Annotated in this window: 48 protein-coding genes and 1 pseudogene; 7 read left to right on the top strand and 42 right to left on the bottom strand. The window is 41.3% G+C overall.

The window, feature by feature from the left end; translation table 11 throughout:
- The 5 genes and pseudogenes from T546_RS0121245 to rimP form a co-directional block, all read right to left on the bottom strand.
- Positions 1-518 (bottom strand): translation initiation factor IF-2 N-terminal domain-containing protein (locus tag T546_RS0121245; protein WP_026893351.1); only part of this gene is annotated, 518 nt, incomplete at its 3' end.
- Between the two features lie 52 nt (positions 519-570).
- A pseudogene (locus T546_RS0121240) lies at positions 571-903 on the bottom strand (L7Ae/L30e/S12e/Gadd45 family ribosomal protein); the annotation flags it as partial.
- The gene (rnpM, locus tag T546_RS0121235; RefSeq protein WP_026893349.1) at positions 896-1,165 is read right to left on the bottom strand and encodes an RNase P modulator RnpM; all 270 of its coding nucleotides are present in this window, start codon (positions 1,163-1,165) and stop codon (positions 896-898) included. The pseudogene T546_RS0121240 and the gene rnpM, both read right to left, overlap by 8 nt.
- A gap of 23 nt (positions 1,166-1,188) precedes the next feature.
- The gene (gene nusA / locus T546_RS0121230) at positions 1,189-2,367 is read right to left on the bottom strand and encodes a transcription termination factor NusA (RefSeq protein ID WP_026893348.1); all 1,179 of its coding nucleotides are present in this window, start codon (positions 2,365-2,367) and stop codon (positions 1,189-1,191) included.
- A 29-nt stretch (positions 2,368-2,396) separates the two neighbouring features.
- Positions 2,397-2,864 (bottom strand): ribosome maturation factor RimP, encoded by a 468-nt coding sequence (gene rimP / locus T546_RS0121225; protein ID WP_026893347.1) that lies wholly within the window; start codon positions 2,862-2,864, stop codon positions 2,397-2,399.
- A 265-nt stretch (positions 2,865-3,129) separates the two neighbouring features.
- Here rimP and T546_RS0121220 point away from each other — a divergent pair, with 265 nt between their 5' ends.
- The gene (locus T546_RS0121220) at positions 3,130-3,897 is read left to right on the top strand and encodes an ABC transporter ATP-binding protein (protein ID WP_026893346.1); all 768 of its coding nucleotides are present in this window, start codon (positions 3,130-3,132) and stop codon (positions 3,895-3,897) included.
- A complete protein-coding gene (locus tag T546_RS0121215; RefSeq protein ID WP_026893345.1) occupies positions 3,890-4,687 on the top strand; it encodes an ABC transporter permease in 798 nt (265 codons plus the stop codon). Before T546_RS0121220 ends, T546_RS0121215 begins: the two co-directional genes overlap by 8 nt.
- A gap of 304 nt (positions 4,688-4,991) precedes the next feature.
- Here the strand turns inward: T546_RS0121215 and T546_RS0121210 are convergent, their stop codons facing one another.
- From T546_RS0121210 to T546_RS0121125, 17 genes are all read right to left on the bottom strand, one after another.
- Positions 4,992-5,327 (bottom strand): type II toxin-antitoxin system RelE/ParE family toxin, encoded by a 336-nt coding sequence (locus tag T546_RS0121210; RefSeq protein WP_026893344.1) that lies wholly within the window; start codon positions 5,325-5,327, stop codon positions 4,992-4,994.
- An 8-nt stretch (positions 5,328-5,335) separates the two neighbouring features.
- Positions 5,336-5,497, bottom strand: a complete 162-nt coding sequence (locus tag T546_RS25620) for a hypothetical protein (protein WP_166429845.1) — start codon at positions 5,495-5,497, stop codon at positions 5,336-5,338.
- A gap of 379 nt (positions 5,498-5,876) precedes the next feature.
- Positions 5,877-6,893, bottom strand: a complete 1,017-nt coding sequence (locus tag T546_RS0121195; protein ID WP_026893343.1) for a pirin family protein — start codon at positions 6,891-6,893, stop codon at positions 5,877-5,879.
- Positions 6,886-7,347: a MarR family winged helix-turn-helix transcriptional regulator gene (locus tag T546_RS0121190; protein WP_026893342.1), complete on the bottom strand. Its 462-nt coding sequence runs from the start codon at positions 7,345-7,347 to the stop codon at positions 6,886-6,888. Before T546_RS0121190 ends, T546_RS0121195 begins: the two co-directional genes overlap by 8 nt.
- A gap of 204 nt (positions 7,348-7,551) precedes the next feature.
- Complete coding sequence (locus T546_RS0121185) at positions 7,552-8,328, bottom strand: formate/nitrite transporter family protein (RefSeq protein ID WP_026893341.1); 777 nt, start codon at positions 8,326-8,328, stop codon at positions 7,552-7,554.
- Positions 8,329-8,342: 14 nt separating this feature from the next.
- The gene (locus T546_RS0121180; RefSeq protein WP_026893340.1) at positions 8,343-9,560 is read right to left on the bottom strand and encodes an alpha/beta hydrolase family protein; all 1,218 of its coding nucleotides are present in this window, start codon (positions 9,558-9,560) and stop codon (positions 8,343-8,345) included.
- A gap of 137 nt (positions 9,561-9,697) precedes the next feature.
- Positions 9,698-10,339, bottom strand: coding sequence for a TetR/AcrR family transcriptional regulator (locus tag T546_RS0121175; protein ID WP_026893339.1), 642 nt, complete (start codon positions 10,337-10,339; stop codon positions 9,698-9,700).
- A gap of 149 nt (positions 10,340-10,488) precedes the next feature.
- Positions 10,489-10,842: a hypothetical protein gene (locus T546_RS0121170; protein WP_026893338.1), complete on the bottom strand. Its 354-nt coding sequence runs from the start codon at positions 10,840-10,842 to the stop codon at positions 10,489-10,491.
- 5 nt (positions 10,843-10,847) lie between these two features.
- The gene (locus T546_RS0121165; protein ID WP_156951388.1) at positions 10,848-11,816 is read right to left on the bottom strand and encodes an ABC transporter ATP-binding protein; all 969 of its coding nucleotides are present in this window, start codon (positions 11,814-11,816) and stop codon (positions 10,848-10,850) included.
- Positions 11,803-12,891, bottom strand: coding sequence for an ABC transporter ATP-binding protein (locus T546_RS24180; protein WP_084326558.1), 1,089 nt, complete (start codon positions 12,889-12,891; stop codon positions 11,803-11,805). The genes T546_RS0121165 and T546_RS24180 overlap by 14 nt, the downstream gene beginning before the upstream one ends.
- A gap of 9 nt (positions 12,892-12,900) precedes the next feature.
- A complete protein-coding gene (locus T546_RS0121155) occupies positions 12,901-13,818 on the bottom strand; it encodes an ABC transporter permease (RefSeq protein WP_026893336.1) in 918 nt (305 codons plus the stop codon).
- A gap of 16 nt (positions 13,819-13,834) precedes the next feature.
- Complete coding sequence (locus T546_RS0121150) at positions 13,835-14,794, bottom strand: ABC transporter permease (RefSeq protein WP_026893335.1); 960 nt, start codon at positions 14,792-14,794, stop codon at positions 13,835-13,837.
- An 82-nt stretch (positions 14,795-14,876) separates the two neighbouring features.
- Positions 14,877-16,616 carry a peptide ABC transporter substrate-binding protein gene (locus tag T546_RS0121145; protein ID WP_026893334.1) on the bottom strand — a complete coding sequence of 580 codons (1,740 nt, stop codon included), beginning with the start codon at positions 16,614-16,616 and terminating at the stop codon, positions 14,877-14,879.
- A gap of 514 nt (positions 16,617-17,130) precedes the next feature.
- A complete protein-coding gene (locus tag T546_RS0121140; RefSeq protein ID WP_026893333.1) occupies positions 17,131-17,559 on the bottom strand; it encodes a DUF6508 domain-containing protein in 429 nt (142 codons plus the stop codon).
- Between the two features lie 303 nt (positions 17,560-17,862).
- Positions 17,863-18,024, bottom strand: a complete 162-nt coding sequence (locus T546_RS25410; RefSeq protein ID WP_156951387.1) for a hypothetical protein — start codon at positions 18,022-18,024, stop codon at positions 17,863-17,865.
- Between the two features lie 109 nt (positions 18,025-18,133).
- Positions 18,134-18,781: a TetR/AcrR family transcriptional regulator gene (locus tag T546_RS0121130; RefSeq protein WP_026893332.1), complete on the bottom strand. Its 648-nt coding sequence runs from the start codon at positions 18,779-18,781 to the stop codon at positions 18,134-18,136.
- Between the two features lie 151 nt (positions 18,782-18,932).
- The gene (locus T546_RS0121125) at positions 18,933-19,649 is read right to left on the bottom strand and encodes a GntR family transcriptional regulator (RefSeq protein WP_026893331.1); all 717 of its coding nucleotides are present in this window, start codon (positions 19,647-19,649) and stop codon (positions 18,933-18,935) included.
- Between the two features lie 346 nt (positions 19,650-19,995).
- Between T546_RS0121125 and T546_RS0121120 the strand changes: the two genes are divergently transcribed.
- On the top strand, positions 19,996-21,312 hold the full coding sequence (locus T546_RS0121120) for a CitMHS family transporter (protein ID WP_026893330.1): 1,317 nt from the start codon (positions 19,996-19,998) through the stop codon (positions 21,310-21,312).
- A gap of 135 nt (positions 21,313-21,447) precedes the next feature.
- The gene (locus T546_RS0121115; protein WP_026893329.1) at positions 21,448-21,675 is read left to right on the top strand and encodes a hypothetical protein; all 228 of its coding nucleotides are present in this window, start codon (positions 21,448-21,450) and stop codon (positions 21,673-21,675) included.
- Positions 21,676-21,916: 241 nt separating this feature from the next.
- On the opposite strand, the gene T546_RS0121110 is transcribed toward T546_RS0121115, so the two are convergent.
- The 4 genes from T546_RS0121110 to T546_RS0121095 form a co-directional block, all read right to left on the bottom strand.
- Positions 21,917-23,275 (bottom strand): HAD hydrolase family protein, encoded by a 1,359-nt coding sequence (locus T546_RS0121110; protein ID WP_026893328.1) that lies wholly within the window; start codon positions 23,273-23,275, stop codon positions 21,917-21,919.
- 157 nt (positions 23,276-23,432) lie between these two features.
- Complete coding sequence (locus T546_RS25405; protein WP_155857805.1) at positions 23,433-23,588, bottom strand: hypothetical protein; 156 nt, start codon at positions 23,586-23,588, stop codon at positions 23,433-23,435.
- A gap of 150 nt (positions 23,589-23,738) precedes the next feature.
- Complete coding sequence (locus T546_RS0121100; protein WP_026893327.1) at positions 23,739-24,599, bottom strand: LysR family transcriptional regulator; 861 nt, start codon at positions 24,597-24,599, stop codon at positions 23,739-23,741.
- A gap of 28 nt (positions 24,600-24,627) precedes the next feature.
- Positions 24,628-26,928, bottom strand: coding sequence for a hydratase (locus T546_RS0121095; protein ID WP_026893326.1), 2,301 nt, complete (start codon positions 26,926-26,928; stop codon positions 24,628-24,630).
- A 134-nt stretch (positions 26,929-27,062) separates the two neighbouring features.
- Here T546_RS0121095 and T546_RS0121090 point away from each other — a divergent pair, with 134 nt between their 5' ends.
- Positions 27,063-27,995 (top strand): LysR family transcriptional regulator, encoded by a 933-nt coding sequence (locus T546_RS0121090; protein ID WP_026893325.1) that lies wholly within the window; start codon positions 27,063-27,065, stop codon positions 27,993-27,995.
- A gap of 4 nt (positions 27,996-27,999) precedes the next feature.
- Here the strand turns inward: T546_RS0121090 and T546_RS0121085 are convergent, their stop codons facing one another.
- The 16 genes from T546_RS0121085 to T546_RS0121005 all read right to left on the bottom strand — a co-directional run bounded on the left by T546_RS0121085 (position 28,000) and on the right by T546_RS0121005 (position 46,004).
- A complete protein-coding gene (locus tag T546_RS0121085) occupies positions 28,000-30,108 on the bottom strand; it encodes a glycoside hydrolase family 36 protein (protein WP_026893324.1) in 2,109 nt (702 codons plus the stop codon).
- A 104-nt stretch (positions 30,109-30,212) separates the two neighbouring features.
- Complete coding sequence (locus T546_RS0121080) at positions 30,213-30,800, bottom strand: hypothetical protein (RefSeq protein WP_034600196.1); 588 nt, start codon at positions 30,798-30,800, stop codon at positions 30,213-30,215.
- A gap of 236 nt (positions 30,801-31,036) precedes the next feature.
- Positions 31,037-31,396, bottom strand: coding sequence for a hypothetical protein (locus T546_RS0121075; RefSeq protein WP_026893322.1), 360 nt, complete (start codon positions 31,394-31,396; stop codon positions 31,037-31,039).
- A 55-nt stretch (positions 31,397-31,451) separates the two neighbouring features.
- Complete coding sequence (locus tag T546_RS0121070) at positions 31,452-33,215, bottom strand: 1-deoxy-D-xylulose-5-phosphate synthase (RefSeq protein WP_026893321.1); 1,764 nt, start codon at positions 33,213-33,215, stop codon at positions 31,452-31,454.
- Between the two features lie 47 nt (positions 33,216-33,262).
- Entirely contained in the window at positions 33,263-33,637 is a 375-nt protein-coding gene (locus T546_RS0121065) for a MerR family transcriptional regulator (RefSeq protein WP_026893320.1), read from the bottom strand.
- 360 nt (positions 33,638-33,997) lie between these two features.
- Positions 33,998-36,568, bottom strand: a complete 2,571-nt coding sequence (locus T546_RS24830; RefSeq protein ID WP_051630019.1) for a PAS domain S-box protein — start codon at positions 36,566-36,568, stop codon at positions 33,998-34,000.
- A gap of 277 nt (positions 36,569-36,845) precedes the next feature.
- Positions 36,846-38,063 carry a glycoside hydrolase family 18 protein gene (locus tag T546_RS24165; RefSeq protein WP_051630017.1) on the bottom strand — a complete coding sequence of 406 codons (1,218 nt, stop codon included), beginning with the start codon at positions 38,061-38,063 and terminating at the stop codon, positions 36,846-36,848.
- A gap of 173 nt (positions 38,064-38,236) precedes the next feature.
- The gene (locus tag T546_RS24160; protein ID WP_051630015.1) at positions 38,237-39,343 is read right to left on the bottom strand and encodes a CobW family GTP-binding protein; all 1,107 of its coding nucleotides are present in this window, start codon (positions 39,341-39,343) and stop codon (positions 38,237-38,239) included.
- Between the two features lie 24 nt (positions 39,344-39,367).
- On the bottom strand, positions 39,368-40,243 hold the full coding sequence (locus T546_RS0121040; RefSeq protein WP_026893319.1) for a TIGR03943 family putative permease subunit: 876 nt from the start codon (positions 40,241-40,243) through the stop codon (positions 39,368-39,370).
- Entirely contained in the window at positions 40,240-41,760 is a 1,521-nt protein-coding gene (locus tag T546_RS0121035; RefSeq protein ID WP_026893318.1) for a permease, read from the bottom strand. Before T546_RS0121035 ends, T546_RS0121040 begins: the two co-directional genes overlap by 4 nt.
- A 1-nt stretch (position 41,761) precedes the next feature.
- Entirely contained in the window at positions 41,762-42,706 is a 945-nt protein-coding gene (locus T546_RS0121030) for a CobW family GTP-binding protein (RefSeq protein ID WP_026893317.1), read from the bottom strand.
- 22 nt (positions 42,707-42,728) lie between these two features.
- Complete coding sequence (locus T546_RS0121025) at positions 42,729-43,535, bottom strand: metal ABC transporter permease (protein WP_024838552.1); 807 nt, start codon at positions 43,533-43,535, stop codon at positions 42,729-42,731.
- Positions 43,522-44,229 carry a metal ABC transporter ATP-binding protein gene (locus T546_RS0121020; RefSeq protein ID WP_026893316.1) on the bottom strand — a complete coding sequence of 236 codons (708 nt, stop codon included), beginning with the start codon at positions 44,227-44,229 and terminating at the stop codon, positions 43,522-43,524. Before T546_RS0121020 ends, T546_RS0121025 begins: the two co-directional genes overlap by 14 nt.
- A gap of 21 nt (positions 44,230-44,250) precedes the next feature.
- On the bottom strand, positions 44,251-45,165 hold the full coding sequence (locus T546_RS0121015; RefSeq protein ID WP_242842271.1) for a metal ABC transporter substrate-binding protein: 915 nt from the start codon (positions 45,163-45,165) through the stop codon (positions 44,251-44,253).
- Between the two features lie 94 nt (positions 45,166-45,259).
- On the bottom strand, positions 45,260-45,571 hold the full coding sequence (locus T546_RS0121010) for a hypothetical protein (RefSeq protein ID WP_026893314.1): 312 nt from the start codon (positions 45,569-45,571) through the stop codon (positions 45,260-45,262).
- A gap of 28 nt (positions 45,572-45,599) precedes the next feature.
- Positions 45,600-46,004: a Fur family transcriptional regulator gene (locus T546_RS0121005; protein ID WP_026893313.1), complete on the bottom strand. Its 405-nt coding sequence runs from the start codon at positions 46,002-46,004 to the stop codon at positions 45,600-45,602.
- A gap of 198 nt (positions 46,005-46,202) precedes the next feature.
- Here T546_RS0121005 and T546_RS0121000 point away from each other — a divergent pair, with 198 nt between their 5' ends.
- Positions 46,203-48,011 carry an aminotransferase class I/II-fold pyridoxal phosphate-dependent enzyme gene (locus T546_RS0121000; protein WP_026893312.1) on the top strand — a complete coding sequence of 603 codons (1,809 nt, stop codon included), beginning with the start codon at positions 46,203-46,205 and terminating at the stop codon, positions 48,009-48,011.
- Positions 48,012-48,028: 17 nt separating this feature from the next.
- Positions 48,029-48,613 carry a class I SAM-dependent methyltransferase gene (locus tag T546_RS0120995; protein WP_330371976.1) on the top strand — a complete coding sequence of 195 codons (585 nt, stop codon included), beginning with the start codon at positions 48,029-48,031 and terminating at the stop codon, positions 48,611-48,613.
- The last annotated feature ends 372 nt before the right edge of the window (positions 48,614-48,985 follow it).

Here is a 48,985-nt window from a genome sequence, read left to right as displayed (position 1 = left end):
TCACGATTTCCCTGGTAGCCGCCCTGGCCCTGTGGTCTTCCGTCACGGTTTCCCTGGTAGCCGCCCTGGCCCTGTGGTCTATTTCCCTGGTAGCCGCCCTGCCCCTGTGGTCTATTTCCCTGGTAGCCTGTGCTATGTTCTCTGTTCATGTCAGATCCTGATGACGTGGACTGTTCACTTACCTGCTGGTTTCTTGCAGGATATTCTCTCTGGGAACCAGACTGATTCGGTCTCTGATCTCTTCCGCCCTGACCCTGTGGTCTGCTCTGAGCATTCTGGGGACGAAATACTGCTGCTATTTTCTTCTTTGGTGCATCAGAATCATCACCTTCATGGGCATCAGAATGTCCCTGGGCGTTTGTTCTGCTATGACCGCCCACTTCCTTTTTTACGATTGCTGCCTGTTCTTCTGAAATGTTTGAAGAACTTTTTAAATTTATATTATGCTTTTCCAAGATATCCAGTATCTCCTTACTGCTGTCTTTACCGAGTTCCTTTGCCAGATCATATACTCTCATGTTTTCCTCCATTCTGTGCACATTCTACAGCACATGCGGGTAGATGTGAAGGCTCATTCTCACACTCACTACCGACCATTGTATTCATTAGTTTCACGACTGCCTTAGCAAATCCACTATCCATAATGACGAGAGACGCCCGCATCTCTTTGCCCATAGCGTGGCCCAGTTCATCTTTACTTGCAAAGAAGTAGATTGGAACTTTATAGTAAGTACACATGTTGGTAAACATCTTTTTGGTATTATCTGAGGCTTCTTCTGAAACAATTACTAATGACGCCTTTCCTGCTTTAACAGATTTTTCTGTCATAAATTCCCCGCTGCCAATCTTACCTGCTTTGGTGGCCAGACCAATTAGATTCAGGATCTTCTGTCTGTTATCCAATCTGTTCCATCTCCTTTTCCAATGTTTCGTATACTTCCTTTGGTATTGCCATCTTAAAGGAACGCTCCAGCCCCTTATTCTTTACTGCCTTATGGAAACATTCCATAGAAGGGCACAGATAAGCGCCGCGGCCGTTTTTACGACCAGTCGCGTCAAGAACGATTTCGTCCTCCGAGGTCTTTAACACACGAATCATCTCTTTTTTACTTTTCATCTCACCACAGCCGATACACTGTCTGAGGGGTATTTTTTTTGTACTCAAGTTTCCATCACTTCCCGTTTTCTTTATTCCTGAATATTGCCGTCCTGATACTCTTCCTGGTAGTCTGATGCTTCTATATCGCCGCCTTCCTTATATTCACTTGCAAATTCTTCAAAGGATGTATTTCCATCCTGGTATTCAAGACCAAGTTCTTCGAAAAGCCCAAGTTCTCTTGCCTGTGTCTCACTCTTGATATCGATCTTGTATCCAGTCAGCCTGGCTGCAAGTCTTGCATTCTGCCCTTCCTTACCAATGGCAAGGGATAACTGATAATCCGGAACGATTACCTGAGCTTCCTTTGATTCTTCATCTGCTACGACACAGATGACTTTTGCAGGACTTAATGCATTCTCGATCAGATATGCAGGATTGTCATCCCAATTGATGATATCGATCTTTTCGCCTCTTAATTCATTGACGATGGAATTAACTCTGGCACCATTTAAACCAACGCAGGCACCTACCGGATCAACGTTTACTTCGTTGGATTTTACTGCGATCTTTGTTCTGGAGCCAGCTTCTCTTGCAATGGCTTTGATCTCTACAGTACCGTCTTTTACTTCTGCAACTTCAGATTCAAAGAGACGCTTTACGAGGTCAGGATGAGTTCTGGAAACAGAAATTCTTGGTCCTTTCGGAGTATCCTTAACTTCCAGCACAAGAACCTTGATACGCTCGGTCGCTTTAAATACTTCGCTTTTTACCATCTCGGTTTCATTTAAAATGGCGTCTACTTTACCAAGATTGATGCTCACATTTCTTCCAAGATATCTCTGTACAATTCCTGTTACCACTTCTCTTTCCTGGCAGAACCAGTCGTTATACAGTGACTTTCTTCCTTCCTCACGGATCTTCTGCAAAATAACGTTCTTGGCATTCTGTGTGGCAATTCTTCCGAACTTCTTTGAGTCGATCTGACAATGGATCACATCTCCAAGTTCGTACTTGGGATTTGTCATCTTTGCATCTGCAAGACTGATCTGAAGCAGAGGATCTTCAACTGTTTCAACCACTTCTTTTTCTGCAAATACATTAAAATCGCAGGTATCACGGTTGATGCTGACTTTAACATTATCTGCTTTGCCAAAATGGTTTTTGCACGCTGTAAGGAGAGAATTTTCAATCGCTTCCAGAAGAGTTTCCTTGCTTATGTTATTCTCCTTTTCCAGAATATTCAGTGCTTCTAACAGTTCCTTATTCATTTTTTTATCCTCCTAATATTTCTTACTGTTTAGAAATCAAATGCCAGCCGGATCAGTGCGATTTCCGGACGGTTAATCACAAGCTCGGTTCCATCTTCTATGGTTATGGTCACAGTTTCCTTATTATAAGACTGTAAAGTTCCATTAAAATCTTTCTGTTTGTTCAATGCCTTATATAAACGGATATCTACTTCTTTTCCAATGCTTCGTTCAAAGTCTTTATCCTTCTTTAGAGGCCTTCCAAGTCCCGGGGAGCTGACCTCTAAAATATAACTGTCTTCAATGAAATCCTTTTCATCCAGCCATTCTCCCAGCCTCCGGCTGATGATCTCACAGTCATCTACTGTGATTCCGCCTTCTTTATCTATATAAGCACGTAAGTACCAGTTTCCTGCTTCTTTTATATATTCCACATCAACAAGTTCAAAATTGTTTTCTGTCATAAGGGGCATCAAAAAGCTTTCTGTCTTTGCTTCATATTGTTCCCTTTTTGCCATGTTTCTCCCACCTTTCCAAACAAATGGAAAGAGTGGACTTGCGCCCACTCTTTATCCGTCAAACATTCATGTTATCCATAGTAGTATAGCACTGATTCCAAGGTAATGCAAGGGCTTTTTCTCATTTTTCCCGTTAATCCCGGAATCCTCCAGGATTCATTCTGTTTCGACAAATAGAAAGGAAATTGTAGACATATCTTCACACTCCTTTTTATTGTACATATTATAACACTATATCAGATCAAAATATCGAAAAGGAGGACCCATGAAGCCTAAACTGGAAGTTCGCGGGGTCAGTTACTCCTATCATTCCCTTGAGGGTGAGACGCTGGCCCTTTCTGATATATCTTTTACGGCAGAAAACGGGGAATTCCTTGCAATCGTCGGACCCTCCGGCTGCGGGAAATCTACCCTCTTATCTCTTCTCAGCGGATTGCTGACTCCTGATACGGGAGAAATTCTTATAGACGGTGTTTCCCAGGCTGAATCGTTCTCAAACATCGGCTATATGCTGCAAAGGGATCACCTTTTTGAATGGCGGACGATTATGGGAAATGCGGAGCTTGGCCTTGAAATACAGAAAAAGCTTGACAGCACTTCCAAAGAAAAGCTGCATCAAATGCTCTTAACCTATGGTCTTGGAAATTTTGAGCAGGCAAAACCATCTGAATTATCCGGAGGCATGAGACAGCGTGCCGCACTGGTCCGCACTCTGGCTCTGGAGCCTGACCTTCTTTTGTTAGACGAACCGTTTTCCGCACTCGACTATCAGACCAGACTCTCTGTCTGCGATGACATCAGTTCTATTATAAAAAGCACCCATAAAACAGCAATATTAATCACCCATGATCTTTCCGAAGCAATTAGTGTTGCGGACAGGGTCATCGTACTGACAAGCAGACCGGGACGGATGAAAGCCATTGTACCGGTTTCCTTTGGAGATGATTATATACGGCCGCTCATGAGGCGAAACATGCCGGAATTTTCTGTCTTCTTTAATCAGGTATGGAAGGAGCTGCAGAACCATGATTGAGACTCATCCATCCTTAGCCCAGCAGGAATTTATTGAAAAGGAAAAACAGCACCGGCGTAATGTAAGGTTCTTACGTCTGATGCTTCTGGTTCTCCTTTTATCGATCTGGGAGCTTTGCGCAAGACTGGGAATTATCAATGACTTTATCTTCAGCTCCCCTACCCGCGTGACCATGACCTTTATTGATATGGTAAAGGATCATTCCATTTTTGTTCATACCGGAGTGACGGTAATGGAAACCCTCATAAGCTTTGTCCTGGTTGTCGGCTTCGGACTCCTTATTTCCATACTTCTCTGGTCCAGCCGCAGCATATCTGAGGTACTGGAACCTTATCTCGTTATGCTTAACAGCCTGCCTAAATCCGCCCTTGCCCCCATCTTAATTGTATGGTTAGGCAATAACATTAAGACCATCATTGTTGCATCTATTTCAGTTGCTGTCTTTGGTTGTATCATGACTCTCCACACGGGTTTCTCCCAAACAGACCCGGATAAAATCAAGCTGATTTATTCTCTTGGAGGGACAAAGAAGGATGTGTTATTAAAGGTATTGCTTCCAAGCTCGATCCCTTTGATTATCAGCAATATGAAGGTCAACATCGGACTTTGTCTGGTTGGTGTTATTATTGGAGAATTCCTTGCAGCTAATAAGGGGCTGGGATATCTGATCATTTATGGCAGCCAGGTGTTTAAGATGGATTTGGTTGTTATGAGCATTGTGATTCTCTGTATTGTGTCTGCGATTTTGTATCAGGGGATTACTATTTTGGAGAAGAAGATTAAGTTTTAACTGTTTTATTTATAAAAGAAACGTTTACAGTATACGAATTAAATACTGTAAACGTTTCTTTTATATTTCTAAATTGTATCTGCTTCTGGATTCCTTGAATAACCAAAGAGACTCGTCCCTTCTTCTTTTTGCCATAAAATAAAACTTCCAGACTGAGTAATTTTATTTTTTACATCAGCTTGAAGGTCAATATCGAACTTTGTCTGGTTGGTGTTATTTTAGCTGTGAGTACAAAATGATATAATTGGGTATCCTTGAGATTTTGAAGATTTTCTAATGATAAGATTATTTGATTTTGAGATTTCTAATCGATAGAACAGATTCGTTTCATAATAGACTGCCAGTACATACGGTCCTTTAAGACTCTGATTACAATGACCTTGTCCATTTTTACCACAAAGAAAATGAGATAGGTGCTGTACGGTTTATAGTATACTTCGAGCCCTTGAATCAGCAGGCCGGTTTTTGTGTAGGCCTCAGAATAAGGGCTCAATTTTGATATGGCATTTTTCATATTTTTTGAGAACGCTTCTGCCGTCTCCCGGTACTTGAATGTATGTAAAATGTACCGCTTTATCTGCGCAATATCGTTTTTCGCATCAGACGTCAGGCGTATCTTATAATTTGTTGGTCTTTCCATAGCTTCTCCTAAATGGTATCAATTTCATTCCATGCTTCGTCTATTGTATACAGTATATCTTGTTCCATGCTCGCCACACCCTTTTCTAGCTCTGACTTCAAAGCCTGGATTGCATCAGCTTCTGTAAATTTTAAGATTTCCGGTACTTGTGTTAAATTTGATTTGGCCATTTCGTTCGTCTCCTCTCTTAAGTTAATCTAACCTTATTATACTTGGAAACGTTATACGATACAAGAAAAAACTTATTACGGATGGGATGTTCTGTTAATGAAGAACCTCAAAACCCATGCCCGACCTTTCCGTTAAATCGTATATTTCCAGCAAGCGCAGCTCTTTTATTCTATTTTAACAATTTTAAGAGGTTGATCCGTCTGTACAGCAATTTTCTTTGTTGGAGAAGAATAATAAATTTTAACTGTTTCATTTGTAAAAGGAGCTTTCAGTATGATAACCATCAAACTGAAAGCTCCTTTTATCTATTATACTAACTAATATGCTAAGCTTATGATTTTCCAAACATATCCTATACGTTTATACATGACTTGTATATTACCTTTTTACCACACTTCCATCTGGATAACGGGCGAATCTTCCCATCTCCCTTTCATGAACTGGCTCATCATCTGGCCATGGCCAGCCCCCGAACTGGGTGTTCTGATAATCCTCATATGCATTCCGTATTTCCTGTTCGGAATTCATGACAAATGGTCCATATTGTACCACTGGCTCATTGATGGGTTCCCCTTCCAGCAGTAAAACGTAGCTGGTTTTATCTCCATTTACCACTGTAATGTCATCTTCTCCTGAAAGCTTGATTCGGGAAGATGGATCTATATTTTTACCGTCTATGGTAATTGAACCGGTTCCCTCATAAAAATACAGGTTGCGGTTTAAAGTCTTAGAACCTGCAGCGATATGAAACTCTGCCTCTGGCTCCAGCTCCACAAGCTGGATTCCTACATGATTTTCTTCCTTTGCTGCCCATGAATTTTTCGTTGGCTCCAGGCTTTTTTTATCTTCATATCTTCCGGCAATTAATCGGATGGTCGCTGTCTTTCCTTTTTCATTGGTATGCTTTATCATGGGAATTTCTTCTGCCCAGAGCATCTTATAATCCGGGTCTGCGAATTTACTTTTTGCCGGTAGATTCAGCCAGATCTGAAATAATTCAAGAGGATTTTCCTTATCCTGATGTACCAGAGGGAACATCTCTACATGCTGGCAGCCTGCTCCGGTGGTCAGCCATTGGACATCGCCATTCCCATAACGTCCTTCGGCTCCCTTGGAATCAAAATGGTCAACAATTCCTTCCAGTACAACGGTAACTGTCTCGAACCCACGGTGAGGATGAACCGGAAATCCGGGAACGGTTTCACCATGGTACATGCTAAAGCCGTCTTTCCCTGAAAAATCATTTCCCATTCTTCTTCCTTCTAAAGAAACCGCAGGCCCTTGTACCTCATTTCCTGCCGGGAAACGATCCTTATGATGCATACATGCCAGGAACGGACTGTCCATTCCCCATTGGAAACCTATTTTTTCAATTGCCTTTATCTTTTTACTCATTTGATTCACTCCTTGTGTTTATTTTTTTCAACAGATGCACTAACATTTCTTTTTCCTCTTCCTCAAGTCCGGTAAAACTCTCTGCTAAGTCTTCCACATGCCTGGGAAATATCTCTTCGATTTTTTCTCTCCCTTTTTGCGTGATTGCAATAATACTGGACCTTTTATCCTTTGGATTCGGGTGTCGTTCTATCATGGCATCTTTTTCTAAGTTGTTAATTACCACCGTCATATTTCCAGAGGTGGAAAGAATACTGTCAATGATTTCGTTAATTGTTAAATCGCCTTTGTGGTACAATGCCTCCAGCGCAGCAAATTGGGCAGATGTCAGACCTCCCTGGTTAAAGATGGCACCAGCCCTCCTATGAAGTGCCTGAGTCGTCCTGCTAAGTCCAATAAATGCCTTTAAATTGATATCATTTTCTTTTCCATAAGATATTTTGTTTTTTTTCATAGATTCAATATATCACTAATTAGTGATAATGTCAATGGTGTTTTAGAGATATGAATAATTCATAGAATTTAGACAATAAGGACAAGCCAATATTCTAAATGCTGGCTTGTCCTTAATTAAAGGATTGTATCCGATATTTGTGAAATGTTAGTAAGGTTGAGTAAGTCAAACCACTGCTTTTTCTATTCCAATAGAATTAGTTTACTAAAAAATTTCTTTTGTCTTTGAGGCATACCAGTAAGGAACTCCCAGAAACAAAGAGGCACCTGCCATATTCCCAAGTGTTACAATCAGAACATTTTTACACACCTCAAACAGTGTCAAATTAATATCATGGGGCAACATAAGTGCTATTGAAAAAATCCCCATATTGGCTATTGAATGTTCAAATCCGGAAACAGCAAATGCTAATACACAAAACACCATCATAATTAATTTTGCGGTCTCTTCCTTCATCTTATAGCACAGCCAGATCGCAAGGCATATTACAAAGTTGCATAGCACTGCACGGAAAAACAACTGTCCCATTGGTATATCCAGTTTGGAGAGAGCCGTTTTTTCAATGTATGCATCAGATATCCCCACCATTGCTTTACTTTGTACATAGATAAAAGCTAATACCATGCATCCAATTAAGTTTCCGGCATAATTAATCAGCAAAAGCTTTGCTGTTTGTTTCAAACTCACCGTTTTCTTTAAATACCCAATGGTAAATACAAAACAATTTCCAGTAAAAAGTTCTCCTCCTGCAAACGTCAATAGCCCGAGAGCCACCCAAAAGGTGAGCCCGATTGCTATCTTCCCATACATTTTTCCTTCCACCTGTATGATTGCAGCCGTAGAAAAGGAAAGGGCAATTCCTATGATAATAAAAAATCCTGACATCATTGCTAGTACAACATACTGAAATAAGTTCTCGTTTAGAAATTCACTTTTTTTCTGTGCAGATTCTGCCACTTTATTGACTTCATTTGTATACATGACCGTACCTGCCACTACTTAATTTCAATCATGTTACAGTCAAATACTTCATCCAACCAGTCAAACATTACCTGATGGAAGAGTGCATGATTCCCCTCCTGACAATGCTCTTCTGCCCCTTCTTCTATGGTAAATACCCGAACCGTCTTTGGTGCCTTGATTTCCTCAAGTAATGCATCTAACTGATCCCTGGATACAAAATGATCCGTCTCTCCCATGGTCAGTAATACAGGGCATTTAATTTTACTGGCAATTCCTTTTAAAGAAGCCTTTTTCATCTCTTCAAATACTTCATAGCGATGCTTTAGACCAAATACCCATTTTCCGTTATTCAGCATCCATCTTAGATTGGAATTTTGTTCCTCGGCCAGAGCAAGCATCTGCTCTCTTTTTTCTTCAGGCAGCTGTAACACTTGTGCCAGCTGGGGATTCTGATTTAAAGTGGAATCAAAGGTATCGTAAAATACATTAAACGCAATACAAGCCTTCACTCGTTCTTCAAATGCAGCTGCTCTCGGTGCAAAGTACCCGCCCAGACTCATACCGAGCAGTGCAATTTTTTCCTTGTCAATTTCCTGTCTTGTTTCCAGATAATCAATCGCTGCTTTTACCGGAACCTCTGCATCATGGCGCATTACAAGGTTTTGTTTACGAAGGGCCTCTCCTTGTCCAGGCATTTCAAAGACCAGACAGTGATATCCTCTCTTAATTGCTGCAGCTGCACCGCAAAAATACAATTCCTGTAACGTAGAGTCATATCCTCCTACAAATATGAGAACGGGACGTTTCGTTAACTCATTTTTCTTATCATCTGATGCTCCGTAAAAATAACCTTTCAGATAAGTTTCTTCGTATGGGATTTTTACGATTTCGAAATGACTGTCTAATAACTCCATTCCTTTCTCAAAAGCCATGACGCTCTTATCAAAATTTTCCATTCTCCTTTCATCGGTTCCATCCAAAAAAAATTCTCCCGTACGATAATAATTATGTGCTCGTAAAAAGGCTTCTCTGGCACTTACCTTATGGCGCTTATTCAAGCAATTGATTGCGGTCTGATAAGTCCTTTCCGCTGTTTTTTTCCATTCCAAAAACCAGCTTTCAAAGTTTCCTTCCTCCACTTTTGATACTGTAGCAAGGCATTCCCCTATTTCAGCCCCTTGATATCCTCCATAAGTTGCTGCTCTTAATAATTCAAATGAAAACGCCTGATCGTTAAAATAAAATTTCATAATCTTTTCTCCTTATCATTCCTTGTAATTATGCAGTTCACGTAATCCATTACTTTTGCATAATGGATTTTCATACTATAGTTTCATTGAACATTCAGTGAATATTTTTCTTATAAATATACCCGGAAAATACATTGCTATATTTTCCAGGTTAGCAGCGTGTAATCTACGATCTGCTTCAGATAACTATCCCGATTGCTATGATACATATTATGATTATCAAAGAAAACATCCTGCACAATGTAGGAATAGATAGCACTCCAAAACTGATTGACCATCATAAAAGGATCAAAGGAGCGGATTTCCTTTCTGTCCACATATACCTGAATCAGTTTCATGGTCTGCTCCATCAACAAGTTCACGTGTTGATTAAAGCTTTTTGTATATTCCTCTGAAAAAACACTTTTTTCCTTTAATAAAATCATCAATACATTTTTATCTTTTGCTATATAAGTAAAGAAAATGTTTCCAAGCGAAATCAGTAATTCTTTGATTGGCATGGTTTCCTTTAAGGCCGCAATCTCAGATTCTACCAATAAGTAACGCTCTTCCAGAAACTCATTGAGTATCATATCCAAAATTTGTTTTTTCCCTTCCGGAAAATAGTGATAGATCAATCCGTCTGCCATGCCGATATTCTTCGTTATTTGCCTTGTGGTTGTGGCATGGTAGCCTTGTAATGCAAATAGTTCCTTTGCTGAGTTTAAAAGCTGCTCTCTTCGTTCCATTGCCTGAAGATCACGACTCGTGAGATTTGCTGTATCTTTTTTTGCTTTCATTTCATTCACCGTCCGTTCAGTGAATAGTATATACCTTCTGTTTTAAAAATGCAATGGTTTTATTTACTTTTTTTTGCCTGATAAAAGGAGCTGCGATCCAATTATCTGGACTGGTAACTATTATTAAATAGAAAAAACCAAGCCAGTGATTAATGGTTTAGCATAAATAATATCTCATCTACGATACAGCCATATAGTAATATAACGATACTCATTATAATAAACGTTACTCTATAAGAAAATATATGAAATCTCTGTTTCCATTCTAACCAGTCTTTTTCCCTACCCCTGTCTTTTTTTATAATAGACCCAGCACCAATTATAAGTCCCATACTACCAGCTACAAATAAAACTCCTTTTATGCCCTCAAGAGTCGTTATCAAACTTCCTCTTGAAATAAGTAAACTAACTACACCACTTATTATCACTAAGGTGCAGCTAACGATACTACTATACTTCAGACATTTATAAAAATCCATTCCAACAATCTTTACACGTTCCATACTATTTAACCCATTCCATATAAGTGGCAGGCAACATAATGACCTTGTTCCACTTCGATTAATTTCGGTGCCTCGCATTTACATTTGTCCATTACCTTACAACATCTGCCTTGAAATTTACACCCTGGCGGCGTATTAATAGGACTTGGAACATCACCTTCCAGCATAATTCTCTGTCTGGAATCTTCAACTTTTGGATCGGCAATAGGAATTGCTGACATTAAAGCTTCCGTATAAGGATGAAGCGGGTGCTGATAAAGATTTTCTGATTCTGCCAGTTCTACGATAGACCCTAGATACATGACAGCGATTCTATCGGAAATATGTTTCACCATTGCCAGATCATGTGCGATAAAAAGGTAAGTCAGCTTCATCTCCTTTTGAAACTCAATCAGCATATTTGCAATTTGTGCCTGTATGGATACATCTAAGGCTGAAATAGGCTCATCGCACATGATAAATTTAGGTTCAACAGCGAGTGCTCTTGCAATTCCGATCCTTTGCCTCTGTCCGCCTGAAAATTCATGGATAAAACGGTTTGCATGCTCTTTATTTAATCCAACCAGTTCCAGCAGATGAGCGATCTTTTCTTCTTTTTCCTTCTTTGTTTTAGCCAGGCCATGGATTTCAATGCCTTCCCCAATAATCTCTGCAACTGTCATTCTGGGGTCTAAGGAGGCATAAGGGTCCTGAAAAATGATCTGGACTTCTTTATTAAATGCCTTTTTTTCTTTTCCTCTAAGCTTATGTACATTTTGCCCCTTATAATATACTTCCCCTTCCGAGGCCCGATACATGCCCACAACCGTACGGCCACAGGTGGTTTTTCCACAGCCGGATTCACCTACCAGGCCTAATGTTTCTCCTTCTTCTATACGAAATGAAACATCATCTACCGCTTTTAAAACATCATGTTTTCCCACATCAAAATACTTCTTTAAATGCTTCACCTCTAATATATCATGACTGCTCATACGATTCACCCTCATTTACTACAATGTCATTTTCATTCAAGACTATCATCTTTCTGTCATTAAGGAACATTTTTTTATTAGACTCCGGTACTTCCTTATGATGCAGCCAACAGCTTGTATGATGACCGGCTTCAAAATGTGTTTGTTCAGGCATTTCTTCTAAGCAGACATTCATACAATAATTACAGCGTTTTGCAAATGCACAGCCTTTGGGCGGAGAAATAAGGTCTGGCGGAGTTCCTTTGATCGTCTTCAAAAGTTCTTTGTTCTTCCACTCCAATTTAGGAACACTGCCAAGAAGCGCCAGGGTGTACGGGTGCTGGGGATGATAGAAGATATCATCTCTTTTTCCGCTTTCAACAATTTGTCCTGCATACATAACTGCAACCTTATTTGCAGAACCGGCTACAATTCCAAAATCATGAGTAATTAAGATGACAGCAGTTTTTAGTTTATCTTTCAGACTTTTAATAAGCTCCATTATTTGTGCTTGAATCGTGACATCAAGTGCCGTAGTTGGCTCATCTGCAATCAGTATTTTCGGATTGCAAGCGATAGCAATGGCAATCATCGCCCTTTGTCTCATGCCACCTGAAAATTCAAAGGGATATTGGTCTATCCTGGTTTCCGGGTTTGGAATGCCTACTGCTTCTAATAACTGAATGGCTTCTTCTCTGGCTTCCTTTCTGCTGATCTGCCTATGCTGGACAATATTTTCTATAATCTGCTTTCCGATTTTCATGGTCGGATTTAAAGAAACTAAAGCATCCTGAAAGATCATAGAGCACTCTCCGCCCCGAAAGGCCCTTTGCTCTTTTTGACTCATTTCTAATAAGTTCTTTCCATTATAGATAATCTTACTGCCCTTTTTGATTTCACCCTGGGGAGCTTTGACCAGGGACATGATAGCTCTGGAGGTCACACTTTTGCCGCAGCCGGATTCACCAATGATTGCTAATACTTCTCCGGCTTTTACCTCAAAAGAAACACCTCTTACCGCTTGCACTTCTCCAGCATAGGTATGAAAAGAAACTATTAAATCTTCAACTTTTAGTAAAGCTTCCTGACTCATCATGATTTCCTCCTAGTCTCTAAGCTGCGGGTCAAGTGCGTCCCTAAGTCCATCACCTAAAATATTAAATGCCAATACAAGTAAACATAAAAGTAAACTGGGGAACAATAAATGAGCAGGATAAAATGCCATTGCCTCCTGGCCGGCTGAAAGTAATGTTCCCAAACTGAATGCAGGCGGCTGTAGGCCGATCCCTAAAAATGAAAGGATAGTCTCGTCAAAAATAATATGGGGAATGGATGTCGCCATATCAAGGATTAATAAGCTTAAGGTATTGGGGATCAGATGTTTCGCGATGACTCTTCCTGTGGAGGCTCCTAACGCCGCGGAAGCCATGATGTATTCGCTCTCTCTAAGCTTTAAAATCTGACCTCTTACCATGCGGGCTGTACTCGTCCAGTTGGTGATACATAATGCAAATAATAAAGGCAGATAGCCATTTCCCAATACAACTAAAATAATTAAGGTAACAATAAGATAAGGAATGCTATTTAAGACCTCTACAATACGCATCATCACATCATCCACAAAACCGCCCAGATACGCCATAACCGCTCCGTATATACAGCCAATCACCACTTTTAGAGTTGCAGCTACGATAGCAACAATAATGGAAAATCTCAAGCCTTTCCACAAACGGGAAAAAAGATCTCTTCCTAGATAATCCGTTCCCAGCCAATAGGTACTATCTGGGGGTAAATTTTTAATTTCCGGCGTTAATGTTGTATAATTTTGACCACTTAAGCCAGGTCCGATGATGGACATAAGAAAGAGAACTATGAGCACAGCCATTGATAACAAAGCTAATTTATTTTTCTTTAATCTTCTCCAGGCGTCCTGCCAATAACTGATATTCGGTCTGACGACCTCATCAGCATCAAACTTGGACTGGTCGGCCAGCTCAAACCTTTTATCTACCAATGAATTCATTCTATTTCCCCCTTTCCTATTTCCCGGCACCGAGTTTGATTCGGGGATCCACGATTCCGTATAAAATATCTGTAATCAACATGGTTATGACCGTTATAATCGCATAAAATGTGGTCCCTGCCAGAACAATGGGAATATCTCTTCCCTGAACAGCTTCTATGTAATAGCGTCCCATGCCGGGAATGGAGAATACCCGTTCTATGAACAGAGAACCAGTCAGAATACCTGCTACCGTTGATGGCAGTACGGTGATAATAGGAATAAATGAATTACGTATCACATGATTTTTTACGATCTGCATTTCAGAAAGCCCTTTTGCCCTTGCTGTGAGGGTATATTCCTGGTTAATGCTCTCCAGCATACTTGTTTTCGTCAATCTGGAATAATAGGCTATGAAGCTGCAGGAACCGGCAATGGTGGGAAGAATCGTATACTTCCAGCCCCCAAACCACAATTCTTTTCCTTTGGGCCAGCCAATAATAGGGAGCTTTAAGATATCTCCATTGGCACAATATTTCTGGAGCAAAAGGGATATAACGAGGGAGGGCATGGATACTAAAATCATAGCTCCTACTAATATCAGCTTATCCCAGTAGCTTCCTCTCTTCATTGCTGCTATAATTCCCAGTAAGATGCCCAAAGTCACACCTAATAAAATCTGCTGAACACTGAGCCTGATGGTCACTGGAAGTTTCAACTTTAGATTTTTGGCAAATGTTTCGCCTGGTCTGATAATGGATTCTCCAAAATCGCCCTTAATAATCAGCCCCTTCATGGTAATCACATACCGTTCTAGTACGGGCTTATTGTATCCGTATTTTTCTATAATCTTTGTCTGCACTGTTTTTGGCAATTTAGCAATCTTTGAAGTGAGTGCATTTCCAGGGATTGCTGACAGCAGGAAGAACGTAGCTGTTACAATCAAGAACAAGGTAATAAGCATTTCCAATACTCTTCGGATGATGTATTTTGCCATTTTCATTCTCCTACTCTATCACGTATACCAAAAGCACATCGACGTTTGCCGATGCGCTATGTGGTATAACCTTCACTTCTATTTACTGTTCCACAACATAAGCATATTTGAATTCATATTTTCCGCCAAATATAGGATACTGAAGTCCTTTTAAGCGGTTATTGATATAGCTATGTTTATCACGATAAAGAAGAGGTTTGATTGCTGCATCTTCTTTGATTAAAATTCGTTCTGCTTCCCCATACAGTTTCAACCTTTTTTCATTATCCTGTTCTTTTGCTAACTGATCCAGGAGCTGATCATAGGCTTTGCTGGAATACTTCCCATAATTGCTGCTTCCACCGGTTCTAAAGATATCAATAAATGTCATAGGATCGTTATAATCTGCTCCCCATACCTGCATACACAAGTCAAATTCCCCAGCAACCTGTGCAGAATGTGCAAGCCCGAAGTCACCTACAATATTAAGATCCACCTTTATGCCTAAATTATCTTGTATCCGTTGTACCACATATTGCTCAATGTCTTTTTCGATTGTTGATTCGCCGTAACCTAAGAATTGAATGGTAATGGTGCTTAGATCATCGGTATCTTTTCCAAGTTCTTTTAATCCTTCATGAAAGAGCGCCTGTAATTTTTCCGGATTATTTGCGTATTCACTATATTCTTCTTTAATGGGTTCCGGAAATTCTGAACGATATTCTTTATCCCCGACTTTAATATTTGGCGTTACAAGGCCATAAGCTGCCGTGTATCTGCTATTGTAAACAGAATCAATAAATGTCTGGCTATCCAGTGTATAGGCGATTGCTTTTCTTACCTTTGCATTCTGTGTGAGACCGCTGGGACATGATTCCTGGGTATTAAATGAAAAGAATTGAGATGCAACGTCCCCATCCGTAAAAAGCTGGCATTTGCCTTCACTTGCTGCCTGATCCCATTTTTTCAAATAATCACCGGAAGCTGCTACAAAATCTAATTGGCCTGCTTCAAATAACTGGAACTGGGTAGCCGTTTCATCGATCTGCTGTAAATCGATTTCTTCTAAGTAAACATTTTCTGCATCCCAATATTCCGGATTTTTCACTAAAACTGTGCTTTGACTGGCGGTATATTCCTGCACCATATACGGTCCGCAGGATAAGGTCTGCATTGCATCAGTGCCATATGTATCCCCATATTTTTCAATATTGTCTACGCGAATGGGATCAAACATGGTATATGATAATTTATCAATGAAATAGGATTCTGGTGCTTCCAGGGTAAATTTGAGCGTATAGTCATCGACAGCTTCTACGCCTACTTCTTTAAACTCACATTCTCCATTGTAATATTTCTCTGCATTTTTAATGGGAAATGCAAAAAAAGCATATGGACATGCTAAATCTGCGTTCAGCACTCTTTCTACCGTATCTACATACTGGCTGGCAACTACTTCTACCCCATCCGACCATTTATTTTTTCTTAAATGAAACGTATAGGTAAGACCATCTTCTGAAACCTCATATTTTTCACACCCGGCATTTTCCAGAACACCATTATTCTCTCTAAATAACCCTTCGCAGGTTGCTAAGAAAAATGAGCCGGACTCAGAATCACCAACCTGTGCGGTATCAAAGGTAATGACATGAAATTGCTGACCATGTGCAATCTGTTCTGTTGCAAGCGCCTCACCATTCGGTCCCTTTTTATCATTCTGTGATGTTTGTTGAGTAGCAGCAGTATCCCCACTTGCAGATTTACCAGAGCCACCACATCCCGCTATACCAGATGCAACTAGTCCCGTTACAAGTATCAGATGCATAAACCTTTTTAATCTCATTGATCATCATCCCTTTCTCTTCACTATTTTAAGATATGTAATACATAAATTTTGTAGTACCACATTGCCAGACAAGTACCTATGGAACGGAATTATCTCTATTTTTGTTTTTCATACTACCCCTCCTTACTATTGTTGATAGATTTAACGGTCAGCCAAACGTTTTTTGCACTTGATACTCAATTATCATAAATACAAGGCTGCTTTTGCAAAAATTCGGCTACCGATATTTCTTTTCTCACTGTTTGCAAACATGGTAACTGACTCGTAGTTTATGAGAAGAGCCAAATCTATATCATTTTGTCCAAAAAATGCTTATGATGAATTGGGCTGCTATGAGCATTGTGGTTCTTTGTATTGTTTATGCAGTTTTATATCATGGGATTACTAACCTGGAGAAAAAATTAGATTTTAACTTTATAACTTGATAAAAGGAGCATTTGCAGTATATTTTCTATACCGCAAATGCTCCTTTTATTCAAATCCTGTTTCATCTACTAATAACCAGGGTTGCTTATTCCTCTATTTGTGAATCAAGTTCCTTTAATCTTTTTAGCCATTTAGTCATGCTGCCATTTTGAAAGAAATCCAGTAATGCCCCATCACAAAACCTTTCCGCACGAACTGCTCCTGTGATAAGAGCCATGATACATTGAGCATCAAGGGATGACACTTCTGCGTCTTTCATGGATTCAATTTCCCATAAAAGACCATTCTTTTGTAAAATCTCTCCATACCGGTTTAATTGCATATCTTCATTTTCATCGATGCATATATACACGTCCTGTAGGAACTCACTGACGACGTCGGAATAGTTAACAAATGGCATTTGTATCGGGCTTTCTGGAGTTCCTTTCTTTTCCTTATCAATGATCCAGTTCCCGTACTCTGCACCTGTAAGTTTTGGTATGTATTTTGTTATTATTTCAAATCTGTTTGCCATACTCCATACCTCCTGATGATATAGCCTTATCTTAATCTAAATGCATGTTTCCAATATAGTTATGCTTTATATCCTATACCAAATTGTATCATTTTTCCATCATAAATTACAGAAAAATGGCCCAAACCACATCTACCTATGGTTTGAGCCATTGACTCTCAAGTTTAATTATTTTAATATGAACTGCTACTTAGTTAATCTACGACGATAAATATAATTTGATACCAGCGTAACGGTGCCTACGATTAATAAGCCAATTGCCCAAAATTGCCTGAACGTAAATATAGCAATAACACCAGAAAGCTATAACCCAGCTCCTATGCAACTACCAACCGTTGTTCCGATTTTATCGACCTTAGGCGATGGGGTTCGCAATTTCTTTGATTTCTCTATCATTGAATTTGTGAAATTTAATGATTTATCCGTAGCATTTCTAGTCGTTTCAAATATTTTTTTCTGATTCATTGATTCAACCTCCATTTAATTGATTTTAAAAACCGACCACCGGTTTCTATATGTTGTAAAAAATGGACTGTTATCATAACAGCCCTATCGATCAGATGAAAGACCTTCTTTAAAAAACGCCCATCTGCTTATATCCACTCATTACGTTGTCAATAAATGCTTTATCAACGATATCTAATCCAAGAGAACACATAATGGATTGTAAATAATTCAAACGCTCTTCCGTCTCCTCATAATTACGTCCGAACAAAGCCGGATTGAGCCAAAAATTCAGTAGAAGTAAAAAAACTTCTGCACATAAAACAGGCTGCTCTGTTTGTAGTGATCCTTCGCTTACCCCTTCTTCAATCAATGTTCCGATTATCCGGGCATCCAGGTTTACCACCGTTTGTAAGCCGCTCACTACAAAATATGGATTGCTTATCTGAGAACTCAACACGGAATCAAGCATATGTGTTTTCGCGTCTGTGCTAAGATGGTGAAGAATCTTTTTCAGCTTTTCTTTTGCATTGTCTGCCTTAATGCTTCCCAGTAATTCTTCCAGCATATCGGCAATATACTGTGCACGCCTTTTCATAACTGCAGATAAGATTTCTTCTTTTGATTTGAAATGGTGGTACAATCCCCCTTTGGAAAGAGAGAGTGTATCTAAAATATCTTGTATGCTGGTCTGCTCATATCCTTTTTCTATAAATAGCTTCGTTGAAGCATCCAGTATCTTTTCCAGTGTTTGTTCCGGATATTTGTTTCTGCCCATGTTAGCCCTCCGTAGAAACCGACGGTTGGTCTCTATCTCTATCATAAGCATTCCGACATCTTTTGTCAATACTCATTATGAAAACAGGGATATCAAAAACTGGAAATAAGGACCTATCCCAATCATCTAAGTGGGTAGGCCCTAATGGTATTTATATTCTGTTGCTATTATCTAATCGATGATTTTCTTCAAACCGGTCTATGGTTTCTTGTTCTGAATTCATAATATGCTGTTCAACGGCCTGGACCAGCAAGGTAGAATCCTTATGTTTCAAGTGCTCCACGATATTCGTATGCTCGTATATGGCACGCAGTCTGCGCTCCTTGCTGAAAAAAGAATAAGAGCGAAAATTTTTCAAATATTCCGAAAGCTGTTCCAATAAAACGGTAAGCCTTGGCATGTTGGATACTTTCATTGCATAGGTGTTGTATTCGCTAAAGAGGTGAAACACCTCTTCAATCTTATCTTTCTCTTCTGCCTGCATCATCTGGGAACATAAAAACTCAAAGTGAAGGATATCCTGACTGGTTACATTTTCCATACAGGCTTCAAACAGAATTACCTCTAACGCTTTTCTTATACGAAAGATTTCTTTTATGCTTCCTAAGGAAATATTATTGATAATAACGCCATAGTTTGGAATTGCCTGAACCAATCCTTCCTTGCTAAGGCGGGCAACGGCCTGGCGTACTGGTGTTCTTGAAATGCTTAGTTGAATTGCTAAAGACTTTTCGTTAATTCTTTCTCCCATTGGAAATATTCCATTAATAATGGCATTTCTTAAGGCAATATAGAGTATGTCCTGAAACGGACGCCCTTGAGAGAAATCAATAGAGGAAAGAATCTTCTGCTCATAATCATATTTCATCTTTCTTTACCTTCCATCACGAAAAAATGAGATTAATTCCCCATAACTACGCTAGTTTTGAGGTTTTTTTAATATGGCAAATATTACTCTATTTTGATACAAATATTAGTAATAATCGGATAACATAATATTACTATAGGCAAAAAACATTGTCAAGTTTATGGAATTTTCGAGCATAATTCATAGGAATTTGACCATTTTAACACTCTGTACTTATAAAAGAACACTTTAAAACCACCTGGAACATTTTATAAACACTTATTTTATAGACATTTTATAAAATTTCTATAAAATAGAACTATGTCTAATAGATATTCACAAACAACTTACTAGAGGAGGATTTTTTATGGTTACTTTTATGGTGTATTTTCTAATTCTGGTCTTTATGATCTTAATTATGACAAAGAAAATGACCCCGTTCACTGCACTACTTGTTGTCCCTGCAGCATTTGCTGTTGTAGGTGCTCTCCTGGGTCTTTGGAGCGGTGACATCGGAACATTCGCACTAACTGGTTTAAAGACAACTTCCACGACAGCAATTATGCTGCTGTTCGCAGTTTTATTCTTCACCTTAATGATCGACACAGGATTGTTTGATCCACTATCAAATGCAATGATTCGCTTTGCAAAAGGTGACCCGCTGAAAGTAATGGTAGCTACCGTACTTTTATCCGCCAGTGTTTCCTTAAATGGTGACGGCACCACAACAATGATCATTGTTTGTTCTGCATTTGTGCCTATTTATAAGAAGTTAAAAATGAAAACACTTGATCTTGCGGTTTTGACCATCCTTTCCCATTCGATTTTGAATCTGCTTCCATGGGGAGGACCAACGGCACGAGTCATAACTGTATTAAAACTGGATGAGTCCACCGTACTTCGCGGACTGGTTCCAATGATGATCTTTGCTACCATCTACGTAATCGGTGTATCCGTTATTATGGGCCTAAAAGAACGGAAACGGTTAGGTGTCATTCATTTTACCGAAGAGCAGATTAAAGAGATGACTACCATAGTCGACCCTGAGCTTCTGGAAATCCGTCGTCCTAAAAATTTATGGATCAACTTTATTTTAACAGCAGCTGTTGTTATTATGCTCATCCTTGGTACGCTTCCATCTGTTATTATTTTCATGGGCGCTACTGCTATCGGCCTTTTAATCAACTATCCTAAAATTGCTGACCAGCGTGCTCGTATTGAAGCAAATGCACCAGATGCCATTCAGGTCAGTATGGTTGTTATGTCTGCCGGTGTTTTCATGGGAATCCTTGATGGAACCGGTATGGGTACTGCAATTGCAACAAGCATGACATCTGTTATTCCAGCGAGCTGGGGCAAGTTCTGGGGACTTATTGTGGCCTTCTTATCTGCACCAGGAACTGTTTTTCTTTCTAACGATGCGTTTTATTTTGGAGTGCTTCCTGTCCTTGCGGAAGCTGGTAAGGCATACGGCTACACTCCCCTGCAGCTTGGTTTCGCCTCTCTTATGGGACAGGCATTCCACCTGCTAAGCCCACTCGTTCCATTTATCTATGTCCTGCTTCGCATGACAAATGTTGATATGGGCCAGTGGCAGCGTAAAAGTGCCCTGTGGGCAGTTGGCATCTTTTTAATCTATATCGTAGTAGGTATCGCATTTGGTCTTATGCCACTGGTCGTATAACCTGTAAATCATGACAATCTCACCTACTCTTGTGCATAAATGCTTCACTACCCCCTTTTATCCATCTACTTGAGATGGCGGTAATGCACAAGGGTAGGCTTTTATTATTAATCAAAAAGAAAGGTGGTTATAACATTGGATTTAGATAAGTACAAGGCAAGCTATGATGATATTGGTGCATCAAACGATTTTCAGACGCTTAATGGCCGTAAACTGGCAATCAGTCCGGCCGGAGCCGAAGTATTTCATCATGATCCGGAACGAGTATTTATATATCATATCGACTATTTGGGCGGTATGGGATTAAACACTCTATACGTAAAAGTGCTGCTTGAATTGGGCAGGACTCTGTATACAAGATAGATTATTTACATTCCCTGCAAAGAACCCCTGATGTGAATTAGTTTATTGATTCCAAAGAATGGCTTACTACAATTAATACTTTAACAGATAATTTCAAGGAATTTATAAAGAATGGAAACTAACATATAATTAAAAAGGAGAAAAATGATGCTAGCCTTTATTGGAATTGTACAGTTTTATCGTATCCGCTTCTTAAAAGCAGGCTGGTTTCCTCTGGCCTGCTTTTTCAGACCTTTTTCCTTTACTTTCTGGAGGAAAAAAGACGGATGGGCTCATATACTTTCTTCATCTTCTTCACCATCGTGTTATGGTCAGAATCCTCAATCAGTACATCGTATTTGCCTGGAATGCTGCCGAAGGTTACGCTCTTATCAAAGTCAAGCATCGCTTTTAAGTTTCGAAGCATGTTTTCTCTGGTGGCCTCTTTATTATATATTTTGATATAAGCATAGCCTGGATATTCATCGGAATCATAGGTCAACACTTTATATTCAGAGATCCATTCCTCTTTCATGAGCTCCTGATATGCGTCTGCTATTTTCTCCTTTTTATGAATCAGCATGAAATAAACAACATTTTCATTTTCAGGAAGCCTTCGATTGACATAATTTCGATAGGGTGATTTCTTTAGCTTTTTGAAAATATCAAGCTCTGCTTCATTACTTAGCTTATCATAGTAGATGACCAGCAAATCATCAATTACCACGTTGATAAATAAATTGAGGTTTCTCTTTTCTAAAAATTCGATGATTCTTTCTGAACTTTTATAAGATATCATATACGTCAGAAGATAAGATTTTTCATTGATATTATATAACGCCGCTCCATCCATAACGATGACCGGAAGTGTCAGATGAAGCTCACTTACGGATTCTATCAGGGAAGCCGGTGTTCGAAGCGTGGAAAGGGTGAATTGGGCTCCGTCATCAATCATTCGGTTTAATTCTACCCGGCTGTAGGACGAAAGCTTTTCATCCTTTGTAAGTAAGGTATCATCGATACCGGAGACAAATAGAATGTCTCTGTTTTTAGCTCTGGGAAGGTATAAGAAACTACAGATCATAGCCATTAAAATTCCAACCAAGATTTCCCAAACGCGTCCGGTGGTGAAAAGAAAGGCATTCTTTTCTGCTGCAATGGTCACAACTATGCTTAAATATACCATGCAGGAATAGTATGACATATTTTTTAGATTAACTGCCACGGTACTATATAGAACCACGCCCAGAATACTAACTATAATTAAAATTCCCCAGATGGTCCAACCATGGCTTTCTGCCTGGAAAAATAACTTTCCCTTTCCCAGACAAAAGATCTGAACCACCAAAAATCCCCATAACGCTCCGATCCCTGTGCCTGCAAACCTTTCTTTTATCAGCTTCCAGCGATCTTCTGTATAGGGGCCTACACATTGTAAGGCAACCAGGGATGAGATAAAAGCTCCCTCCTGATTCCCTAAAAAAGAAAATATAACAAAGCATAAAAGAACAGCAAAGAGAGAACGAATGATTCTAAGCCCTACTCCGGGTAAATGATAAAACCAATTGTGAAACTCCTTTAAATTCCCTAACTTCCCCTCACCGGATTCCCAATGAATCATCGCTATTCTCCTACCCTTCTTTTTTATATAACAAAAAGCTGCCCCTTAATGAGCTTCTTCATAAATAATCCAATTGGATTATCTGGAAAAAGCTCATTACGTGGCAGCCGATTATCTGATATAAAACCGGGCTTGTCCTTACCATAACCATGAATTCTTAAGCTTGTTCAATGTAGTCATCTACCATCTCAAACAGAGCTTCTTCATTCTGCTTATCTGTTTCTTCTTCACGCCCTGGAATATATTTCATATTGAGCACATAACTGCCGAATATTTTATTTACATTGCTATCATTTTGTACCTGTGCCATCATAATGACCTCCTGTCTAAATGTTGAACTATAGCTTTTATATCCTTATTATATGCGACCACCAAGAAATAATCCAATTCACTTTTACTATGGGTCCATTCATAAAAAGCATAGCATCATTTATCAGGAATAATCATGATATTTCCCTGTTTCTTATACCGTAAGACTTTCTATATATCGAATAAATTCCTGCACTTCTTTGGAGTATTTTTCCTCCTTGTATACAAACCACGTATTACGGAGGACGGGTCTGCCGTCCGGGTAATATATGGGTGTCAGTGTAAGATTATAGCTATTGTCAAAGCCCTTCGGCAGAAAACAGCAAACATAGCCAAGCCCCTTGGAAGCAAGCTGCCAGGATACATCAATAAATCCCGCACTCATGCCTCCGGGAACCGGCACATGGAAGGTCTGATCCCACCAGTCATCAAGAATCTCTCTGGTTTTGTCATTTGTCTTATAGGCGATTCTGGAGCGATTCAGTAAATCAGGGATCTCAATGGGGCCTTTGGAAAGGATGTAGGCCTGGCATTCATAGATTTTTTTCTGTATCAATCCTCCCTCATAGTCCCCATTGACAAATGCTACATCAACCTCTCCGTCACAGGCTTTTTGAAAGACCAGATTGCTCTGGTCATTTTGCAGTTCAAACTGCACATTGGGATGGGCCTTGGTATATTCATATAGGAGTTCCGTTAAAACAAATTTGCTGTAAGTATAGGAGGCTCCCAGGACAATGATCTTCATATTTTCTTCCTGAAATTCCAGCAGCTCTTTTTTTAACTGCTGGAGAAAAATCATATATTCCTGGGCTTTTTTCGCCAGAAGCTCTCCCTGTCTGGTGAATTCCAGACCTTTTGCCGTACGTTTTACGATTTCCACATGAAATTCTTCTTCCATGGACTGCAGTCTCTTTGAGAGAGACGGTTGGGATATATATAGTAGATTAGCCACCTTGGTCATATTGGGCGTCTTATATAATTCATATAAAATCTGCCAATCCGAATCCTTCATGATTTCCTCCCGCCTCCTGAGCCTCTATTTACAAAATCCCTTTTCTGTTCTTGTTGTAATTAATCAGACAGCCTGCTTTTACGATCTCACGTTCTTCTGAAGTCATGTCTGCAACGTATAAATCAAGTTTTTTAATCTCATTGCCTTTTACCTGATAGGCAGTGATATTTTTTAAATCTCCATCAAGAGCTTTTCTGATACCAGGAACGAAAACATAATCGCCCACTTCAAACTCTGGCTCCTCTGTCATCTGGAAAGGAATCATACCCCAGTTCATTACGTTGGAACGGTACCTCTTGGTGGCATATTCCTTAGTAATGTTAGCCAGTCCTCCGATTACCCTCTGACAGCTTGCAGCCTGTTCTCTGGCGGAACCATCTCCTGGTTTTACTGCATAAATCATACTGCCTATTTCTGTCTCTTCTGCTTTTATATCTGACAGATTTTCTATGGTGCGGATTGCAGCAAAAACAGGCTCTAATTCAGGCTCTAAGGCAAAGATATCCTCACCGCTAGTACGGCCTTTTTCCAGACGGTCCACCGCTTTGCTTCTTCCTACGTATTGAGGGTCTCTTCTTGACAGGGTAAATTCTGCCAGCCCTAAGGGATTGGAACGGAAGGATGAGGTTTCTCCGGAAGGAATCAGTTCATCTGTAGTGGTTACCTCGTCCATGATTTTTGAGCAGACCTTCAATAAGATGTTATCGGTAAGGGCACCCATAACCGGCCAATCTTTAATGTTAGGTCCGTAAACCAGGTCTTTTTCCTCTTCTGACTTATTATATCCCTGATAAACACGCTTGTCATAGACTCCACGGTCAAAGGAATACTCTGGAATATCCCCCCAGCAGGAAAGCTCTGCTGCTGAAGTTAAAATACCTCCGTTGGCAGCCGTAGCCGCAATGGACCTGGCATCCATGAGTGCAACTGCTGACATCTGTCCTTCTCCTGGCTTTGAACCTTCCCGGTTGGGGAAATTTCTGGTGGTATGACGGATGCTCAGACCATTGTGAACAGGGGTGTCTCCGGCTCCAAAACACGGACCGCAGAATGCAGTACGGATGACAGCTCCTGCTTCCATTAACTCAGCTACAACGCCTTTTTTCACTAAGTCAATAAATACAGGCTGAGAGGATGGATAGACAGCCAGAGAAAACTCATCACAGCCGCAGTCCTTGCCTCTTAAGGCATGGGCCGCTTCGATTACATTGGTATAGTTGCCTCCGGCACAGCCTGCTATGATACCCTGCTGAACCTGGAGTTTTCCATCTACAATTTTATCTGTAAGAGTGAAGGAAGCTCGTCCGCCGCTGATTTTGGCAGCTTCTTTTTCCACATTTCTTAAAATATCACCCAGATTGCTGTTTAATTCATCGATTTCATAAACATTGCTTGGATGGAACGGAAGTGCTATCATAGGTTTTACTGTGTTTAAATCTACATATACGCAGCCATCATAATAAGCAACATCTGCTGGGTTTAACTCCTTATATTCCTCTGGGCGACCATGAAGGGCCAGGAACTCTTTGGTATCTTCATCGGTTTTCCAGATGGAGGATAGGCAGGTTGTCTCTGTTGTCATTACATCAATACCGTTTCGGTAGTCAGTTGTCATAGAAGCAACGCCTGGTCCCACAAACTCCATTACCTTGTTCTTTACATAGCCGGATTTGAATACTGCGCCAATAATAGCCAGTGCAATGTCCTGAGGACCCACTCCTGGCTGTGGCTTACCGGTTAAGTATACGGCAACCACACCTGGATATGCTACATCATAGGTGTCACACAAAAGCTGCTTTACTAACTCTCCGCCGCCTTCTCCGATTGCCATGGTTCCAAGTGCACCATACCTGGTATGGGAATCTGAGCCTAAAATCATTCGTCCACAGCCTGCATGCATCTCTCTCATGTACTGATGAATGACTGCAATATGAGGCGGAACAAAAATGCCGCCGTATTTCTTAGCTGCTGACAGACCAAACATATGGTCATCTTCATTAATTGTACCACCAACCGCGCATAATGTGTTGTGACAATTTGTTAAAACATAAGGAACCGGAAATTTTTCCATACCAGATGCTTTCGCAGTCTGAATGATACCAACAAATGTGATGTCATGGGAAGTCATTGCATCAAATTTTAGTTTCAATTTAGACATATCATTGGAAGTATTATGAGCCTCCATAATGGAATATGCTATGGTTCCTTTTTCCGCATCTTTTTGATTCACCGGCTGCCCCGTGATTGCTTCCACTTTTCCAGATTCCGCCTCAGGAATGACTTCCATTCCATTGATCAGATATACGCCACTATCATACAGCTTAACCATCTTAAACTCCTCCTAATTATTTCTTTTATACTCCCACTATACAACGCTCACTCCATATAGTAAAATACTATAATATTGATAACATCCATAGGTTTTGCCTATATGCTAAAAAAGAATAGGAAAGGAGCCGTATTATGACAGACAGAGAGCTTCTATACGTTAAGACTGTAACGGAGGTAAAGAGCATCTCCCGTGCGGCGAAAAAGCTTTTTATCACTCAGCCTTCTTTAAGCCAATCCATTCAAAGAATCGAACAATCCCTGGGAACCAAGCTATTCAACCGGACCCCGGAGGGACTTGTATTAACGTATGCCGGAGAACGGTATTATCAGGTCGCCTGTAAGATTTTAAAAATATATGATGATTTTGAATCAGAAATCAAAGATATCAACAGCATGAAAAATGGGCAGATTTCCATTGGAATCACCAATCATTTGGGAAACATTATACTTCCTGAAATTCTTCAGGAATTTAAAAAGCAATGTCCTCATGTTACCTTGACCATATACGAAGGAACCACGGATAACCAGGAAATGAAGCTTCTTTCAGGAGAACTTGATTTTGCTATATTACATGCGCCGAAAAAAGATACCAGTCCGCTTCTGAATTATGAAATACTGTCCAATGATCCATTTATCGTTGTAATGGAACAAAATCATCCCCTGGTCAAGGCTGCTAAAAGGATGGAAGGCTATACGTATCCGGTGCTGGATATCAAACTACTTAAAAATCAGCCATTTATCATGCTTCATGAAGACCAGCGTATCCGGCACGTGGCTGACTCGATTCTGGCTAAAGCAAAAATAAATCCTGAAATCATATTGACCTTGAAAAATTATGAAACAGCCCAGTCCATGGCTGGAAAAGGAATCGGAGTTACCCTGCTGCCCCAGGATTATGCCCGTTTAACCTCTCTGGAATCTGCACCAGCTTTTTTATCCATTGAAAAAAAATATTCCTCAGGCTGGGATTTATGTATCACTACCTCTAATACAAGCTTTCTCTCCCACACGGACCAGTACTTTCTCTCACTTGTTCGTAAATATTTTTCAGGTAACGACGAATGAAACTTTATTCGTTTCTTACAAGTAACACCGCAACCGCTTTTCTATTTTCCCTTGGCCGGTATAGGAGCACGCTGTCTTTAATAGCAACCTCTTCCTTCGCATCCGAGTATACATCATAAATCTTGCGGGGGCAATCCTCCGTAAGAGGAATCTGAATCTCATCAGGAAGTTCACCATCAAATGTATGGAGGACTAAATAAGCTTTAGCTCCATCTTCCCCAACCCGTAAGACGGCCTGCCAGCCTTCGAGATGCCGGATGCTCACCACTTCCGGTCCGAAACGGTAGGACTGGCCTCTTTTAATTACAGAAGATATCTTTTTATAGAACGCCATTCCATGTTCAATCACATTCCATTGTTGGGAGGATAGCCGGGTAACATCGCCGGAGAGGCAAAGTCTTCCCAAAAACGTAGCTGCCATGGAGTACGCAATTCTTTTTAAGGAATCCTCCTGCCTGATCACTGCCCAGATCTGGCTTTGTCTTGGCAGAACGGCGCGATGAAGGTTGGCTGCGATTATGGGGATTTCTTCGCACTCATGAGCATCAGAAAAGGAGGCCATACTGGTGGCTGCCAGGAAACGCGGCTCCAGACGATGCCCCCCGGAAGCACAGTTTTCCAATACAATGCCAGGAATCTCACGCTTTACCTTTTCTAAGAATTCAAAGGTCTTCTCTATGTTTATCCGAAGTCCCTCTCCCAGGGAATCCGAACCGTCACAGCCTATTCCTATGGTATCATTGTAATCAATTTTCATATACTCAAAGCCGTAGCGCTTCAAAAATCCAATGACTTTTTCAGTCAGATATTGCTCTACCCATGGATCCTTCATATCCCAGAAACGGCGCCTGGTGGTTGTAAGCACCGTTCCATCCACATGAAGAAGATGGTCTTCCATCTGATAAGCTTTAGCTGCCTTTCCCACACCTTCGATTTCGAACCAGATGCCAGGCTTTAAGCCTGCCTCTTTGATTGCTTCCACCGTCTTTTCTAATCCTTCGGGAAACAACTCGTTTGATACCTCATAATCTCCCATGCTCATGTCCCAGGGAATACCGGGCTGTTTATACCAGCCGCAGTCGATGACAAAATAAGTAAATCCTTTTCCTTTGATCACATCTAGGATTTCCCTTATATTTTCATGAGATGGACAGCCCCAGGTGGTACAGTATTCATTGAATACCATGGGAAGCTCCTGCTCCTCTTCCGGTCCCATATCTGCCGCTTTCTGCCCGACATCTGTCAGCCTTTTTGTAAAGACATCGATAGAATCCGTATGGCATACGGAAACAATGGCTTTTGGTGTTACAAAGCTCTCTTCCGGCTTTATGACCTTTAGCCAATGACCAAACTCCCGGTCAGCTAATCCTCCGCTCATGGCAATATTTTCATCCTCCCGGTATATTTCCATTTGCCAGGAAGCACCATGTGCCAGCTGGGCGCCCCAGAACACATGATGTTTTCTGTCCTCCATGGCTAAAAACGGAAAATAGCCATTGACAGGCAAGGAGCCCCTCTGTCCAAATCGTTCACATCTGACGGCTTCCATGGTCCAGGAGGTGTCCAGCTGAAGCTCCTCCATGGTCTGAGTGGAAAGCCTGCCTTCCTGGCTCCAGCGGCTCATGAGACGATGAACCAGGATGTTATTATGACCGTCTCCTTCTATGTAGGGAGAGATTCCTGTTAAGGAAAAGCTGGAGAGCATTTCGATTGATATTGGCGTTTTACTGCTATTTTTTAGTTCGTTCCATATTTCGACTGATTTCGCTCCTTCCTGCCAAGAAAGGAAATGGCGTACCTCATACCCTCGCTGGTCTCTTAGAGTGGTTATGATGGTTTGGCTGTTTTCTATTAATACTTCTTCCTGATCCTCAAACAATAACCGTTCTGTACTTTCTCCATTGCGCAAGGTATTTCCAGGAGCATATGAGCCTTGGTAAATGTCTCCTGATATTTTTAATTGCACCATTCCATCAAGCTTTGCATTCTTCTTGATCATTTCTGGAATCGGCATATTCCTTGGATAGAGTTGAAGTCCTACATGCTTCTTTTCATCCAAACAATAACGGGCCACCATATCTCCAAAGATATATTCTTTTAAAATAGAATCCATAATCTCCTCCTATTATCATGGGATTGTTACATATAAATGAAAGAAAGGTACGATCTGCGGAAATAATTCAACTTCTGTCAGTAGATTTGAAATGTGGTATCTTTCTAGAAATCCTCAGCCAAGAGATATACGGCAACCGTATCTTCAGTCTGCGTATCATAATTCACTGATACAAAACCAGTTTTATATTTAAAATGCATGTCGCCATTCCGGTCACTGATCGGATCCCCAAAAGCAGTTTTAAATTTATCTATTTTATCACCGATTCTGGCACCATTAAAATCAACATGATTGTCCTGGAGAAATATCTGACTGACGGTGACAGTGTTCATTTGAAACCAAACTCGTATTCCGGCTTTCTCAAATTCCAGACCGCCTTCATCAACTGCATTGGGCTTCTCGTTCATGTTATCGATAAAATCCTGTTTACTCGCGCCAAGTAAATCAAAATATGTCTCGAAGGAAACAACTTCTGTATCCGGAGAGGACGTTTGCTCTGAGATCGCTGTCTCTGGCTGAGAATCAACAACAGGGGGCTCCTGGGTGGCAGCACTGCTTTCCATTTCAGTTGTAATCTGTGGGGTAGTATTGCTGGCAGAGCCGGGCGAACTGGAACAGCCAGTTATGATAGCGAAGCTCAGTATCGTTATTGCACCTAATTTTGCAGTCATCTTATTGAATTGTTTTCTCATACATAATACTCCTTTTATTCTATTATTTATTATTTCCAACCTTGTTTTTGATTTCACACTTTTTTGCAACATCTCTGTGAAATGGCATGCTTACAGCTTCATTGTAAATGAGCTCCTGACTCTTGTAAACATTTAAATGCGGAATCAGGGCTTGAGCATTATTTCCGTTTCTCAGTGAAATAAAAAGCACCAATCATGATTGACTGATGCTTTCTAAAGAGTTTCGGTAATTAATTTTAGTTAAGAATTACATTCTTTTTTTGTAGAATTGTTTCAGCTGCTGCACAAGCCGGACAATCACAATATTTCGCTCCGGCAGCTGCGATGTCCTTAGCATGCCCCAGTATTTTTTTTGCAAAATCAGCTCCAAGTATTTCAGTTCCTTTATCAGATTCCGCAAAACCAATTAAACTGTGAATGGGCATAATACACGTTTCCAGCTCATCCATGTATTTTTTCGTCTCTACAGCTTCCTGATCTGTTCCAACGGAGTCCAACCATGTACGTGCTGCAGCTTTTGCCTCACTGCTGCATGACGGTGCATTCATTAATTCCTGTGATTTTTCTGTAACAAATTTCAAAATTTCTTGATTCATAAATGATTGTCCTTTCTACTGATTTTTTCTACATTTTACCATAAACAATCATCTTTTACAATTTATTGGCGAGCTTTATAATATCTTCTACTATTAATTCCTTCGTCAGCCGATTATTTTTAAGAACTTCCTTTACCTCATATCTGTCCAGGAATTCTTTTTTCAGACCGTAATTCAGTACCTTCATCGGAGACGGGCCATAGAATCTGGTAATCTTCTCTCCAAATCCACCATCCAGGATTCCATCCTCGATTGTTATGACTATCTCATGGTCTGCCTTTAACTCCTCAAGCATTTTCTCATCGATTCCGGTGATAAAACGTGGATTGATGAGGGTAGGCTGTAAGCCTGTGGCTTTTTCTATTTCATCAGCCACCTCCTTGCCAAGGGAATAAAAGGTTCCAAGTGCCACGATCGCTGCTTTTTTGCCTTTTTGTGTTACCTGATATTGATTTAGATTGTAAAAATCTGCAGCTACAGGCTCACCGCCGGATATAACGCCACCGCCTGGAACGCGGATTGCCACCGGGTGCTCTTTCTGGGTTATGCTCCAGTCAAGCATGGCGAGATACTCTTCCTTTGTAGTTGGTGCAAGGTACACCAGGTTTGGTATGTTTGATATCATTGGAATGTCGAAGAAACCAAGATGAGTGACATCGCTCATTCCATAGACTGAGGCTGCAAATATAACGATGGCAGCCGGATTATTGTTGATGCAAAGATCCTGAGACAGCTGGTCATAGGTTCTCTGTAAAAATGTGCTGTAAACGCCGTATACCGGATTGCCTCCATTGGCTGCAATACCGGAAGCAAGTGCAACGGCATGCTCTTCCGCAATTCCCACATCTACGAACTGGGAACCAACTTCCTTTCTTTTCTCCTCCGTAAATCCCATGACCGTAGGTGTTCCTGAGCTGATGGCAACTAATGTTTTATCTTCTTTCATTTTCTTCATAAGAAACTCACCAGTCAAGCCGGAATAATTTTCACGGTCAGAGGAATACAGCGGTTTGCCGGTTTCCTTGTCAAACGGCGCGCTGTAATGCCAGTTCTCCCGGTCTTGTTCCGCGGGAAGATACCCTTTTCCTTTTTGAGTACAGATATGAACGACTACAGGATGATCGGAGTCTTTGACTTTTTCAAATGCTTCTATAAGTTTTTGTGTGTCATTTCCATCTTTTACAAAATGGTAATCAAGTCCCAGGGCTTTAAATAAGTTGCACTCTGCTTCCCCATTGGTATCACGAAGAAGCTTTAGATTTGAATACAGACCGCCGTGGTTCTCTGCGATGGACATGTCGTTATCATTGACTACAATGATTAAGTTGCTGTTAAGCTCCGGGGCAAAATCAAGGCCTTCCAGCGCTTCTCCGCCGCTTAATGAACCATCTCCGATGATTGCAATGATGTTTTCTTTCTCACCTTTTAAGTCTCTTGCCTTAGCAAGGCCGCAGGCAAGGCTTACTGACGTTGATGTGTGTCCCAGAATAAAGAAATCATGCTCACTCTCATCCGGATTACTAAAGCCTGTTACATCGTGATAATGTTCTTCATAGAGGAACGCATCTTTTCTGCCGGTGAGCATTTTATGGCAGTAGCATTGGTGGGATATGTCATATACCATCTTATCTGTTGGAGAATCAAAAACATAGTGTAATGCAATGGTTGCCTCCACCATACCAAAGTTGGGACCAAAATGTCCCCCGTGTCTGCTCAGCTTTTCCAGAAGTGCCAGTCGCATTTCTGCTGCTAAATCTATAAGCTGTTCTTTATTTAACTTCCGTACGTCGGAAGGCTGATTGATCTGTTCTAAATACATGTAATTCCTCCTGGCTTTCTTAAACTGCTATTTTCTATGGTTACTTCTTAATTCCATGACAGCTTACCTGTATCCACTGCATGTTCATATCGTTCAATTTTATAATTCAGCCGCTCCAGTGTATCATCCAGCTGTTTTCTTTGTTCGTGAAGCACTTCTCTTTGTTTTTTTAGAAGCTCCAGTCTATCTGGTATGGTGGTATCTCCCTCCTGATTAAGCTTCACGTATTGGGTCATTACTTCAACGGGCAGACCAGCACTTCTCATGCATATGGCAAGCTCTACCCACTCTAAATCTTCTTTCTGATAGCTTCTGATTCCGCTGGATGTACGAGTGACTTTAGGAATCATACCAATCCGTTCGTAATAGCGGAGGGTATCCTGTGGGATGTTATATTTCTCACTTACTTCTTTTACTGTCATGTTTATACCTCTTATTATGATTCAATATTTTTATAGGGTACGCAAAAACGCCATACCTCAATTCCATAGCTGCTTAATGTTTCATATTCCATATCTGCCCTCCTTTTATAAGATGAGAAATCAATCTTCATGAAATGAGATCATTTTTCTGTGTGAATAGATTGTAATACTTGGAGTTTACTCAAAGTCAAGGCTTTTTTTGTTTTTCTGTAAATTGTCAGTCGGAGGTCCAATCATGATTTACTATTTTCTTAATAACATTTATTTATACACAGTGAAAAAGGTCTGCCGTAAATGGGGCTTCACGACAGACCTGCTTCCTATATGATTTCCGCTCTTCTAAATATGCTTCTCTCGTGCTCACCGATCAAAAGACATATGAAGAACCTTTTCAACAAACGCCCTCACCACACTCTCATCAAACTGGGTTCCTGCATTGTTTATAAGTTCCTCTACCGCCTCCTCCTGGTTCCACTTTCGATGATATCCCCTTGGAGCTATCATGGTATCATAGGCATCTGCAACACTTAATATCCTGGCTGGATAGGGGATTTCATTGCCTCTGATTCCCTGAGGGTAACCATTTCCATCCATGCGTTCATGATGGCTTAGTACGTATTGGGCCGCCTGTGCATATTCCACGGAGGATTTTAAGATCTGGTAGCCTTTTTCCGGATGGCGTTTGAATTGGGTCCATTCCTCTTCTGTCATGGGTTCCATTTTGGATATGATTTCTTTATCAAGCCCTATTTTACCTATATCATGCAGAAGACCTGCAATGGTGATATCATGAATGATTTCATCTCCAAGGTCCATAGCCGTTGCCAGTTCATTGCATATTTCACTGACTCTCCGATTATGGGCCTCCTCTTCTTCGTTATCCCGATATAACTGTTCTATAATGACGTGAATGGTTTGATTTCTCATGGAATTGCTCTCTTTCAGCTTTTGCTGGTACATGATATTCTCAGCCTCACTGAAGATATAGAATATATCCTGGTCTTCCATTGTTTTTGTTGAGGCACCAAAGGAAACTGATAATATTCCATGGTCAACGTTTTCCATAGCCATAGCCTCTTTCATACGGCTTATCATTTCCTGTGCCTCATCATGTTCCGTCTCCGGAAGGAGAAATACGAATTCATCGCCTCCAATTCTTGCAATGATATCATCGCACCGGCTGTATTGATGAAAGACCTCAACTGCCCGTTTTAATAGCTTGTCTCCGACCAGATGGCCAAATGCATCGTTGGTCAGTTTCAGTCCATTGACATCAGCGAGAATCAATGTGACAGGAAGATTGCTTTTTGTATCCATACGTCTTAATTCTTCTTCGTAGAATCTCCGGTTATAAAGCCCTGTCAGCTGGTCGTGATAGCTTAAATAAAGGACCTCCTGCTGAGCATGCTTGCGCTCCTCGATATTGCGGCTGGAGCTGACGATCTCGACCTCTAAGTCATCGTTGTAACGGTATTTACAGGACATTTCTGTCCAGATTCGTTTTCCGTTTTTGTGGATATTCTGCAGTTCTATGGTATATGTCTTGCTCACCTCTGGATGCTCTGTAAATTCCCTGATGCTTTGAATTAGCATCTCCTTGGTCTTTTTTCTGAATTCATTGGGTATCAGGGAAGCCGGGTCCAATTTCATAAGCTCATCCGGATAGAATCCCAAAAAATGATAGACGGAAGGGCTGACATATATAAGCTTTAACTGAGTAAAATTAAAGACCCAGGTCACATCAGAGGAAAATTCCATAATCATCTGTAAGTTCTTCTCACTGTTTCTGAGGGCATCCTCTGCCTTTTTCTGTTCCGTGATATTCGTAAGAAAATATTCAATGGCTGGCTTGTCCATCCATTGAATCCGTACACCATTTGCCTCCACCCATGCCGTCGTACCGTCTTTATGCAGTACCCGGTACTGAATCCTTTTTTCCAGTACTTCTCCTGACAGACGCCTGTCATTGGCTAAATTTGCCCTTGCCCGGTCATCCTCATGGATAATTTCAAGAAATGGCTTATCGATAAGCTCCTCCATGGAATATCCAAGGATTTGGGAAAGCATGGGATTATAGATTTGAATCCTTTTGTTTTGAACAATCATGATACTTTCCAATGCATTTTGAAAAATCAGGCGAAACTTTTCTTCACTTTCTTTCAGGGCCTTCTCGATGTGCATTCGCTGGGTAAAATCATATTGGGATAACAGGATGGATCTCTTGCCATGATACTTTATGATCATGCCAATGGTAATAGCCCAAAAGACGCGTCCAGACTCCGTCCTTAAGCTCATATAAAATTCACTGGTCACCCCTGAAGTCTGCACTTTATCTACGAACCGGTGCCAGTCTTCTGGATTTACAAATGATTTTATAATACTCTTCCCGCTATAAACTGCCTCACCAAATTCATATAAACTTCGTCCTGCCTGATTCATATAAAGAAAGGTGCCATCAAGCCGAAGAACTCCAAGGGAAAATGGAAGGTTCTCTATGATGAAATGAAACTCCGAATCTTTCTCCTTTAAAAGCTTTCTCAGCTGGCCCCCTTCTTCCAACTGACTTCTTTTCATTGAAATATCGGTGATATTGGCAATCAGATAGTTTTTCTCTGGCGAATATACATATACCCGCAGCCAGCGGCCAAACATGACGGAGTAGCTTTCAAACTCTTTGCTTTTCCCATGTAAGGCTGCGGTTCCAAATACGCGGATCCAGTCCAGGGATTCCTCCCCGATTGCCGGCATTACTTCAGTGACCTTTCTTCCAATTATGTTTTTCCTTTTTAAGCCGCTCATCTTTTCATAAGCTTCATTTACATCCAAAAAATAATAATCACAGGGAACGCCTGCCTCATCAAGAACAATTTTATGATATGCGTATGCCATGGGCGCGTTTCTTACAATCGATTCAAAGAAATGATCATTCATACGATTCCTCCCTCATCTAGCTTTGTTCAATATCATGCGTTTGCTGCTTGTTAAACCTTAGTATAAAAACTCCTTTGAGCCAGCAGCTACCTTTGACCTGGAATCATGGTTTCAACAATAAACGATCATACGCAGGAATTCTCTTATTTTACTCATTATATCATTCTTTTTTTCATAACAAAACTTGATTTATTAGGAATTTAGCTTAAAAAAGTTAAAAAGCTTCTGCATTGCAGGCTTTTTAAGCCTTAATGCAGAAGCTTCCTTGAAAGATGGATTACTGATTTAAAATACGGTGCATATTGCCTAACAGCTCTCCAGACGGATCCTGGCTCAGCTCCCATATCATGGCGCCTGCAAGGCCTTTGGATTTGATGAACTCCGATTTATAGCCAACGGATTCCCCATCTTCATAGCTTATAAAAATCGTACCATTAAAGAGCCACGGAACCTTTGACTGGGAATGAACGAACCGGGTATAGCCTTCTTTATGTAAGTAATTCTTATTGATATCCTGGTAGCTGATGGAGCTGGCACCACCAAACCTTTGATAGAGTCCCCGGTTAGAATCGGTAACAGAGGAATATAAGTAACCGTAAAATGGAACGCCCATCACAAGCTTTTCTTTTGGGAAGGATGCATTCAGCCAGGTATCCACTGCCTGCTCCACACTTGTTTTATACTGGGGAGAGGAATCTCCGTTTGGATAGAGGGGAGCCAGCAAATCCGTGTGGGTATCCCAGTGTCCATGAAGATCATAGGTCATAATATTGGCATAATCCAGATACGGAGCAATCTTTGAAAGCTCTACGTTATTTACATAAGATTTATCTGCACCTCCTGCAATAGTGAGCAGGTAATGCTTTTGATCTCTAGCGCCCCTTTCGTCCAGCTTTTCCCGTATTTTCTTAAGAAGCAGGGTGAAATTCTGTTTATCCTCCGGACGTTTTCCGTTGGTGTTCAATCCTCCTGCTACCGGGTACTCCCAGTCTAAATCAATACCATCAAGTCCATATGTAGTAATAAAATCCACACAGCTGTCGGCAAAGGCATTTCTTCTTTCTTCCGTAAGCGCTGCATCAGAAAATCTGCCGGACCAGCTCCAGCCACCGACTGAAATCAGAGTCTTCAGGTTTGGATTTGACTGCTTTAAGGAATTTAATAGCCGGAAATTCTCTGGGTCTATATCTGGGTAACCAAGAGTCAGCTTTAAATCAGGTCCTATGTTTGCAAAGGCATAGTTGATGTGAGTCAGCTTAGAAGCATCAATTTGATTGGGATAATAATGAGAATAAGCAGACCAGGCTGCATAATAACCAACCATTAGATGATTCTTACCTGAATCTGCTTCCTGTGACTGTACCCCTTGAGAGGCTTCTGCTGCTGGTGCCGTTTCATTTTCAGCATATGCATCTTTTTCGTTGCTTACTCCGAAAAGAGCAAGCATGAAAATAGATAAGCCTAACAGTGTTGTTCTAATAACAGTTTTTTTCATTTGTTTGTCCTTCTCCTTTAAAGTTTCATCAAGTATATCATGATGGTTATTCCTTGAATAGAACGCAAAAACTGGTACTGATACCTAATATTGGCAAATCTGGATATGAAAATGGTTCCATAATATGGCTTTTTTTAACCACATTATGGAACCAGTCCCGTAGAGAAATCTCCCTAAAAGGGAGGTGGCTTAATACAGCCATCCAGCGCTTCTTTTATTTGTTTTTCTTTTAATTCTTTCCCAATAAAAACAATCTGGTTATTTCGGTCGCCCCATAGCTCATCCCAATCCTCTAATAGCTCTGGGCTCTCCTTTAAGTATTCTTCCTGCTCCTCTTTGGTGCCGGCTGCTACCCAGGCAGATACCGGAGTGATGGCAATGCTGTTTCCTGCCTGTTCAAATAAAACAGCCTGATCTGGCTCCTGATAAAACCATAAGTATCCTTTGGCCCTGATGACATCCTTTGGATAAGAGGTTTCGATCCAGTCATAGAATAGTGCATTGTCAAATGGCTCCCTCCGTTCATAGACAAAGGAGCTGATTCCATAATCCTCATGATCTTTTCCGGCTTCATGACGAAGCAGTGCCTGAGACAATGCACTGGAACGGCTTAAACGTTCATAATCATACAGCCTTCGGTTAAAGATTTTCCCAACAGGCACCTGACCGCCCGTTGTTTTTATCAGCTCTGCATCCGGAGATAAGGTTTTAATAACCTGTTCTACCCGGTCCTCTTCTGCCTCTGTAAGAAGATCACATTTGTTTAATATGATGATATTGCTGAACTCGATCTGCTCTATCACGAGATTAATAACGTCCTCTTCCTCCTCCTGGTCACTGCCTGCTCCGGCTTCCAGCTCCTCTACAAATTCGGACAAGATCCGGTTGCCATCGGCGACGGATACGATAGAGTCAATATAAGCGGGAAAATCTTCCCCCTCATCCTCAAATGCATCTGCAATGCTCATGGGACTGCTGACCCCGGAAGCTTCCACGATGATTCCATCAATCTCTTCATTCTGGGCAATGGTCCTGATCTCACTGATAAAATCATCCTTAAGGCTGCAGCAGATACAGCCTGAGGTTAGTTCCACAACCTGATATTCCATAGGAAGGCTTTCCTGGTTTCGTATCAGTCTGGCATCCAGATTGACAGCGCCCATATCATTGACGATGACTGCCAGGCGCAGCCCTCCTTCCTGTTCCAATATATGATTTAACAGAGTCGTTTTTCCGGCTCCCAGATATCCGCTTAACAAGGTAACCGGCTTTTTTATCATAGTTTCTCCTTTCAGGACCTTTCATTAATAGTAAGGATAAACGTATTCCTCCGAAGGCTTTTCTGCTGCTTCTATCTTTTCCGCTTCTAAGGTTGCATATCCATCCTTTACTAAAAGTTTCCCGGTCACTGTAATCCAGGTATTTTCCCCCCATGGCAGTTTGCCATTGGACTCCGCAACAAGTCCCATTGGCGCTAAGTCCGCAGAGCAGCACCACATGGACAATCGGACCACAGCAAATTCATTTTCCTTTTTATCTTCCAAATCCAGGTATACAAACCCTTTTAGCGTGACGGTATAGCCATCGTAAGCTTCCGGCTGGTTGCTTAACTCCGTAATCCACGGACTGAAATCCTCATCCGATATGGTAATGGTTTTTGTGTCTTTATCAAGACCATTTAAGCCTGGAGGCAGCGTCTTTGCCTGAGTATCAGACTGATTTTCCTGAGTTTCCTGACTATCGTAATTTTGCTCTTCTTCCAAGGTATCTTCTGGCTTTTCTAACGCATCCTGACCGTAATAAGCATACTCATCAGGAGCCTGTGTCGTATCCTGTGTCGTATCCACTGACGTACTCCTTGGAATCCCGGCTCCTCCCTTTACCATGGCCCCTGCCGCCGGAGAAGAAGGTGGAACTGCCAATATCAAAATGGGGAGGATAAGTACCATGCAACGCTTAATTCTGCTTTTATATCTGGGGCGGAATAAATTCCTGACACTCACTGCCGCCCAAAAGAACATAAGGACAGAAAGCCCATATAAATACGGTTTCATTCTGGGCGTTACATAGTTTAAATAGATTCCACTTATAGTCAGGCGAGCCAGCAAAGCTCCAAATATCACATAGCAGGCGCTTTCCGTCAGAGCTTCCAGATTGATACCTTTTCCACGTAATCTCATAGTCTCAGCCCTCCACTATAAAAATAAGAAAACAGATACACACCGATAAAACAAACAACAAATACAGTTACCATCAGCCTTATGATAAAGGTTTTTCCAAAACCGGAAAGCAGCATGGCAACATTTTTAATATCCATCATCGGCCCAAACACCAGAAATCCCAGGATTCCTCCCATTGGAAATGATGAAGCCATGGTTCTTGCCACAACCGCATCGGAGGAAGAACAAAGGGATAAAACAAAGGCCATGACCATTAAAAACAAGATGGAGCCTAAAAGCCCTATTCCGGCTCCTGCTCTGGCCATGTCTGGCTTAAACTGCTGAAACAGTGCTGAGATAAAGATACCTGTAAGAAGATATTTCCCCACACTGAAGAATTCATTCTGAGCATGGCGCACCATTTGTAAAAACTTTGAACCAGAGTAGTCCTCCCATTCATCGGCTCTGCCCCCAAACATCTTGTCTGAATAGACTCTCTTTGGAGGAAAGACAAGATAGGTCAGACCGCAGATAACGGCACAAAGGATTCCAAGTCCGCATCTGGCCCCAATGATGGCTAAGTTCCCATTAAATGCATACCAGGTGGAAAGAATGACCACCGGATTAATCACCGGTGATACCAGCATAAAGGTAATGGCCGCAGACATAGGCACTCCTTTTTTTACCAGACTTTTAAATACCGGTATGGAGGCACAATCACACACAGGAAGACAAAAGCCTGCAAATACTGCAAAGATCTGGGCCGGAAGAATCTTTTTGGGAAATCTTCTCTGAATCCAGTCGGGGCTTACAAACACCTGAATGGCAGAGGAAAGAAGGACACCAATAGCCAAAAACGGCACTGCCTGTAAGAATACCCCTAAAAATACCGTAAGAAAGACGTCCAGAGAGAAACTCCCAGGTCCCATTACCGGCCTTATAAGCAGGTATAAAATTGCTGCAGCTGTTACGGATAGAATCCATATCTGAGGCTTTAAATCATAGCGAAACAGCTTTCTCATAAACCCATCCCAGCTATCCTCTGAAAAAACCGGCAGCTCTGCTCCAAAGCTTAGATGCTTTGTTTTGCCTGCTGATACATAGACACAGTCGCTTGCTGCCACCTGAGACAGGGAAATGGACCCTGAATCAGCTAATCTTTGATCCAGCGAGTTCTCGTCTGCCGCATAAATCACTTTTTCTATGCTGATGACTGGCTTAAGACGAAACTGGAGAAACATTTGTTCAAAGGTATGGAAATGCTCCATACCGTTCCATTCAATTAAAACCAGATCAACGGAATGCTCGGCTAGTTCGGTGCATATCTCCTCACAAATTTCATGAGGAACCTCCTCAAGCTGGCTTTTTTTATAGCTTAAACTCCGGATGTGCTCTGACTCCATTAACGGGACATCCCCGTTTTCAAACTGGATGACCAGAATTTCCTGCTCCTTAAGCTCCTCATTTGCCAGACGGTTGATGATTGTGGTCTTACCGGAATCCAATAATCCGGTAACCACCCATGCAGGAGTTATCATATTATAGTTTCCCTTCAAATAACGATTTTATTTGTTCTTTTTTAATCCCTGTTCCAATAAAGCAGATTTTATTCCCCTCCGCCTGACTGGGCTCCAGTTGAAACTTTCCCGGTATGTAATGGAATAAGAAATTCCCCTCGTTGCAGCCTACAATTCCTTTTCCCCGGAGAATCATGCCGTCTGCTTGTTGAATCACATGCTCCAGTTTGAGCCTCAGTTCTTCTTTTGTAAGGCTGTCATCACATGTTAAGGTAACAGAAGAAAACACCTCTCTGGCAAAACGAAATGGGGAGGAAACTGCGCTCAGTAAATGAGATATCTTTGGAGTCTTTAAAGACTCTTCATAAAGCTCCTTCACTGCTTCTACCCTCTCACCAGTCCGAAATACCTCTGCTGGAATGCTGTCCCAGAAATCAGCCTCGATCCTTGCCTCCTGGTTGCATTCTCTTATTTTTCTCAAGGTCTCTTCAATTTCCCCAGACTTACCCTCTAAATGGCTGATTAAAATCAGATCTCCGTAACGAATCTGATCCACAAAAAATTCTCCGTAATTTTCTCTATATTTATCAAACGTTCTGATGTCTACTACGGTGATACAGCGTTTTATCTCCACAAGCTCCTTCTGCTTTAAGCATGCCTTCACAATATCCGAAAGCTTGCCGACTCCAGATGGTTCAACCAGTATGACATCCGGCTGGTATTCCTTTACAATCTGTCCTATGGCTTTATAAAAATCTCCTGACATGCTGCAGCAGATACAGCCTGCATTCATACTGGTGACCGTAATCTCACAGCTTGTTAAAAAGCTGGCGTCAATGCCAGCTTCACCAAAATCATTTTCAATGACCACAATTTTCTGCCCCTGGAAAACAGAAGAAGCCATCGTCTGTATCAACGTTGTCTTTCCTGCTCCCAAAAAGCCAGATATAATATAAAGATCTGTCATCTTATTTACTCCTTACTGCCAGTTACCCCTTCCCTCCGAATACCTTCTTTCCGGCAAACATAAATAAAAGGGAAATAACTCCCACCAGAACAATGGTCCCTCCTGGCTTCAATCCAAAATAATAGGCAAAAAACAGCCCTGCGATCATAAACGCTACGTCAAAGCTGACTGCATAGATAACCGTCTGCTTATAATTTTTCCCAAACTGCATGGCACATGCCACAGGAATCACCATCATGGAAGACACGATCAGTGCTCCTACGGTCCTGGCCGCAACGGAAACTGTAGCCGCAGTCAGTATGGTAAAGATAAAATTCACCTGCTTTACCGGCACCCCTGCAAGCCTTGCGCTTCGTTCATCCAGGGCAATATAAAAAAGCTCCTTATATAAAAGCAGAAATACGAGAAGAACCACCATGGAAACACCTATAACAAGAAACATTTCCATATCACTGATTGCTACAATACTGCCAAAAAGAAAGCTGTTAAAGTTTGCAGAATTTTTAACAAACCCAGACAAAACTCCCGCAAGTCCGATTCCGGCAGACATCATAATGGCTATGGACATCTCAGAATAGCGAGGCAGCTTTCTGCGAATCGCCTCGATTCCAAAGGCCGCAATCATACAGGCTGCTGCTGCCGTGGCTACAGGATTAACTCCAAGAATCAGACCTGCTGCTACTCCGGCAAGAGAGGTATGGGAAAGGGCGTCTCCGATCATGGACAATCGTTTTAGTACAATCACGACACCGATGCATGGAATTACGGTAGCAAGCAAAATTCCCACGAGGAATGCCCGCTGCATAAATCCGTAACTAAATATCTCCATCACATTCACCTTTCCTCTCATGGTCAATCCGTATCATCATACCATCATGAAGCTGGAAGACATCGTCTGCAAGCTCTGATAAACAGTTTCTGTCATGGGTGACCATAAAAACAGTCACCCCGTCTTCGCGATTGAATTTCTTGATGAGACGGTAGAACTCTTCCGTGTTTTCCTTATCCACTCCGGAGGTCGGCTCATCAAGAATTAAAAGCTTTGGATGGTTTACCAGGGCGCGGGCAAGGAGGACCCTCTGCTGCTGGCCCCCGGAAAGCTTTCCAATGAGCCGCTTTCCAAATGGCTCCATTCCTACCTGACATAATGCCTGATGCACCAGTTCCTTTTCCTTTTTTCCGCCAAAGCGGAATAAGCCGATTCTGGAATATAAATTTGCCTGGACGATCTCCTCCACTGATGCCGGGAAATCCTTATAACTCGCCATTCCATTCTGGGGAACATAGCCTACCTGGCTAAAGCCGTCAAACTGTTTCAGCTCCTGGCCCATAAGCTCTATGGAGCCATTTTCCCCGGTTAAGGGCAGTTCTCCCAACAGCATTTTAATCAGTGTGCTTTTTCCGGCTCCATTGGCTCCGATCAAAGCGGCAAACCGGCCCTTGGGAACTGAAAGATCTGCTCCTTTTAATACCGGTGTATTTCCATAGGAAAAGGTCAAGCCCTTTATTTCAATCGCGTTCACAATTCTTACTCCTGTCCCTTGTTATTCAAGTGCTTCCTTTAAAGCAGCAAGGTTTTTTTCCATAACAGAAAAATAATCCTCTCCTGCATTTAGTTCTTTGTCGCTAAGTCCCTCCACCGGACTGAGTACCGCCGTCTTCGCCCCGGTCTCTTTGGCAATGGCTTCAGCCACCTTAGGGCTTACCAGCTCCTCAAAAAAGATTGTCTTAACCTTATTATCCCGGACATAGTCAATGACCTCTGCCATTCTGGCCGGATCCGGCTCTGAATCCGGTGTCAGTCCTTCAATTCCCACCTGGGTCAGACCGTAGGCAGAACATAAATACCCGTAGGCTTCATGGGAAACTACGATGGATTTGTTGGGAAGAGGTGCTAAGGTCTCCTGAAAGGACTGATCCAGCTGATCGAACTTCTCTGCGTATATCTTATAGTTAGCCTCGTAATAATCCTTGTTCTCCGGATCCGCATTTACGAGTCCATTTTTAATGTTTTCCATTTCCTTTTTTGCATTTTTCGGGTCCAGCCATACATGAGGATCAAATTCTCCATGATCATGGTCATCTTCTTCTTTGTGGCCATCCTCTTCTTCGTGGCCTTCCTTTAATGTAATACCACTGGAAGCCTCCACGACGATAAGGTTCTTATTGCTAAGACTTTTTAAAACATCTTCCGTCCAATGCTCCATTCCGGCACCGCTGTAAATAAATACATTGGATTCTTCCAGACTCGCTATATCACGGGTTCCCGGCTCCCACTCATGGGGCTCTGTGCCCGCAGGAACCATGTTTTTTACATTTACCTTATCTCCGCCTACCTTTAAGGTAAAGTCATAAACCGGGTAAAAGCTGGTCATTACGTTTAATTTATCCCCAGCAGCTTCCTTTTTTCCCGCACAGCCAGTAAGTATTATAGTTAAAGAAAGGGCAGCTAAAGCCATGATTCGTCTGGCCCTTGTTCTATATTTTTTCATCATTTCCTCCGTCTTTATCATAAATTCTGAACCGCTTCATTCGAATAGAAAAGAGAAACAATCAACGATTCAAACGGACCTTTAATCCCACCAGTGATGTCCCGGCACTTAATCTTCCAGCTTCATATGTTCTCAGCTGATTTTTCACAAAAATAACTGCAAACGTGAGAATAGCTCCGCTCCCCAATGCCTGCGTTAGCAAGTGGAGGGTACGAATGCACGTTTTTATTTCCGTACAGACGATACAGCCCTGCCCTGTACAGTCATGGCTAAAACGGGTAAGAACAAAAAAGGAGGAGGATAAAAGAGTCAGTGCTACGAAAATGGCAAGAAGCATAGAAACATTATGCCTGTGGTTCCTGAAAAATTTCATTGCCCATCTCCTTTCCTATCCCTTTCCATTACTGACACTGGCTGCAATAGCCGTATAGCACCATATGGTGCTGATCCAGCTGAAAGCCATGTTCCTCGTGAATATGCTCATAAAATGCGTCAAGTCTGGAGCATTCCAGTGGAATGATTCCTCCGCATTTTAAGCATACCAGCTTACCTACGTTGCCATATATTTCGTCACCGATGTACCGAAATTGTGCTTTGGAACCGTCTACCGATGGAATCTTAACCACGACTCCATCTTCCGTAAGGCGTTCCAATGCCCGATATACCGTTGTTTGTCCCACATGGATCCCATCACGGTGAAGATATTCCATAAATTGTTCCACCGTACAGAACAGCTCCTTTTGTTTTTTTAAACAGTTGAGAATAATCTCCTGCTGTTTTGTCCGGTATCTTCCTCTCTCTGCCATATAATACCCCCGTTTTCGAAATCAGAAATCATTTTCATATTATAACACGTATCTATTCCCTGTCAAGGTTCTTTCTTTTTATAAGAAGTGATAAAATTTCTCCCGGATTTGTTTTTCTCCCATTGACAGCTCTGGAAAAACCTGTTATCATGTTCATAAATTAAGTTTTTATTATATTTTTGAACAAAGGAGATTGTTATGCAGGCTATCATTCTGGCCGCCGGAATGGGACGGCGTTTAAAAAAGCTGACGGAGCATCAGCCCAAATGTATGGTTTTAGTAAACCAGGTACCCTTAATCGAACGCATGTTAAAGCAGCTGGATCACTATCACCTGGACCGGATTATCCTGGTGACTGGACATGAGGGTGAGACTTTAAAATCCTTTACTGCTTCTTTATCCCTTCATACCCCAATTATCTTTATTGATAATCCGGTGTATCAGACCACCAATAACATTTATTCCCTGTATCTGGCAAAGGAACATCTTCTTCACGATGATACCATTTTACTGGAATCCGACCTGATTTTTGAACAGGAGGTCCTGACTCAGATTGTACATAATCCTTATCCTAACCTGGCGCTGGTGGCTCCCTTTGAAAGCTGGATGGACGGAACTGTAGTTCTTCTGGATCAACAGGATAACATTACAAAGTTCTTAACGAGAAAAGATTTCCGGTTTGAAGACATTCATTCCTATTATAAAACAGTCAACATTTATAAGTTCAGCAAAAGCTTTTCAGAAACTCATTACGTCCCATTTTTAGAAGCCTACAGCAAGGCACTGGGAAATAACGAGTATTACGAGCAGGTATTAAAGGTCATTTCCTTACTGGACGATCACGACTTAAAAGCCACCCGTCTGGAAAATGGATTCTGGTATGAGATCGACGACGAGCAGGATCTGGACATTGCGGAATCAATTTTTACAGATTCCCAAAGCAGGCTCTCCAGGATTTCCAGCCGGTACGGCGGCTTCTGGCGGTATCCGGGCCTTCTTGATTTTTGTTATCTGGTGAATCCATACTTTCCTAACAGCCGTCTCATGGGGGAAATAAAAGCCAGCTTTGAAGCCTTGTGCACAAGCTACCCTTCCGGTCTGGAGGTCAACAATCTTTTGGCTGCCAAGTCCCTGGGACTTAACAGAGAGCATGTACTGACTGGAAATGGTGCCGCAGAACTTATCAAGCCCCTCCTCCGTTCCTTTCAAAATGGGGTGGGCATTATAAAGCCTTCCTTTGAAGAGTATGGCAACTGCGCCCGGCTCCCCATTCCTTTTACGGTCACCACTCCTGATTTTTCCTATACCGTGAAGGATCTTATGGAGTTTTACAAAGACAAGGAAATTGATGCTCTTGTACTGGTAAATCCGGAAAATCCTACGGGGAATTACATAAAAAAAGACGATGTTATCTCTCTCCTGGATTTCTGTGCAGAGAAAAGTACCTATTTAATTCTGGATGAATCCTTCCTTGATTTTTCTTCCGCGGAAGATGATCCTTCCTTAATGAATCAGGATATCCTGGATGCTTATCCAAATCTGGTTCTGATTAAAAGTATCTCTAAATCCTATGGGGTGCCCGGCCTGCGCCTTGGCATCCTGGCCTGCAGCGATCCGTCTGTCACTGGTCTTGTGAGAAAGGAACTGCCAGTATGGAATATCAATTCCCTGGCGGAATACTTTTTACAGATTTTTGAAAAGTACCAGTCCGATTACAAGGAAGCTTTACGGAAGTTCAAGGAAACAAGGACCCTGATGTATGAGGAGCTCCGTTCCATCCGTCAGCTAAAGCTTTATCCCTCGGAAGCAAATTTTATACTCTGCGAGATCACAGACGGCTGTTCTGCTTCTCAGATTTCAGAGCTTTTGTTAAACCGCTATAACATCTTAGTAAAGGACTTATCCCACAAGTCAGGCATGGAAGGTAGAGAGTTCATACGCATTGCAATCCGCACAAAAGAGGATAATAAGCGGCTGGCTGATGCGCTGAAACATATATTGCGATAATGAAGGAGGCAACAAACATGAATACAATGGAAACAAACAAAGAAACCTGGAAACAGATCTGGACCCGGAAGGGCAATGCAGACAGCACCGTAACCGATTTACTTGCCTATGACGGATACGAGGCAACCCAGGTTGATATGGAAGAAGTGGCAAAACAGGTTATAAAAAGACTGGATATCCGTAAGGAAGATAAGGTGTTAGAGGTAGGCTGCGGAGCCGGAGCACTTGCCCAGTACTTAGACTGCGATTATGTGGGCATTGATTACTCCCCCACTCTTGTTAAAAAGCATATTGAAATCCTGAATCACTCTGTCCTTACCGGAGAGGCTGCCAACCTGCCTTTTAAGGATAAATCCTTTGATAAAGTCATCTGCTATGGCGTCTATCTCTATTTTGATAACAAGGAATATGCCAAGGCTGCCACCGAAGAGCTGTTACGAGTGGCTAAAAAAGGTGTGTTAATCGGAGAAATCCCCATGCGTTCCCACAGGGATGAGCATCTGTTATATGTAAAGGATGATTTTAAAGGTTGGGATATCAGCGACGGTTTTTATGACCCCTACCGTAAGGACCGTTTTAATGCAGTTTATATGTTTTCGTAATAAATAATTATATATAGAAACAATGGCTAAAAAAGGCGGCGGTCAGTCTATCTGAGCGTTGCCTTTTTTAGCCAATTTCTTTTTATGAAAACCTAATATTTATTTATAAAATTACTATGGAAATATTTCTAAAAATGATTATAATGATGGTAATACTCATTAATGACATCTAAACAAAAATACATTATAAATCATTCTAACTGGAATGATAAAGGAGACATTATTTTTAATTCTATTATGTTAAGTCATATTCCTATTTTTCAATGTGTTTATTTTTCATCTACACAATCTTCCCAATATTAAATCTATTTCATTCTATACAGTCAAAAACGGTACTTTTATCCACTAAAAAAGGCGCAGTTTAACTAAAAC

The organism is [Clostridium] aerotolerans DSM 5434 (assembly GCF_000687555.1).
GTDB lineage: Bacteria > Bacillota > Clostridia > Lachnospirales > Lachnospiraceae > Lacrimispora > Lacrimispora aerotolerans.
Note: the sequence above shows the minus strand (reverse complement) of the source record. Positions and strands in the feature narration are given on the sequence as shown.

Bases quoted from the DNA above. Each gene is read 5' to 3' on its own strand.
- nusA (WP_026893348.1), bottom strand. From the start codon at position 2,367: ATGAATAAGGAACTGTTAGAAGCACTGAATATTCTGGAAAAGGAGAAT.
- rimP (WP_026893347.1), bottom strand. From the start codon at position 2,864: ATGGCAAAAAGGGAACAATATGAAGCAAAGACAGAAAGCTTTTTGATG.
- T546_RS0121220 (WP_026893346.1), top strand. From the start codon at position 3,130: ATGAAGCCTAAACTGGAAGTTCGCGGGGTCAGTTACTCCTATCATTCC.
- T546_RS0121215 (WP_026893345.1), top strand. From the start codon at position 3,890: ATGATTGAGACTCATCCATCCTTAGCCCAGCAGGAATTTATTGAAAAG.
- T546_RS0121210 (WP_026893344.1), bottom strand. From the start codon at position 5,327: ATGGAAAGACCAACAAATTATAAGATACGCCTGACGTCTGATGCGAAA.
- T546_RS25620 (WP_166429845.1), bottom strand. From the start codon at position 5,497: ATGGCCAAATCAAATTTAACACAAGTACCGGAAATCTTAAAATTTACA.
- T546_RS0121195 (WP_026893343.1), bottom strand. From the start codon at position 6,893: ATGAGTAAAAAGATAAAGGCAATTGAAAAAATAGGTTTCCAATGGGGA.
- T546_RS0121190 (WP_026893342.1), bottom strand. From the start codon at position 7,347: ATGAAAAAAAACAAAATATCTTATGGAAAAGAAAATGATATCAATTTA.
- T546_RS0121185 (WP_026893341.1), bottom strand. From the start codon at position 8,328: ATGTATACAAATGAAGTCAATAAAGTGGCAGAATCTGCACAGAAAAAA.
- T546_RS0121180 (WP_026893340.1), bottom strand. From the start codon at position 9,560: ATGAAATTTTATTTTAACGATCAGGCGTTTTCATTTGAATTATTAAGA.
- T546_RS0121175 (WP_026893339.1), bottom strand. From the start codon at position 10,339: ATGAAAGCAAAAAAAGATACAGCAAATCTCACGAGTCGTGATCTTCAG.
- T546_RS0121170 (WP_026893338.1), bottom strand. From the start codon at position 10,842: ATGGAACGTGTAAAGATTGTTGGAATGGATTTTTATAAATGTCTGAAG.
- T546_RS0121165 (WP_156951388.1), bottom strand. From the start codon at position 11,816: ATGAGCAGTCATGATATATTAGAGGTGAAGCATTTAAAGAAGTATTTT.
- T546_RS24180 (WP_084326558.1), bottom strand. From the start codon at position 12,891: ATGATGAGTCAGGAAGCTTTACTAAAAGTTGAAGATTTAATAGTTTCT.
- T546_RS0121155 (WP_026893336.1), bottom strand. From the start codon at position 13,818: ATGAATTCATTGGTAGATAAAAGGTTTGAGCTGGCCGACCAGTCCAAG.
- T546_RS0121150 (WP_026893335.1), bottom strand. From the start codon at position 14,794: ATGGCAAAATACATCATCCGAAGAGTATTGGAAATGCTTATTACCTTG.
- T546_RS0121145 (WP_026893334.1), bottom strand. From the start codon at position 16,616: ATGAGATTAAAAAGGTTTATGCATCTGATACTTGTAACGGGACTAGTT.
- T546_RS0121140 (WP_026893333.1), bottom strand. From the start codon at position 17,559: ATGGCAAACAGATTTGAAATAATAACAAAATACATACCAAAACTTACA.
- T546_RS25410 (WP_156951387.1), bottom strand. From the start codon at position 18,024: ATGAATCAGAAAAAAATATTTGAAACGACTAGAAATGCTACGGATAAA.
- T546_RS0121130 (WP_026893332.1), bottom strand. From the start codon at position 18,781: ATGGGCAGAAACAAATATCCGGAACAAACACTGGAAAAGATACTGGAT.
- T546_RS0121125 (WP_026893331.1), bottom strand. From the start codon at position 19,649: ATGAAATATGATTATGAGCAGAAGATTCTTTCCTCTATTGATTTCTCT.
- T546_RS0121120 (WP_026893330.1), top strand. From the start codon at position 19,996: ATGGTTACTTTTATGGTGTATTTTCTAATTCTGGTCTTTATGATCTTA.
- T546_RS0121110 (WP_026893328.1), bottom strand. From the start codon at position 23,275: ATGATTCATTGGGAATCCGGTGAGGGGAAGTTAGGGAATTTAAAGGAG.
- T546_RS25405 (WP_155857805.1), bottom strand. From the start codon at position 23,588: ATGATGGCACAGGTACAAAATGATAGCAATGTAAATAAAATATTCGGC.
- T546_RS0121100 (WP_026893327.1), bottom strand. From the start codon at position 24,599: ATGAAGGATTCGGATTGGCAGATTTTATATGAATTATATAAGACGCCC.
- T546_RS0121095 (WP_026893326.1), bottom strand. From the start codon at position 26,928: ATGGTTAAGCTGTATGATAGTGGCGTATATCTGATCAATGGAATGGAA.
- T546_RS0121090 (WP_026893325.1), top strand. From the start codon at position 27,063: ATGACAGACAGAGAGCTTCTATACGTTAAGACTGTAACGGAGGTAAAG.
- T546_RS0121085 (WP_026893324.1), bottom strand. From the start codon at position 30,108: ATGGATTCTATTTTAAAAGAATATATCTTTGGAGATATGGTGGCCCGT.
- T546_RS0121080 (WP_034600196.1), bottom strand. From the start codon at position 30,800: ATGAGAAAACAATTCAATAAGATGACTGCAAAATTAGGTGCAATAACG.
- T546_RS0121075 (WP_026893322.1), bottom strand. From the start codon at position 31,396: ATGAATCAAGAAATTTTGAAATTTGTTACAGAAAAATCACAGGAATTA.
- T546_RS0121070 (WP_026893321.1), bottom strand. From the start codon at position 33,215: ATGTATTTAGAACAGATCAATCAGCCTTCCGACGTACGGAAGTTAAAT.
- T546_RS0121065 (WP_026893320.1), bottom strand. From the start codon at position 33,637: ATGACAGTAAAAGAAGTAAGTGAGAAATATAACATCCCACAGGATACC.
- T546_RS24830 (WP_051630019.1), bottom strand. From the start codon at position 36,568: ATGAATGATCATTTCTTTGAATCGATTGTAAGAAACGCGCCCATGGCA.
- T546_RS24165 (WP_051630017.1), bottom strand. From the start codon at position 38,063: ATGAAAAAAACTGTTATTAGAACAACACTGTTAGGCTTATCTATTTTC.
- T546_RS24160 (WP_051630015.1), bottom strand. From the start codon at position 39,343: ATGATAAAAAAGCCGGTTACCTTGTTAAGCGGATATCTGGGAGCCGGA.
- T546_RS0121040 (WP_026893319.1), bottom strand. From the start codon at position 40,243: ATGAGATTACGTGGAAAAGGTATCAATCTGGAAGCTCTGACGGAAAGC.
- T546_RS0121035 (WP_026893318.1), bottom strand. From the start codon at position 41,760: ATGATAACTCCTGCATGGGTGGTTACCGGATTATTGGATTCCGGTAAG.
- T546_RS0121030 (WP_026893317.1), bottom strand. From the start codon at position 42,706: ATGACAGATCTTTATATTATATCTGGCTTTTTGGGAGCAGGAAAGACA.
- T546_RS0121025 (WP_024838552.1), bottom strand. From the start codon at position 43,535: ATGGAGATATTTAGTTACGGATTTATGCAGCGGGCATTCCTCGTGGGA.
- T546_RS0121015 (WP_242842271.1), bottom strand. From the start codon at position 45,165: ATGGCTTTAGCTGCCCTTTCTTTAACTATAATACTTACTGGCTGTGCG.
- T546_RS0121010 (WP_026893314.1), bottom strand. From the start codon at position 45,571: ATGAAATTTTTCAGGAACCACAGGCATAATGTTTCTATGCTTCTTGCC.
- T546_RS0121005 (WP_026893313.1), bottom strand. From the start codon at position 46,004: ATGGCAGAGAGAGGAAGATACCGGACAAAACAGCAGGAGATTATTCTC.
- T546_RS0121000 (WP_026893312.1), top strand. From the start codon at position 46,203: ATGCAGGCTATCATTCTGGCCGCCGGAATGGGACGGCGTTTAAAAAAG.
- T546_RS0120995 (WP_330371976.1), top strand. From the start codon at position 48,029: ATGAATACAATGGAAACAAACAAAGAAACCTGGAAACAGATCTGGACC.